The sequence below is a fragment of the Myroides sp. C15-4 genome, assembly GCF_050522745.1.
GTDB lineage: Bacteria > Bacteroidota > Bacteroidia > Flavobacteriales > Flavobacteriaceae > Flavobacterium.
On sequence record NZ_JBMVQX010000008.1, the window covers coordinates 57,672 to 110,256 of the forward strand.

Here is a 52,585-nt window from a genome sequence, read left to right on the forward strand (position 1 = left end):
TTCATAATATATCGTTATTGTTTTATAAGTATATGTGGGTTTATTTTATTTAATTTCTTTGGTTACAACTATTTCACGTGGTGGCGTATTAAAAGGGAACAATCCCGATTTTAATACCACACGTTGTCCTTTATAACCAGCAATATAAGAAGCAAATCCTGTACCTAAACCATTCTTTCCTTGCATATCCCAAACGTACAATTTTCGAATTAATGGATAAGTTCCCTCAGCAATATTATTCTGGCTCGGTTTGTAATACTTGTTATCTGTTGGATTCTTGACTGCCAATACCTTTACTTGGTCAATATTCTTTTGAATGGCTGCATTGGGTTGTGTCAACCAATTCAATCCAATAACGCCGATCGCTTTTGGATTTTTAGTGACATAATCAATAACTTCTTCTGTTGTATTTAAAAAATAAGCATAATCCTTCGGAAAAGAATCAAATCCTGTTGCCTGACGAAAAGCAGAAGAAACGCTAGAATTATAGTTATCGAAGACCAAGAAAGATTCTGTCTCTTTTAAATTACCGCGTTCTACCTGTTTTAAAAGCGCTTGATAGTCGACAATCGAATCTGTTGCGCTTTTACTCGTTACAAACACCATTGCATCACTGGCGAAGTGGGTCTGCTTAGGAGCAACTACTCCTTCATAATGTTTTAACTCATCTGCATTCATCATACGAGGTAATACAGCAACGCGTATAGAATCAGATAACAATAAGTGTATCACTTCTCGTTCTGATTTAGCGAGTAAATTCAATTTCGCTCGTTTGTATTCATTTTCATATAGGACAGCGACATCTTCAACAATGGGAAACACAGACTCGTCTACTCCAAGTGTGAGCGTACCACTGAGCAAGGTTTCTTCTTGAGTGACTGGTTCATTACCAGCTTCATTCGTTGGGGTATGCTTATCCTTGCATTGAAAGAACAAACTACTTGTTGCTAAAACACTAGCTAAAATACCAATTCTAGCAGCGCTTTTTCTTTGAATCATATAAAACAAATTTAAAGCAAAACCTAGTTTGCTCATTTTCTTTCGTCTAAGATAGATATTCTTTGCAACAAGCAAAAAATAAAATCATTTTTTAACATAAATAACCAACAATAAAAAAAGCTTCGAATGATTCGAAGCTTTTTATTAATCTTTTCCCATATTAGTATTCCACAAACGGTAGAATCTAAAAAAACCATAGACTATTAGTACGACACCAAATAAGATTCGGTGGGTATCTTCCATTTGAAAGGGCAAGGACTTACTCACAATAAGTGCGATACCACAAAACAAATAGAGTAGAAAAAACAATAGTCCAAAAAAGAACAAAAATCGCTGTAAAAGCGATTTTTGTTTGAATTTATTGTTAAACATTACTATTGAACTTGAATTGTAATTGGTAATGTAAACTGAGATCGAACTGTTTTACCATTTTGTACAGCTGGTTTCCACTTCGGCATATTACCTAATACACGTACTGCTTCTTTTCCAGCTCCGTAACCTGGGTCACGTACTACTTTGATATCGGTTAATGAACCGTCTTTTTCAACGATAAACATAACGATAACACGGATTGACTTCACACCTGAATCAATTTCTGGTGTTCTAAAACGTTGAACAAATTGCTTGTTAAACGCTTGGATACCTCCAGGGAATTCAGCTGGTACTTGTACAGCAATGAAAACTTCGTTTCCATCTCCGTCTCCACCTGAACCTGTTCCTTTGTCAGCTTCTCCTGTTTTCTCAGTAATCTTGATTTCCCCTTTATCCTTATCCCCTTTCATGTCCTTTTTACCAACCTCAGCATCTTTGAAATCCTCTTGTTTGGCGATTTCTTCTTTCACTTCCTCTTTCTTAGCAATTTCAGGTTCAGTAAACTTTTTGGTATCGTTTATTGATTTAACCTCATCTGCTGGTGGAGGTGGTGGAGGTGGTGGTACATCCTCTGGGGGTGGTGGTGGGGGTGGTGGTGTGTTATCTGGTAAATTTATATTTTCCATTTCGATAACTTTATCCAATTTATCCACCTTATTGTTTCCAAAAGTTCCTTTTGCCATATCGATTAACATTGGGGAAACCAATGCCAAACCGAACAAAGCAATACCTGAGAACAATGCTACAGTTGTTACTTTTGGGTTTTCAGATCGCAATTGATATGCTCCGTAAGACTTGTTTCGTCCCTCGAAGATAATATCAACCCAATCCTTTTTAAAGATATTTAATTTTGACATAATTTCTTAATTTCTCAGAACGTTAACTACTTCTCACCTAATATTTCCAAATCTTCAGGTGTGATATCTACTAATGCATATGATTTAATACCTGAGATAGCCATCTCATCTAAAATATCAACTAAGTTGCGATATGTAGCTTTTTCACTTGCTCTGATGATCACGATCAACCCTTGGTCTGCTTTTTGTGAATAAGCTAAAGCGGCCTTGTCTTTCTCTAACAATACTTGACGAATTCCCGTCTTACCATAAGTTTGATCTGTAGGTCCTTCCAATGGGCTGTTTACCATACCCATATACCATTTCAGTTTATTATCCCCGCCAATTAGTATAGTCATTGTACGGTTCTCATCTACTTTAGTTTTTTCTTCCTCAATTTCAGTATCTGCATCCTTATCCGGCATCGCAAGATTCATAGATTGAGGCTTATTCATAGATGTCGTCAACATGAAGAACGTAATCAATAAGAAGGCCAAATCCACCATCGCAGTTAAATCTACTCCGGCATTTTGTTTTTTACTTCTTACTTTTTTGTCCTTATTGCCTCCGCCGCCTGTATTTAATTCAGCCATTTACAGTTTAATTTTTTAATGATTAAAAATCTTCGTTTCTAAGTCCTGTAACTAAGAAGAATCTATTTACACGTTGCTCTTGCAAGATATCAATAACGTTTTTCACTGCTGGGTAGTTTGCTTCTGCATCTCCCTTAATCGCAACGTCTAACACTTTGTTATTTCTTTCTTTTGCAACAATACGCGCCATCTCTACCCAATCTTTTAATTGATTGTTTACCGAGTCTGTTGGAATACCAGGTTGATCTGCACCAACTTTGTTTCTAACGTCTGCAGGTAGATTTAAAAACTTCTTCAATTCGTTAATAGGAGTTCCGATACCTTCAGTATAAGCAAATACCTCTTTTTCTTTATCACTAAACTCTATCTGATAACGACCGCCCATTTTTTCAAGCGTAGCAATACGATCTTCTTTACCTAAAACTCCGAAGAAAACCTTTTCTTCACCTGGTTCTCCCCCGATAGTAACAGTTGCTAAGTTACTTTCAGGTAATTTCGTTTGAACGGTTGAATTGGGTGTATCTACTGGTAATGGCTCCGGAAGCTTTGCTGTCGATGTTAATACGAAGAATGTTAAGAGTAAGAATGACACGTCACACATTGCGGTCATATCTACGCTCATACTCTTCTTTTTCATTTTACCTTTAGCCATTGATAAATTTTTTAAGTTCTTATATCTTTCAATATAAGATATTAATACTTATTCTAAAATTATTTTACTAATCCTTTGAATCTTCTGTATGCTTGAGTAATAGCAAATCCAGCCTCATCAATTGAATAAGTTAATCTATCAATTTTTGTAGTAAATGAGTTATACATTACAATCGCTAATGTTGAAGTACCAATACCTGTTGCAGTACATACTAACGCCTCAGAAATACCTGTTGCTAATGCTGCAGAGTCAGGAGTACCAGATGTTGCTAAAGCAGAGAACGCTTTAATCATCCCTGTTACTGTACCTAATAATCCACATAATGTACCGATAGATACTAACGTAGCCAATACGATCATATTTTTCTCTAACATTGGCATTTCAAGCGTTGTAGCTTCTTCGATTTCTTTTTGGATAGCTTCTGTAGCTTCTTCGCTATTGTATCCTTCTTTTTTCATTTGTTGATACTTTACTAAACCAGCTCTAACAACGTTAGCTACTGATCCTTTTTGAGTATCACATGCTTCCATAGCTTCTTCGATTCTACCTTCGTTAATCGTAACTTGGATTTCTTTTACGAATTTTCCAACATCTCCTTTTCCAGAAGCTTTAGAGATAACTAAAAATCTCTCAATTGAGAAAACAATTGTCATAGTTAATAAACCAATTAACACAGCAACAACAGGTCCTCCTTTATATACCATCCCCATGAAGTTACCTGGTAGTGGATGTCCAGCAGGATCACCATTTTCAAAGTTCGCTGGATTACCCATTACGAATTGCCAAATAAGGTAACCAAAAACAATACATAATACTACAGCTAATGATGCAAATACTCTACTTGCTCCTGAGCTTGACCCTACTTTTTCAACTGATTCGTTTGATACGTTTGTCATCTTTTTAAAATTTAATTCTTTTTTTTCAATTATTACTTATTACTTTTTTCACTTTTTAAAGTCATCAGTGTCGCAAATTTATGTTTTTAGATGAAATAAAAAAATTAAAATCCATTTTTTTAAAATAAGCTAACCTTGACTTAACACAAGAAATTTTTATACTTACCTTAACATTAGAAAAAAAGTAAGCAGTGGTAAAGATAATAAGTCTAAATGAATTTTACTATCTTTATTTCGTCGCACAGACCACATTTAACATTTAATAATCTTAATATTTATACATATTTACTTGACTATTTAATTTATATTCCTCTTTAATTATATAAAATAAGCAAAATGAGACTAGAAAATTTCAAAACTGACATCATTAATGGTTATAGTCTTAAAAGTGATTTTATTACCATTGGCTGTGCTAATTTGGATCAAAAAATTGTAGCAGATACCTTTGTCAACATACCACTCAAAACCTTAAACCGCCATGGTTTAATTGCTGGTGCCACAGGAACAGGAAAGACAAAAACCATTCAAGTTCTCTCTGAACAGCTATCAAACAAAGGGATCCCCGTGTTAATGATGGATATAAAAGGAGATTTTAGCGGTATAGCGAAAGCAGGCGTTTCCAATGACTTTATCAACAATCGCCATGCCCAAATGAATTTGCCCTTTGAACCTAGTGCTTTTCCTGTCGAATTATTGACGATTTCTCATCAAAATGGCGTTCGTTTACGTGCAACTATTGCTGAATTTGGTCCAATACTACTCAGTAGAATCCTCGAATTGAACGATACCCAAGGGGGAATTGTCGCTTTATTGTTCAAATTTGCTGCGGATCATCAATTGGAACTCGTCGATTTAAAAGACTTTAAAAAGCTGTTACAGTACTTAACCAACGAGGGAAAATCGGAAATTGAAAATGAATACGGTCGAATTTCACCCGCTTCAACCAATGCAATATTGAGAAAAGTCATTGAACTAGAACAGCAAGGTGCTGAATTATTCTTTGGCGAACCGTCTTTTAACGTACGCGATTTAATGCGTTATGATGAAAACGGTAAAGGTTTTGTCAATATTGTTCGCCTAACAGATATTCAGGATAAGCCCAAACTGTTTTCTACTTTTATGTTGAATCTCTTAACACAGGTGTACAATCAACTTCCAGAACAAGGAGATAGTGGTCAACCCGAATTGGTTATTTTCATTGATGAAGCTCACCTCATTTTCAATGAAGCCAGCAAAGCGTTATTAAATCAAATTGAAACTATCGTAAAGTTAATTCGTTCTAAAGGGGTTGGAATTTATTTTATAACGCAAAACCCAACAGATATTCCCAATGGGGTTTTGGCTCAATTGGGGTTAAAAGTTCAACACGCCCTGCGTGCCTTTACTGAAAAAGACAGAAAAGCCATAAAAGCCGCTTCTGAGAATTTTCCATCCACGACCTATTACACTACCAATGAAATCATCACCCAATTGGGAACGGGTGAGGCGTTGGTTACGGCATTAAACGAGAAGGGAATTCCCACTCCTTTAGTGGTTTGTACCTTACGTGCCCCCATGAGTCGCATGGATGTGTTGTCCGAAGAGGAAATTAAAGACATCCTCTCTCAATCGAAATTAGTCAAAAAATACAATGAGACGATCGATCGAGAAAGTGCATTTGAAAAGTTAGAAAAACGCGCGGTTCCTACAAATGAGCAAAAAGACTCACCTACAACTGCGACGACAACCAAAACAAAAAAAGAAGACAATACCCTTGCCAAAAGCATCTTGAAAGTTGTAACCAGTGCAACCTTTATCAAAGGGGCTTTCAGCTTACTGAGTAAAGTAATGAATGGATCGAATAGTTCATCCCGATCGACAAAAACGACAAAGACATCATCGGCAAAAAAACGAAAATAGAGGATTAAAATCCTCTATTTTCCTTTATTAATTGTTTTATTCTCTCTTCTATTTCCAGGCTATCCCATTGGTTTTCAATCTCTGCTGTAGCCATAATCACATCCATAATTTCGGCTTGTTGATCTCCAATAGCTAAAGCTTCTTGATAGCTTCCTTCACTAAAGGTTACGCGATCGTATAAGGGCAACCAAAGATCAGGGTATTTCTTAGCAAATGAACTTTCTATCTTTTTTCGCAACAAAAACATGGGATTCGCCGTCTGCTCACTCATTTCTCTAAAATTGCGATAGGAGAGCTCTGCAATGGCATCTGCATTGACTTTACGCGCATGTTGATAGGTATCTAAAGCTTGCTCCCAATCTCCTGGATCATCGGCCAAGCAATCCAACAACACATAGACGTCTTCTAAGCCAGCATTTAATCCTTGCCCATAAAAGGGAACAACTGCATGAGCTGCATCGCCAATTAAAGCAACTTTATCTTTGTGTACCCAAGGAAAACAAGTAGTTGTCACCAGGGAATTCACAGGATTGGTTGTGTATAGCGCAACTAAATCAGGCATTAATTGCAAGGCATCGGGAAAATGGGTTTGAAAAAATGCAATAACTGCTTCTTCAGACTGAATGGAGTCAAAAGACACTTCGCCAATATAAGGCATAAATAGTGTACATGTAAACGATCCATCCATATTGGGTAAGGCAATGAGCATAAAGTCTTTTCGAGGCCAAATGTGAAATGAGTTTTCGTTTAATGCAAAACCACCTTCTTTTTTGGCAGGAATAACGAGTTCTTTATATGCTATAGGTAAATAGGATTGTTGATATTCAAATCTACTGCGTCGTTGCAGGCTACTTCTAACCTTAGAATAAGCACCATCTGCACCAAAAATCACATCATGTGCAAGCGCTTTCCATTCCTGATACTCTTGTTCACTGGTATACAACACGCCTTTCTTCGTATCTACACTCCAAATTGGCGTATTAAAAACAAACTGTACGCCTAATTCTTCTGCCCACTCGACCAATTTTTTATTTAGTCCACCACGAGATACTGCCCAAATTGCTTCTCCATGAATCCCATAGGGTTGTTTCTCCTCTTTCGCTATATGGTGAATGGCACGTTGATACATTGGAATTCCAAATTGACGAATCTTTTCTTCTAGTCCTACGCGATTCAACATTTTCCAACCGCGTTCTGAAAGCGCTAAATTAATAGAACGCCCAGAAAAATCAATCGTGCGAATATCATCTCCTTTTTCATATACAAAAACATTATGCCCCTGTTGTTTTAATGCAATGGCCAACACCGTCCCCACTAAACCACTTCCTACAATTGCAATACTTTTCCCCATACTCCTCTTAAATATTTGAATATTTAATATAATTACCTTATTAATATTTGAATAGTGTTTTTAGCTCTCTTGATAAACAGCTAACTTTAAACCACACGCTTAACAATAATGAAAAACTTAATTTGGATCATCGTTATTTTACTGACAGGTTGCTGGTATATCTGTCAGTTTATCTTTTATTTTGATGGATTGCTTGTGTATAGTTTACTAACACTGGCAATTCTTTTAACCTTACTTAATATTGTTTTGAAAGAAGGTCAAAAAAAATAATCCCTTGAAAAAGGGATTATTTTTTTATTTTTCAAACGTTAATTCCTTTCCAACGGTCAATCCTTGCGATTTAGCAAATGCTCCACACATGTGGAACAAAAGTCGTGCACCGACATTTCCGTCCCAATCATCTTCTCCTGGTGCAACCTCAACTAAATCCATTCCGATAATTTCTTTACTGGTTTCAGCAAGTCGCCCAATTAAATACGTTGCTTGTTCAAAGGTCAAACCACCTGGAACGGGTGTTCCTGTATTGGGGCAGTACCAAGGCAACAAAGCATCAATATCAAAGCTAATCACTACTTTTTGAGGCAACGAAGCGATAATTTGGTCACATTTATCTTTCCAACACATGCCTTCAAATTCGTCTTTTTTCAGCTCTGCATCAGTGTGCACTAAAACGCGACCTGATGCTTTAACTACATCTACTTCTTGTTCACAGAAATCGCGAATTCCTACTTGAACAATTTTTTCCACTTGAGCCAATTTCAAGGTATTGAACATAATAGATGCATGTGAATAGGTGAATCCTTCGTAAGCATCTCTTAAATCCATATGAGCATCAAAGTGTAAAATTCCAAATGATTCATGGTGTTTCGCTACTGCTTTATAGTACCCTAGTGGTGTACTGTGGTCTCCACCTAATAAAACAACGCGTTTACCTTGACTCATCCAGTTGGCAACTTTTGCTTCTACTTCTTTATGTAAGGTATCACAAACTTGATTGATCGTATCTAAACTTGCTTGCAAAGCAGGGTGATCTTCCAGATTTTCTCCATTTTCCAAGGCTTCGATAATCGGTTGTGCCAAAGTTTTATATTGTGCACTTTGCTCTTGCCAATGGGCTGGAGCTTCATCAAAATAGATTCCTAATTTCCACAATTCAGGATAGTTTTGATGTAATAAATCCACTTGATAAGAAGCTTCTAAAATTGCTGCTGGTCCTTCTGATGCCCCCGCTCCGTAACTTACCGTTACTTCCCAAGGCACAGGAACTACAATAATTTCACTTTCCTCTGCTGTAAAAGGCAAACCGTAGATTGTTGCATCTGCTAATCCTGGTTGAGACGGATCAAAAGTCTCTATTTTTTGTTGCTTTGTTGACATATGTATTAAGCTGTTATTTTTCGCTGCAAATTTATAAATTAAATCACAGTCCTACTATCTAAATTATTTCTGGCTTAGGATCCCTTTTTTCAATAGTTGTCCGAAGTGATACATATCTTCAAAACTCGTATACAACGGCACAGGTGCTAAGCGGATCACATTGGGTTCTCTCCAATCGACAATCACGCCTTCTTCCATTAGATAAGTAAACATAGCTCTCCCCTCTCCATGTAACAAGATCGACAACTGACTTGCGCGTTCACTTTGTTCTACTGGTGTAATAATTTCAAAATTACCTCCTACTTCCGCACCAATTGTATTGATAATAAACTCCAAATAGGCCGTAATCAAATTGCGTTTTTCAATTAATTTCGGCATTCCAATTTCAGCAAACATTTCTACTGATGCTAAATAGGGAGCCAAAGACAAGATAGGAAGATTACTAATTTGCCATCCATGTGCATTTTCAATCGGATCGTAAACAGGTTCCATTAAAAAGCGTCTTTCTTTGTTGTGTCCCCACCATCCACCAAGGCGGACTAAGTCTTTGTTGGTATGGTGTTTCTCGTGAATAAAACAACCCGATGCATTTCCTGGTCCTGAATTCATGTATTTATAACTACACCAAGCGGCAAAATCGGCATCCCAATCGTGTAGTTCTAAATTGATATTACCCGCAGCATGTGCCAAATCCCACCCTACATAAGCGCCTTGTTGATGTGCTTTTGCAGTAATAGTCTTCATATCCAGCACTTGTCCAGTATAATAATTCAATCCTCCCATTAAAACTAATGCAAGCGCATCGCCTACCTCGTCTATTTTTGCGAGGATATCTTCTAATCTAAAATTGTGTTCTCCTGGTCTTCGCTTCACTTCTACAATGACATCTTTAGGATCAAGTCCATGCCATTTTACCTGGGATTGAATCAAGTACTGATCACTTGGAAATGCTTTTTCTTCACATAAAATCTTTACGCGTTTTCCCGAAGGTTTGTAAAACGTAGCCATCAGTAAGTGCAGGTTTACAGTTAATGTATTCATTACCGTTACTTCAGATGCTTTCGCCCCAACGATTTTACTCAAAGGCTCACTAAATCTTTCGTGGTAGTCCCACCAAGGCTTATTTGCATAAAAATGTCCTTCCACCGCTAACTCAGCCCAATCTGTCATTACTTCATTCACATACTCTACCGCTCTTTTAGGTTGAAGCCCTAGTGAATTACCCGTAAAATAAATCACTTGTTTTCCGTTTACTTTTGGAAAATTAAATTCACTTCTATAGTTTGCCAAGGTATCTTTAGCATCGAGACTTTGAGCAAAAGCTAACGTATTCTCAAATTTCATGGTTTATAATTTTGGTTTTTGTAAAAGTAGAATTTTTATCAACATTTACACTATTTTCTAGTTATAAAAAATCCCTTACTGGAACAGCAAGGGATTTTTTTAATGATATCTTATTTTTTGTTCATTTTTATAAAATCAACATCGCATCACCATAGGAATAGAATTTGTAACCTTCTTCTACTGCTTCTTTGTATGCTTTCATCATTAAGTCATGTCCACAGAAAGCAGAGATCATCATTAATAAGGTAGATTTTGGCATATGGAAGTTTGTAATCATACAATCTGCAATACTAAAATCATAAGGAGGGAAGATAAATTTATTCGTCCATCCTACAAATGGATTTAAAGTTTGGCTGGAAGAAACCGAGCTTTCTAATGCACGCATACACGTGGTACCCACTGCACATACTCTGTGTTTTTCTTCTTTGGCATGATTGACAATATCACAAGCCTCTTGTGATACTACAAACTCTTCTGAATCCATCTTGTGTTTAGACAAGTCTTCTACTTCAACTGGATTAAACGTACCTAATCCGATATGTAGTGTAATTTCTGCAAATTTGATTCCATTGATTTCTAAACGCTTCATCAAGTGTTTAGAGAAATGCAGTCCCGCAGTTGGAGCCGCAACAGCTCCTTCTTCTTTTGCATAAATGGTTTGATAGCGTTCTGCATCTTCTGGAACAACTTCTCTGTTGATGTATTTTGGAATTGGCGTTTCTCCAAGCTCTTGCAATTTTGCTCTGAACTCTTCGTATGAACCATCGTATAAGAAGCGTAAGGTTCTACCTCTAGAGGTTGTATTATCAATTACTTCGGCAACTAATGAATCGTCTTCTCCAAAGTACAATTTATTTCCAATTCGAATCTTACGTGCTGGATCTACTAAAACATCCCATAAACGTTGTTCTTCATTCAATTCGCGCAATAAGAAAACTTCAATTCTAGCTCCTGTTTTTTCTTTATTTCCATAAAGACGCGCAGGAAATACTTTTGTATTGTTCAAAACCATTACATCACCTTCTCCAAAATAATCCACCACATCTTTGAATAACTTATGTTCGATCGTTCCCGTTTTTCGGTCGATAACCATTAAACGAGCCTCATCTCTATTCTCAGCTGGAAATTCTGCCAATAATTCTTCTGGCAAATCAAAATTAAAGTTTGATAACTTCATTGAAAAACAATTTTAATTAGTTCAATAAAAAGAGGTTAGCTCTTTTCAAGTTTTACAAATATACAACCTTGAGATAGGCGTTGTCAAGTATTTAGCACTATTTTTTTATTTATCAAGGCGTTTCGAGCACTGAAAACCCTAGTTTTTGCAGGTCTTTCCAAAAGCTAGGATAAGACTTTGTCACCACCTCTGCCTCTTGGATAATCAAATCCATTTGTAACATCAAAGGAGCAAAAGCCATGGCCATTCGATGATCTTGATAAGTCGCTATTTGTACCACATCTTCTTCACGCTTTTCTTTCGTCGCGTCTAAGGTTAGGGAATGATCCGTAATAGACAGCTTCCCTCCTAGTTTTTTCAACTCTTGTTGAAGGGCAACCAATCGGTCCGTTTCTTTAATCTTCAACGTATGCAATCCTTTAATATCACAGGCAATTCCCAAACCAAAGCAAGTAACCACAACAGTTTGTGCCAAATCAGGTGTAGCCGTAAAATCACCTTGAAAGGCAGCTGTTGGCGTTGCTACTTTGGTCAATCGAATAAAATCATCTGCTTCAAAAGCGGTTGCTACGCCCAATTGAGTGTAAATAGTTGGCAATTGTGCATCTCCTTGTAGACTAATGGGTTTAAATTTCCCCAACCGCAGGGATGTTCCCACAGCCGACAAGGCTACAATAGAATAGTAATAGGAGGCGGAAGACCAATCGGCCTCGACTGTGAATTGCGTTTTTTTAAGTTTTTTTGGAGGACATACAGTTATTTGCTGTCCGTGAAACGTCGTTTCCGCTCCTAACTCCTCAATCAAAGACAAGGTCATCTCGATATAAGGTCGAGAAGTAATCGCTCCGATTAATTCAAGCTGGATTCCCTTTTTCAAGGCGGTTCCCACCAGAAGCAAAGCCGAAATATACTGACTGCTTATAGCTGCTGGAATACGAATACTTCCGCCATCTGCCTGTATTCCGTCAATAGCCAAAGGGGGATAGCCCTCTTTTTCGAGGTAGGTAATTTTCGCTCCCAATTCGCGTAGGGCATCGACCAAAATACCAATAGGACGATTGTGCATGCGCTCACTGCCTTCAAGTTGGATCGACTCCTTTTGACACAAAGCAAAATAGGCCGTTAAAAAACGCATCGTCGTCCCTGCATGATGTACATTTACTCGCCCTTTTGTAACAACTAACCCTTCTTGCATTGCCACCACATCATCTGAATCCGAGACATTATCAACAGCTAATTGCGGAAATAGCTGTTGCAAGAGCAACAGCCGATTGCTTTCGGACTTACTTCCCGAAATAACAACCGTTGGTACGGAGTTTAATTCTGTCTGTAACGAGGATTGTTGAAGGTACACCTGCATCTAGTAGTTCCGCTTATTTTAATTTTTCGTTGTTGTGATGGCGATCGTGATCGCGTTTGGTTTTCAGGTCCATTTTTTTGTCAAATGCCTCCTGTAAATTTACCCCAGTTTGATTGGCTAAACACAAAACCACAAAAACTACATCGGCTAACTCTTCTCCTAAATCTTTGTTTTTATCGCTCTCTTTTTCCGATTGTTCTCCATAACGACGAGCAATAATACGCGCTACTTCTCCAACTTCTTCTGTTAATTGAGCCATATTAGTCAACTCATTAAAATAGCGAACACCGTGTTCTTTGATCCACGTATCTACTGCTAACTGTGCGTCTTGTATCTTCATTTTTTTACTTTTTTTATTTTTTGTGTGGTTTGTCTTCGGTCTCTAGAGCCAGCAAACAAACCGAACACATCTTCTTTTACTTTCCTTTTTTAAACAATCTATTTTTCACCCACTTCTCATACACAATCATCAAAACGATGAAAATCACATAGCGGATGGCTACATTTTGCATACATAAAGGATCACCTTGTAAGGCACAAATAAAATCATTGGCAATGATCCACGAAAACAAAATGTAGATAACCGTGAACAGGCTAAATTTGATTAGTATATTTTTCATTATTCTTTATTTTGAGAATCAATACAGATCGTTACAGGTCCATCATTGAGTAAAGCTACTTTCATGTCTGCACCGAATCGTCCTGTTTGTACTTTTTTACTTAAATCTTCTTCTACTTGGGCGATGAACTGCTCATACATTGGAATAGCAAAATCGGGTTTGGCTGCGCGAATGTATGAAGGTCTATTTCCTTTCTTTGTTGATGCATGTAAGGTAAACTGACTAACAACTAACACCGCTCCATTTATATCGAGAACAGATTTATTCATCACACCTTGTTCATCCTCAAAAATACGCAAATTCACCAATTTTCCCGACAACCACTCAATATCTTGTTTTGTATCGATGTCTTCTATTCCCACTAAAACGAGTAAGCCCTTACCGATGCTTCCCGTAATTTCACCCTCTACTGTAACAGAGGCTTCTGTTACGCGTTGTATTACTATTCTCACTGTATCTTTTTTCTACTTGTTTATTTTTTCTAACACGACTGAACTCTCTTTTATTCGCTGTTGAAGCGTAAGATACAACAGGCGGAGTTCCTTGTAATCTGCTTTAGCGATATCGGTTTTTTGTATGCGTAAACTCAATCCGACTTGCAATTGATTGCCCTCTAAGACTTTCACTTCGTACATCATACTCGCTCCCGTTTTCGGACTAGTAAACACCTCATCACTGGGATAGCTTTTCAATCGATATCCCTCAGGTAGTTGAACTACTAACTTATACATATCGACAAAGGGATAGTTAAAATGAATGTCCGTTTCACGCATCGGATGCTCAAATGGATTGACTTTATCGCGATAAAAATCCATTGGGTTAAAGGTCAACGTCTTATTTTGAGGATCTACTGTTGCAAAGTTAAATTTTCTCACCTGAAACTGTAGGTCAATATCCTTTGTTGGCGTTGATGTAATCTCACCTTCACTCAAAAAGAATTGGGAACTACGCGCTTCAATATCACCGCGACTTCTATTTACTGCACTCTCCCCATAGTTGGACTTAAACGCTAAGGCTTCATAACGCGTTAGACGACTTTTCATCGTTCCTGTTGCATTTCCCAAACCGTCTAAAGTCAGTTGAAAGTCTTCTTGTTTAAACGAAAGTTGTTTGGGAGTTAGGTCTACTTTTGTCACCTCATATTGATCAGTAATCATCCAACCATATCCATTCAAATCTTCAAATGGCAATACATTTAAAACAGCATGATCACTTGTTCCGTCCACAACATAAAACTGGCCTTCTATTTGAAATCCCACGATGACATGATTGACAAATCGCGCAAATAAAATTGGAGCTTCTCCATTAGATTGTGTGCTTAATACAATCGGTTCTGCTAAAAAGCCTGCTGCTCGCAATGCGCCAACTAGGGCTAGATTAATATCTGCACTATTTCCCTCTCCTTGACTCATTGCCTTTTTTACTCCTTTATCAGTCCAATAGGCATACTGTTGATCCCATTTGATATGCTGTTGAACATAGGCAATCACTTTTTCGGCTTTTTCTAGTGCATGTAAACCGTTTAAATCAATATTTTCAAGCGTTTTACTCCAGAATTTCTCCTGTTTGAGTTCGCCGCCAAAATTTCGATCCTTGTACATTTCTTTTGCCACAGCTACTGGTTCATGTGGAATCACCACAGAGGGGTTCATTGGATATTGAAATTGGATTAAATCAAATCGAATTGTACTACTATTTCGCTGTGCATTGGCTGAAAAAGGTTCAGGTCGAAAGGCAGGAATATCCTTGGCATTAAAACGTAAAACGGCTTCCTTAAAACGATAGGATGTTCCCCAATTGGATCGGGTTAAATCACGGGCTGTTTCAGTAACTTCTTTAGTTTCGTTTACATTCAATGTTCCAGTCTTCGTAATCAAATAGGTTAAGTTATCTGGAATTCTAACGGTATAGTTACTTTGAAGCTTAGGTAAATCATCCTGGAAATACCAAGTGGGGATTACATCGATATTGTCTAATTTTTTACTATAGCTATATTCAATGCGATCGCCTACGCGAACGTCATTCGCGATAATTTCCTTGACATAAAAACCGTCTTCAACCATTCGATTTGTCGCGAATTTCACCTCAATTACCTCTTCTTTTCCTTGATTGGTGCGGTAAATCTTATAGGACTCTATTTCGACCACTTCTTTAGTATATCGATTAGAGTAAAAAGGCACAAACACATGGGCGTGTTTCACTCCTTCATTGGTATTAATCTGGATGAGTCGCTTGACTTTTTGGAGGATAGCAAAACCACTGTCTTCTGAAAACTCGTATTCCACTAGGCCCTCTTCATTCAATACCACAGCGTCCGCCTTGTTTTGCATCGCCTCATTATCTACCTCAATGATTGGTGCATTTTCTACTTGGTCAGCAGCTGTAGTTGCTAAATGTTGAGCAAAACTACTGCAACTAAAAAATCCCAGCGTAATTAATACAAGCTTTTTCATTTACTATTTGACATTTTTATTATCCTTCTCAAAAATACAAAACTATAGCAGTTTGACCTCTAATTTTAGCGATGATTTAGGATCATCTAGTAAAACTAAGCCATAAAGAAAGGAGGTGAATTGGAAATAGCGTTTTTCATCTGCTATTTACAACTAGTTTTACCTCTTTATCGCGGTTTAAAAAACAAAAAAAATCACCTTACCTAGCTTTGATTTAACTTTTCTATAACAAAAAGATCTGATTTTTCACCTTAACTTCATAGTACACTTTTATCAAAAAAGTAACCAACACTACAGAAAAACATGGTAAAAACTTCAAAAAAAACACAAAAAACACAACTATCACCTTATTATTCAAAAAACAAAGTGAATTCAAGTCATCACGAAATTGAATTCACCTTTTAGAATTTGTGATGTATGCACTATTTACGTAATGCATTTTTGATGAAGTTGCCGGCACTTATCCACCTATTCGCCCCCATTACCTGCATAGTATAGCTATGCCAATAACCTAATCTGTACCCAAAAGAAGAACAATACGTTGTCTTGATAGCGATCAAACACTTGATTTTCTTGCAGGTTAGGATCGAAAAAACATTTTTATTAATCCGCAAGATCACATCGATCTTGCACAACTCTTTATGATTATGAAAAAGAAATATAGCATGCTTTTCTGCATGGTTATCTTCGCTACTGCTTGTAGCACAGATCAATCTTCTCCGTCGGTAGAGAAGCAACAGATTCCCCCAACGGATATCTATGCCACAATCTCCCAAACCTATCAACAAAAGCAAGAGTTTCGTGCCACCCCAACGACTCTTGGTTTTTGGGGTTGGTTAAAAGATGTTGCGACAGCCGATGCAAAAGCTGCGGCAGCTTATGCAGTAAAACACGGCAAGAAAAGTGACTGGACAGAAGCCTTACTTATTGGTGCTGCAGCTTCTGTTGGGGCAGCATTACCAGGTAATTCCTCCAAAACGACCACAAATGCAACCCTTTCATCTCCTAATCGTGTATCCATTTTATCCGATGTAACGCAAATTAAATCAGCCGTCAATACCTCTAATTTTATGGATGACTTAGGGTATACACATTATGTTTTAGTCAACGCAGTACTGAATGACCCAACTAGCTCACAACTAGTACTCAAGGAAAATCAGGGAGATTTTTATGACAAAATATACGACAAAGTATACAGTCAAGCCCAAAAATTAGGCATCCAAGCGATTTATGATAAGCAAGAGGCTGTTGCGCTATTAGAGAAAATAAAAAATACAGCTGCAGGTGAAAGCGACACCTATTATCAACAACTCTTTTCTTTTAAAAACCCAAAAGATCAGACCGATTTTAGAGCAATTGATGATTTATATACCCGTACGTTTAATACCCTTAAAAGTGCAGTTGTTTTTACAGCCTACTCTAAGGAAATGGAAGCGGCTGTACTCCAAGATGCAACACTATCTCAAACCGTGAAAGAGATTCTGTTACTCGAAATGGCAACTTACCGTTTTGGGTTTACCTATTATGCTTCAGGATTATAAATTTCAATAAAAAAAGCTGCCCCTTGTGTACACAGGGGGCAGCTCTTATATGTTGAGCGAATAAATTCGCTTTTATCTTTTTATCAATTAGTGGGTCTTGGCGTCTAGTTAGACCATGCAAAACAAAAAAAACAAGATTATTCCTCTTGGTTTCTGCCATCTTTATAAATATCTGTTCGATAATGTTCTTCTTCTCCATCGAGAATCTGAATATAAGTTTTATAGCGAGACCAAGCGAGTTCATCCCTGTCAAGAGCATCCTTAACTGCACAATGTGGTTCTTCTCGGTGTAAGCAGTTATTGAATTTACATTGATCTTTTAATGCGAAGAACTCTGGGAAATAATCGCCTACCTCTTGAGGTTCCATGTCGACCACACCAAATCCTCGGATTCCTGGCGTATCGATAATAGCGGCATCGAAAGTCAAGTCAAACATTTCGGCAAACGTTGTGGTGTGTTGTCCTTGTTTGTGTTGCTCTGAAATTTGCGCTGTTTTTAAATGCAATCCTGGTTCTATTGCGTTGATCAATGTTGATTTTCCTACTCCTGAATGACCTGAAAACATGGATACCTTTCCAATCATTCGCTCTTTAATTGCCTCTAACCCCTTTGATTCTATAGCAGAAACACGCAAACACTCGTATCCGATTTGGCTGTAGATGTATTGTAAATACAACTGTTCATCTAAAGCTTCTTCTGAATACGTATCAATTTTGTTGAAAACTAACACCGTTTTAATTCCATAGGCTTCTGCCGTCACCAAAAAACGATCAATAAAACTCGTTGTTGTTACAGGGTTGTCAATTGTCACAATCAAAAACATTGTATCGATATTGGATGCGATAATATGTACTTGTTTGGATAAGTTGACCGATTTACGCACAATATAATTCATACGAGGAGCGATTTCATTAATCACACCTGTTGTTGTGTCATTGGTTGTTTCTAGTTCAAAAACGACATGATCCCCTACTGCCAGCGGATTTGTGCTTTTAATTCCCTTAATGCGAAACTTCCCCTTGATGCGGCAATTGTAAAACTGCCCATCTTCACCTTTGACAACATACCAGCTTCCCGTTGATTTATACACTGTTCCTTTCATAGGGCAAATATATTTTAAATATTCCTGCAAAAAAAAGAGACCAAGTAGAAAATCACTTCGTCTCTTTTGTGTTTTTTGTTTCTTTTTGTTTCTACTCTTCTTTTCTATTGATGACTTGATCCTGTCGATAAATACTTTCTTGGTGGATAGCGGTATAAATTGTACGGATAAATTCATCTGTAAAACCAAGATGTTCTCCTTCTTTCATCATTTTCTCTACGATACTATTCCATCTTTCCTGTTGAAAAACAGCAACATTTTTTTCGCGTTTAAGTGAGCCAATCTCATCGGAAATCATCATTCTCTTTTTTAGCAAATCCAGTATTTTACTGTCCATATCGTCAATTTGGATGCGATAGGTTTGTAACTTCTGCATATAATCTTCCGTATCGTCAGTTATATTGCGCAACTTCAGCGTGTGAATAATGGTTTTCAATTGTTCAGGTGTCACTTGTTGAGCTGCATCGCTCCATGCTTTTTCTGGATTAGCATGTGTTTCGATCATCAATCCATCAAAATTGAGATCTAAGGCCAATTGAGAGACGGACAAAATTCGATCTCTGCGTCCTGTAATGTGGGACGGATCACAAAAAATAGGAATATGTGGTAATTCTGATTTGATATCTAACGGTATTTGCCATTCGGGTATGTTGCGGTATTTTGTCTTTTCGTACGTACTAAATCCGCGGTGAATTAACCCTAACTTGCTGATATTGGCTTTTTCGAGTCGTTCTAATCCGCCCATCCACAGGGATAGATCCGGATTAATTGGATTTTTAAGCATCACGATTTTATCCGTCCCCCTCAAAGCATCTGCAATTTCTTGAACTGAAAATGGATTTACTGCCGTACGAGCACCAATCCACAAGATGTCCACATCATGGGCTAGACATAAATCAACATGTTCTGCTGTAGCTACTTCTGTTGCCAGTAGCAATCCAGTTTCATCCTTTACCTGTTTCATCCAATCCAAACCAATCGCACCAACTCCTTCAAATCCACCTGGTTTTGTTCTAGGTTTCCAAATACCTGCTCGAAATACTTTTACCTCTTCTGGTAAAGAGTGAGCAATTTGCAACAATTGTTCTGGTGTTTCAGCACTACATGGACCTGCAATTATTGCAGGTGCTTGACCTTGAAAAACAGCTAACCAATCTTTACTCATTTCTTACAATTTCATTTCTTACAAATTTACGAGTTATATTTCATAAAAAAGGAATTAATCCCACTTGTTACAACCTCAAAAAACAGATAAGTCACTTTTTGTTCTTTGTTTTTTATAATAATTAATACATTTACTTTTCATCAAAAAATCAACCTACATGTCATTACTAACTTTTATCTTAATTATGTTTCTAGGTGCCTTTGCAGCTGGTTTTATCGGCTCATTATCAGGACTTGGAGGCGGAATTATTATAATCCCTTTACTCTCTGTATTCTTAGGTGTTGACATGCACTATGCCATTGGAACAGCTTTAGTTGCTGTAATTGCGACCTCTTCTGGGTCTGCATCCGCCTATGTACGAGAGGGAATTACCAACATGCGATTGGGTATGTTTCTTGAAATTGCTACTACCATTGGGGCAGTAGTGGGTGCACTTCTCTCAACCAATGCACCTACTTCCTTATTGGCTATCATCTTCGGGGCAACCCTTATTTTCTCTTCTTTGAATTCTATTCGAAAAAAAGAAGACCACCTCGTTACACCTGATCAAGGAAGTTTTTTAGCCAAAAAACTAAAACTTGCGGGTAACTATCCGACGGCTAGTGGTGAAAAAGTGCATTACAGCATGACCAATATTCTCGGTGGGTTTAGCATGATGGGCGTAGCGGGAATGATGTCGGGATTATTGGGAATTGGATCTGGTGCTTTTAAAGTAATTGCCATGGATACCATCATGAAAGTTCCCTTTAAAGTATCTACGACAACGAGTAACTTCATGATGGGCGTTACTGCCATCGCCAGTTCGGTCATCTACATTCAAAAAGGCTATATTGAACCCTCTATCTGCATGCCTGTTATTATTGGCGTGCTCATTGGTTCTATGGTAGGTGCAAAAGTTTTAATGAAAGCCAACACTAAAAAACTCAAATTGTTTTTTGCTGTCTTGATTTTCATTATTGCACTTAACATGATTTACAACGGAATTACAGGAAAAATCTAAAAAAAAACACCATGAGTACCTCAAAATTTACAGATAACCAATTGCAAAATACTATCGGAAATGTGTTGCGTTATGGCGTTTTAAGTGCTTTAACTGTAACGCTTATTGGCGGCATTATCCTCCTAGTGAAAGATTCCCAACAAACGGTTTCCTTCTCCACTTTTGTAGAGAACGATCAAAACCTATTTGTGGTCTTTCAAAACATCTTGGATGGCGTAAAGAATTGGAATGGAGAATCCATTATTTTTCTTGGTATTTTACTTTTATTTCTAACGCCTGCCCTTCGCCTTGTCTTGTCTTTATTTTCTTTTATGTTAGAAAAAGACAGCCTTTATGTAGTGATTACCTTAATCGTTATTGCGGTGATCATTCTTAGTGTCTCTTTCGGTTTTTCTCATTAATTTACCTACATTTGTTTTTACTAACCACCCATTGCATATGTCTATTAAAGTAGAAAACATTAGTAAATATTATGGCGAACAACAGGCGTTGAATGCTATTAACTTCTCCATACCCAAAGGACAGATTGTCGGTTTTCTGGGTCCAAACGGCGCCGGAAAATCAACCCTAATGAAAATACTAACCACGTTCATTCACAGCGATGAAGGATCAGCCTATGTCAATGAATACCATGTGGCCACGCAAACAAAAAAAGTACAGCAATCGATCGGGTATTTAGCCGAACACAATCCGCTGTATTTGGATATGTATGTAAGGGAGTATTTACAATTTAATGCCTCGATTTACAAGGTAAAAAAAGAGCGCATTGAAGAAGTCATTACCCTAACAGGATTAACACCAGAAGCTCACAAAAAAATTGGTCAACTATCGAAGGGCTATCGACAACGTGTGGGAATAGCAACTGCTTTACTTCACGACCCTGAGGTATTGATCTTAGATGAGCCCACAACAGGACTTGACCCCAATCAATTGGTCGAAATTAGAGCGTTGATTAAAGCCGTAGGAAAGGATAAAACCGTTTTTCTTTCGACGCATATTATGCAAGAGGTTGAAGCCATTTGCGAACGCGTCATAATCATCAAAAAAGGACAGATTGTTGCGGATCAATTGTTGCACGATTTACTAGAAAATCAAAATGAACAGATTATTTCTGTTGAATTTGACTTTAAAATTGAAATTGAATTCATCAATCGCATTCCCCATTTACTACAAGCCAATCACATTCACGATACCCAATGGGATCTTGTTTTCCCGATAGGGCAAGATTACCGTGCAACGGTGTATGACTTTGCACAACAACAAGGACTGAAAACGCTTTCACTACAACCTAAAAACAAAAATTTAGAAAAGCTTTTTCACGAATTTACAGCTACGGAACCCCAAGAATAACGATAAAAAAAAAGAGCCGTACGGCTCTTTTTTTGTTTTATCTAAAATAATCCATTGATTTCTGCATTGATTTTATCGATAATCAGTCCTAAATCCTCTGGTTTATCTACAAAATCCATGTCGTCCACATCAATGACTAAAAGCTTTCCTTTGTCATAGCCTTTGATCCAATTTTCGTAGCGTTCATTTAACCCGCTGAGATACTCAATCGAAATTGAGTTTTCATACTCTCGCCCTCTTTTGTGAATTTGTCCAACTAAATTAGGTACTGTACTTCTCAAATAAATTAATAAATCTGGTGCTGCTACCAAATCCTGCATTAAATCAAAAAGTGTCGCATAGTTCTTAAAATCGCGATTGGACATTAACCCCATCGCATGCAAGTTTGGAGCGAAAATATGAGCATCCTCATATATCGTTCGATCTTGAATGATTGTTTTTCCACTCTGTCTGATTTGAAGTACTTGGCGAAAACGACTGTTCAAAAAATAAACTTGTAAATTAAATGACCAACGATCCATTTGATGGTAAAAGTCATCTAAATATGGATTATCTACCACATCTTCATAATGTGCTTCCCATCCATAATGTTTTGCTAATAAGTTTGTTAGTGTTGTTTTTCCCGCTCCAATATTTCCAGCAATCGCTATGTGCATTACGGTAATTTTATTTGATAATTATTTACTTTCTGTTCGGTAAAAATACTCAATTTTTGAGTGTTATAAAAGAAGCCTGAAATGCTTTTTACATCCATGTTTATTTCGACAATCTTATTCTTCTCCATATCAACGTAATACAGCTTATTTAGATACGAATAAAATACCTGTTTATTATTTAGGATTTGGATCTGATCATAATCAGTAGGTAAAGCATAGGTCAAAACTTCATTTCCATAAATATCAATTCCTTTGATTGTATGATCTGCTGTAACGCGGTAGAGGTAGTTCAACGTAGATTGATAGTCCTTGATCTGATCCTCTTTAATGGTAAAGATATTACGCACTTCTAAAGTACTTAAATTGTAGCGCAATACACTTTGATTAGCTTGATTGACAATCCACAAGTTCTTTTGTGTACTGGTACCCACATAAGCAGGATCCATAGCGGAAAATCGCCCTGTTAATTCAACGGTATTCAACAAAGCCAATTCTTTACTCAGCAAAACAATGGAATTAAAATCAGAATAGAATAACACTGGGAAAAGCGAATTGGTCAGATCAATCATTTTTAATGTACCTAGTTTGGGTAAACTAAAATGCTCTGAGGAGTATTTACTTCGTTTTCGCAAGGTATTGTCCTCTCGCGTAAACGTATTGTCAAAGATGTCTTTACTGATAAAAACTTCTTTTTCTTTTAGCGATTCACTGTTTAAAAACTGGGCATTAATTGTTTCTTGGGCCAAGGTTGACCAGCTACCACAAAGCAGGAGAAAAGCAATAAACTTTTTCATATTTACTTCCTAATATAGGTTTGAAAAGTAAAAGCATAGGCGTGTTTTTCATCGATGGGATGATAATTCTCTTTGACCAATTGCCAATCGGAAGTTGAGAATTCAGGAAAAAACGCATCTCCATCAAAAGAGGCGTGAACTTGAGTTATTTCTAATTGATCTGCAATAGGCAAAGCCAGCGTGTAAATTTCTCCCCCTCCGATCACATACACCTGTTCTTCGTCTTTGGTCCGCTCTAGTGCTTCTTCTAAGCTGTGAACAACAATACAATTTTCGGGAACGACATAGTCCTCTTGTCTCGTGATAATGACATGTGTTCTATTGGGTAAAGGTTTGGGAAATGACTCAAACGTCTTGCGTCCCATAATGATATAATGATGGGAGGTTAACGTTTTAAAATGTTTGAAATCATCGGGTAAATGCCAAATGATTGCATTGTCTTTGCCCAATACGTTTTGCTCTGCAACAGCAGCGATTAGGATAATCATCGAATTAGTGTTTTGAATCGTCTTGGTTTAAGTCTCGTTTAACATCTACTAGGGGAAAGTCCTTTTCCACTTTCGCTCGTAGTTGTCTAATTTTTTCTTGTTGGATGCCAATGAGTCGTTCAATTTCGCGCTCTTGCCAAGCAGGTCCCATAAAGCGATTGATGACCCATACATTAATCACGTGAAAGAGCAAGAGTAAAGCCCAGGCTCCCACAGCATAGGTCCACCAGACCCCAACGAGTTGTGGATCTTTCACCCACATATTAATTGCGTATAAAACAAGTGCCCCTAATAGAAAAACAACAAAGTGAAATAATAACATCTTGCGTTGTTTGATTCGATTCTTGGCATACTCGTACTGTTTAATTGCTTCCGTTTTTTCCATAGCATTTTTGGATTAGAAATTATACAGATACTTTACCTTTTATCGCGGGATGTGATACGTAATCTTCTAACGTAAAATCCTCATAGGTAAAGCTAAAAATATCTTTTACATTCGGATTGATTTTCATTGTTGGCAAAGCATAAGGCGTACGACTCAATTGCAGGTTTACTTGTTCAATGTGATTGTTGTAAATGTGCACATCGCCAAACGTATGGATAAAATCCCCTACTTCTAAATCGCAAACTTGAGCAACCATTAGGGTTAGTAAAGCATAGGAAGCAATATTAAAGGGCACTCCTAAAAACACATCAGCACTACGTTGGTACAACTGACAAGACAATTTCCCTTCCGCTACATAGAACTGAAAAAACGAGTGACACGGAGGTAAAGCGGCTTTGTTATTAGCTACATTTTCTGCAAAAGAAACGCTGGTATCTGGTAATACACTTGGATTCCATGCAGAAACCATAATACGTCTACTATCGGGATTTGTTTTTAAGGTATCAATCACTTCTTTAATTTGATCAATGCCTTCACCATTCCAGTTGCGCCATTGGTATCCATAGACTGGACCTAAGTCTCCATTTTCATCAGCCCATTCATCCCAAATACGAACACCGTTTTCTTTGAGGTAAGCAATATTGGTTTCTCCTTTTAAAAACCACAACAATTCGTGTATAATAGACTTCAAGTGTACTTTTTTGGTCGTAACAAGAGGAAAACCTTCGGCTAAATCAAAACGCATTTGATGGCCAAAAATACTCTTTGTTCCCGTTCCTGTACGGTCTCCTTTTTGCACCCCTTTATCTAAAACTTCTTGTACTAAATTCAAATATTGTTTCATTCCTTCACTCCTTTTTATCTATGATCGCTTACTAATTTCGTCTCTAATTCGCGCTGCTGTTTCGTAGTCTTCATTGCCAATAGCTTCGTTGAGTAGGCGTTGTAAATCAGCTAATGCGTATTTATTATACCCTTTTCCTTCGATGTCCAACTCTAAAAACTGTTCTACTTGACTGGCGATATCATCGTCGGCTGTTTCCTCTTCAACTTCTGGGCTTCCACTTAAAATGATTCCCGCTTTATTCATAATATCAGGATACGTATAAATGGGTGCAAAAAAGCGAATCGCCAAGGCAATTGCATCAGAAGTACGGGCATCCATCACTTCTTCTATGCCGTTTTTCTCCCAGACCAAGCTTGAAAAAAACACGCCATCCACCAATTTATGAACAATCACGTGTTTCAATTGAATATCAAATGTATCGGCAAAACTCTTAAATAAATCGTGTGTTAAAGGTCTTGGAGGGCGAATCTCCTCCTCAATTGCGATTGCAATGGCTTGCGCTTCAAAAGCTCCAATAACAATAGGCAATTTTCGATCTCCATGCTCTTCATCTAAAATCAAGGCATATGCTCCATTTTGAGAATGGCTATATGAAATTCCTTTAACTGTCAGCTTAATCAAACTCATAATCTTCTTTATAAAAACAAAAAACAGTAACTAAATCAAAGATAAACAATCTTTAGATTTTAGTTACTGTCTTGGTAAATTATCTAAATCAAAAAATGCTATTACGCGTTTTTCGCTTTAAAGTCTTTTAATTTCTCAACTAATTGAGGAAGTACCTGGAACGCATCTCCAACAATTCCGTAGTCTGCAACTTTGAAGAAAGGAGCTTCTGGATCTGTGTTGATTACTACTTTCACTTTGGATGAGTTTACCCCTGCAATATGTTGGATTGCTCCAGAAATACCTACTGCAATATAAAGGTTAGCAGCTACAGGTTTACCTGTTTGTCCTACGTGCTCTTCGTGTGATCTCCATCCCACATCAGATACAGGTTTAGAACAAGCTAAAGCAGCACCTAATACTTCTGCTAAATCTTCTAACATGCCCCAGTTTTCTGGTCCTTTCATACCACGTCCACCAGAAACAACGATATCCGCATCAGCAATCGTTACTTTTCCAGATACTTTCTCTACTCCTTCTACTTTTAGGCTGAAGTCTGCATCATTTAAGCTTGGTGCAAAATCTTCCGTTGCAGCAGCTCCTGAAGCTTCTACTAATCCGAAAGAATTTTTCCCTAAAGCCATTACTTTTACATCCGAAGAAATTTCTGTAAAGTTGAATGCTTTATTTGAAAAACCAGTTCTTTTTACTACAAATGGAGCTGTACTTTCTGGTAGTGCTACTACGTTTGAAGCAAAACCTGCATTCAATCCAACCGCTACAGCTGGCGCTGCATACAAACTATCGGTTGAAGAAGATAAGATCACCAATTTAGCCCCTTCTTTTTGAGCGGCTTGTTTGATTACATCGGCATATGCTTTGGCGTTGAATGTATTTAATTTATCGCTAGATACTTTCAATACCTTGTCTACCCCGTATTTTCCTAATTCGCTAACATCAGAAGCATTAACCGTTACAGCTGTAACTGTTGTTCCCAATGATTCTGCTACTTTTTTCGCATAAGAAGCTAACTCTAATGCTACTTTTTTAAATTTTCCTTCTGCTGATTCAGCATATATTAAAACTGACATACTTTTTCTTTTTAAGGTTAAAAATTACTAGAATTAGATCACTTTTGCTTCGTTGTGCAATAAGTTGATTAACTCATCTAAGTTATCTGGAGCAATCATTTTACAAGCTGATTTTGCAGCTGGTTTTTCAAATTTCACTGCTTTTGTTACAGCTTCTGCTCCTACTGGTTCAAGAACAGTCAAGGCTTTTGTTCTAGCAGCCATAATTCCACGCATATTTGGAATACGCAAGTCTTTCTCGTCTACTAATCCTTTTTGTCCACCAATAACTACTGGTAATTTTCCAGATATTGTCTCTTTACCTCCATCAATTTGACGAATTGCTTTTACTGCTGTACCATCCACATCGATTCCTTCACATGAATTGATGAAATCGTAACCTAACATAGCAGCTAACATTCCGGGAACCATTCCACCATTATAGTCTAATGATTCTTTTCCTGCTAATACTAAATCGTATCCACCATTTTTCACTACTTCAGCTACTTGTTTTGCAACAAATGCACCATCTGTAGGCACTGCATTTACGCGAATTGCTTCATCAGCTCCAATTGCCAATGCTTTTCTTAAGGTAGGCTCTGTATCAGCTCCTCCAACATTTACTACTGTTACCGTAGCTCCTTGTTTTTCTTTAAACCAAATGGCACGTGTTAATGCATATTCATCGTTAGCATTGATCACAAATTGCACTCCATTGGTATCAAACTCAGCATCACCATTTGTGAAATTGATTTTTGATGTAGTATCAGGCACGTGGCTGATGCAAACTAATATCTTCATTATTATTATAGTTTTTTGTTTTACAATATTACTTGTGAACGAAAATAAGAATTAATTTTCAATATTTTACTATGCAAGCATACTAATTAAGTTTGAATTAACCAAATATAATTCACTAAATCACCCAATAAGTCAATATCTTTTAGAGGAAATCTTGCTTCAAATAACCATTTCTTGAAACAAAAGTCAAAAAATTAAAAAGTTTGCAATTTGCATTCGTCTTCGATTTCTCCTTACTATAAAAAAACTCACTGTTAGAATTAAACTAATCCTTTTACAACCTCCATCGACAGGGAGATAAGTTTTCTTTGGAGTGCGTCCATTGTGAGTCCATAATGACTCCATAGTGCGTCTATTAAAAACAACGCATTTAATAGACTGACTATAGACGCAACATGCACCTATACTAGTAACATATTAAAGAAAATAAGGTAAAGACTTACGCTGCGTTCTAAACTGGTGAATGGTGAATGGTAAATGGTGAATGGTAAATGGTAAATGGTGAATGGTGAATGGTAAATAGTGAATGGTAAATAGTGAATAGTAAATAGTGAATAGTAAATAGTGAATAGTAAATAGTAAATAGTGAACTGTTCACCGTAAACCGGTAAACTGTTAACCAAAAAAAGGATGCCCTTTTGGGGCACCCTCTTCCTTTTTATTGTAAAAAAATTTACTTCTGTTTTAAAAAATAATCTTTTTCTTATTTGGTAACACTAGCTACTAAAATATCTCCTTCTGATTTTGAGGTTTCGATTACTTTTCCGTCTTTAATAATTTCCAACATTAAAAGTCCTTTTTTATCCTCGCCATCAATGGTACTTCCCGTAACAGAAACTGCTACTACTTTCTTTCCTGAAAACGATTTAGACCATTCTTTTTTCCCCAAATCCGCAATTGATTCTGTTGATCCACCTTCTACAACAACGATATTGTGAATTACCGCATTATCAGAAGTTTTAGCAACAATTTCATATCCACTATCACTTGAAGAGCTATCATCACTACTGCATGAAGACGCGCCCATAGCTACTACTGCACATATAAGTGCAACTTTAATTTTTTTCAACATAATTAGCATTTTTGAGTTTTACGACACAAATAAAATACGTATCTGAGATATTTACAACTAATTTAATTCAATCGGAAAAACTACATCAATTTGTGTATTTTTTCCACAAAAAGAAGCAGTTAATCTCAAAAACCGTACAATTACTAGCTTCTTTCCTCATTCGAAGTCATAAAAATCCAACCCCTCAAAAAACAACATTTTATAAATAATTCATTGTCAAAAAGTTAAAAATACAAACAACAAATTTATTTCATTTAGTATTCCACAGTCAGATTTCCACTAAAAAAGATAAAGTGTATCGCTCTTGTTTTTCAAATCCACCTGATAAAAGCAAAAAGCGGTATTGTTTTTCTCTTTTTTTGGGCTTAAGAGTAGAAAAAAAGGAGATTCTTGTTTCGAAAATTTGCTTGCCGTTAAAAAAAACAAAACAGAATAGAACATAAGTGTTAGAATGATATTTTTTCATACTTTTGTGACTATTGAATAATTTTACGGAAAATAAGAACTTATGAGAACGATTCAATTTAGAGAGGCCGTATGTGAAGCTATGAGCGAAGAAATGCGTCGCGATGAAACCATATATTTAATTGGAGAAGAAGTAGCTGAATATAATGGTGCATATAAAGCTTCAAAAGGTATGTTGGACGAATTCGGTCCTAAACGCGTAATTGACGCTCCTATTGCAGAACTTGGTTTTGCGGGAATTGCTGTTGGTTCTGCCATGAATGGAAACCGTCCGATTGTTGAATTTATGACATTCAACTTCTCTTTAGTAGGAATCGACCAAATTATAAACAACGCAGCTAAAATGCGTCAGATGTCAGGTGGTCAATTCAACATTCCAATTGTATTTCGCGGACCAACTGCTTCAGCTGGACAATTAGGTGCTACGCACTCACAAGCCTTTGAAAATTGGTTTGCTAACGTACCAGGTTTAAAAGTGGTAGTTCCATCTACTCCCTATGACGCAAAAGGATTATTGAAATCGGCGATTCGCGACAATGACCCTGTTATTTTCATGGAGTCAGAGCAAATGTATGGTGATAAAGGAGAAGTACCAGAGGGAGAATACACGCTACCTATTGGAGTAGCTGATATTAAAAGAGAAGGAAAAGACGTAACGATTGTTTCGTTTGGTAAAATTATCAAAGAAGCATTAAAAGCGGCTGAAGAATTAGAAAAAGAGGGAATCTCTTGTGAGGTAATTGACTTGCGTACGGTTCGTCCAATGGATCAAGAAGCGATCTTAACTTCAGTAAAGAAAACCAACCGTTTGGTTATTTTAGAAGAGGCTTGGCCATTTGGAAGTGTATCTTCAGAGATTACGTACTTAGTTCAAGAACAAGCATTCGATCACTTAGATGCTCCGATTCAAAGAATTACTACAGCAGATACACCTGCACCTTATTCACCCGTATTACTAGAGCAATGGTTACCCAATGCAAATGATGTAATCAAGGCAGTGAAAAAAGTACTATACAGATAAACTTTTTTAAGTAAAAAAAAATTGTATATTTGAATTACTCCATCTTATTTTTTAGGATGGAGTTTTTTGTATTTATGCCTAATATTGACTATGAAAAAAAAGATATTATTTTACCTAATCCCCTTTTTATTTGCTCATTTTCAGAGCTTTGCGCAAACAAAAGTAAGTGGTAAAATTAACGACTCTAACAATGTAGAGGTATCCTATGCAAGCGTTTATTTCAAGAATTCTACGCAAGGAGTCATTGCAAATGAGCTTGGAAAGTTCTATTTGGAAACTGATAAAAACTACGATACGTTGGTCGTGTCTTTCGTTGGCTATAAGACAGCTCACATTCCGCTAAAAAATCGCAGCAACCTTGACTTAACCATCACATTACAAGAGGATAATATGTTGGAAGAAGTCCGCATTTACACAGGAAAAACCTCCAAGAAAAACAACCCTGCCCTCGATATTTTAAGAAAAATATGGGAGCGCAAGCGCAAAAACGGCTTGTATATGTTCGACCAATACGAATTTGATAAATACGAAAAAATCGAATTCGACTTGAACTCCATCGACAGTGCTTATCGCAAAAGCAAAATTTTCAGGGGCATGGAATTTATCTTTGATCAAGTAGATACCAACCGCATCACAGGTAAAACCTATCTTCCTATCTTTATCAATGAAAATATTGGACAGGTATATGGCGATAATCTCGACAACAAAAAAATAGAAAAAACCCTGGGTAACAAAAACTCAGGATTTGATACCAACCAACACATCATTGAGTTTGTAAAAGATTTATATGCTGAATATAATATTTACAACAACTACATCAAGATCTTCGACAAAGACTTCGTCAGTCCTTTGTCGAGAACGGGAATAAACGTATACAACTACGTATTAGCAGATAGTGCCTTTATTGACAATAAATGGTGCTACAATATTGTGTACTACCCTAGACGAAAAGGAGAACTTACCTTTAAAGGAGACTTTTGGGTGAATGACTCGACCTTTGCCATCAAGAAAATCAACATGGAAGCCAGTCGAGATGCCAACATCAACTGGATCAAAGAAATCTATATTGAACAAGAATTCGACGTCTTAAATGACTCCGTTTTCTTGCTGACACGCGATCATTTCATGTCTGACTTTGCTCTTTCTAAAAAGGAAAAGTCAAAAGGTATTTATGGAAAGCGAACCACCATTTACCAAAACCACCAATTCAACATCAAACACCCTGAGGATTTTTATCGTGCAGATGTAAACCAATATGACGAATCGATTTACAATCGCTCGGATGAATTCTGGCAAAACTACCGCTTTGAATCCCTGAGTAAAGATGAATATGGTATTTATAAAATGTTAGATACCTTAAAAACCGTACCCAAATTCAGGTTTTTATTTAATTTCACCTCTACAATTGCGAGTAATTACTACAATATTCCGAAGTATAAATTAGACTATGGTCCAATTTTCTCAACCTTTGGCTATAACGATATTGAAGGCTTGCGCATGCGTGCAGGAGGTAGAACCTATTTTGGTCCGAATGACAAATGGAGACTTGAAGGTTATGGAGCTTATGGCTTCAAAGACAATAAATTCAAATACGGAATGAGTGGAAGACTCATCCTACACAGTCCTTCTCGTTTTATTCTCTTTGGAGGAAATCGCCGAGATGTCGAACAAATTGGGGTAAGCTTAACGGAGACCAATGACGTATTAGGACGAAGTTTTGCATCGAGTTCTCTTTTTGCTAGTGGCGATAACTCTAAACTAACCGATATTAATTTATCAACTGTTGGATTAGAAATTGAACCCGTTAAAAACTTGCGCTTTTTAACGACCTTCAGTTACCGTACCTTAAAACCAGCATCGGAACTCTTTAATCTCGATTACTATATCGACAAAGAACGCACGATGATTTCTAATGAAACCAAGCAATCGGAAATTGAAATGGCCATTGACTATACCCCTGGAAAAAGAACCATTGGTTATGGGGTAGATCGAAATGAAATTGACAAGAAATACTTAAAATTATACCTGCGTTATAGTCACGGATTCAAAGGGGCTTTCGACAGTAATTTCCAGTATGATAAAGTCCAACTCTATGCGAGAAAACCAATTTTACTCGGTGGTTTTGGAACATTCACTACCACCTTTGAAGCGGGAAAAACGTTTGGTGAGGTACCGTTAGGTCTATTGAGCGTTGTTCCAGGTAACCAATCGTGGTTTAACATTGAGAATACATTTGCTAACTTGAATTACTATGAGTTTGTCACCAATGAATACGCGTCTATTCACTTAGAGCACAATTTTGGTGGGCGATTGCTCTCGAGAATTCCTTGGTTTAGAGACCTAAACCTCCGAGAAATCGTTGGTTTTAGAGGAATTTATGGAAAGATCTCTCAAGAAAATATCGACTTGAATGCTTCTCAATTGGTATATAAAGCACCTGAAGATTTTTATTACGAATACTACGTTGGAGTTGGAAACATATTTAAGGTATTTCGACTTGACTTAAGCTGGAGAGGAAATTACTTGGATATGCCAGATGCTAGAAAATTTGCGATACGAGGCTCATTTGCAATTTATTTCTAATAATAAAGATAAAACTTGCTAAAACGCACGAATTGAAGTATTTTTGCACCCATTATTAAGTTATTTGATTATAAAAATAAATGAATATGAGTACATTCGAAACTTTTGACGCCTTTGTTGAAATTCCAGCAGGTAGTAGAAATAAATATGAATATGATTTCGATTTAAAACGATTGAGATTCGACCGTTTACTTTACTCAAACATGAGATACCCTGCAGACTATGGTTTCATTCCTGAAACATTAGCTTTAGATGGTGATCCACTTGACGTATTAGTATTGTTTACTGAACCATCTCTTCCAGGAATGGTTGTAGAAGTAAAACCTGTAGGTATTTTCTACATGGCGGATGATAAAGGACAAGATGAAAAAATTCTTTGTGTTCCTGTTTCTGATCCATTGATGAACAAATTAAACGACATCAACGATGTGAACGAACACTTCAAAAAAGAAGTAGAGCATTTCTTCCAAGTTTACAAAGACTTAGAAAACAAACAAGTGACTACAAACGGTTTTGGAGATAAAGCTGCTGCAATCCAAATGATCAAAGAATGTAAAGAACGCTTTGATAACTTAGAAAATAAAGCAGAAGGTTTATTCAGCATTCGCTACTAAGCAGCTAATAAACCATCTAGTATACGATAAAAAAGCCACTTCACCACGAGGTGGCTTTTTCTTTTACTCCACTCCCATCCTCTTGAGAACCGATTCTACTGAGCTCAATTCCCTCCACTTTCTTAGTTCAGCCAATCGTCCTGACGTTTTCATTTTCCCCAACAAAAAGCATTTAAAAAATATAGTTTACAAACAAAAAACCCTTTTTACGTATATTATTGCTAAAAAACAATTGACTTTAATTTAAAATTATTATTTTCAATTCAAATTAAATCACATGGAACAAGCAATTAAAGCAATCAACAACGTAATCTGGTCGGATATTTTCATTTTCTTATGCTTAGGAGCTGGGTTATTTTTTACCATCAAGACGCGTTTTATACAGGTGCGTTATCTCAAACAAATGGTCAGGCTCCTCTTTACAGAAGGTTCATCAGAAAAAGGGGTAAGTCCTTTCCAGGCCTTCAGCATCGCTATTGCAGGCCGTGTGGGTGTAGGAAATATTGTAGGCGTTGCTACTGCGATTGCCTACGGCGGACCTGGTGCTATTTTTTGGATGTGGATCATAGCATTCTTAGGGAGCGCTTCTGCTTTTGTTGAATCTACCTTAGCTCAAATATACAAGGAAGAAAAAAACGGTCAGTACTGTGGAGGTCCCGCCTTTTACATTGAAAAAGGGCTGAATAACAAAAAACTAGCCATCGCATTTGCTGTGCTAACCATCATAAGCTGTACGTTATTTCTACCGAGTATTCAAGGAAACAGCATCTCAATTAGTATCAAAGATGCTTTTGATGTTCCGCAATGGATAACGGGACTCGGCGTTTGTATCGTATTAAGCTTAACTGTGTTCGGGGGAGCTAAAAAAATTGGAAACATCGCTCAAGTAATTGTGCCATTTATGGCATTGATCTACATTATTATGGCTGTTGTTATTATTGCTATAAACGCCAAAGAAATACCAGGTATTTTCGCTTTAATCTTCCGTTCAGCCTTTAATTTAGAAGCTACTTTCAGTGGTATTTTCGGTGCTGCTATTGCTTGGGGAGTCAAACGAGGCATCTACTCCAATGAAGCAGGACAAGGAACAGCTCCACATGCTGCTGCTGCATCTGAGACTTCACACCCTGTTAAACAAGGATTGGTACAAGCTTTTTCGGTTTATATCGACACACTTTTTGTCTGTACAGCAACCGCTTTAATGATCTTATTCACCCATCAATACAATGTATTTGATCAAGCAGGAAACTATATTGTTCAACATATTCCAGGTGTTGAAGCAGGTTCTGCCTATACTGTACAAGCCATTGCCGTTCACTTTCCGCTAATTGCCAGTCAGTTTATAGCCCTCGCCTTGACCTTTTTCGCCTTTACAACCATTATGGCGTACGTCTTTATCGCCGAATCCAATTTTAATTACTTAACCAATCAACCCAAAATAATCTTGCGTTGGATCATGCGCCTAATACTATTGGCAACCGTTTTTTATGCCTCAATCAATAAATCATCTATTGCTTGGGGAATTGGGGATATTGGTGTTGGCCTGATGGCATGGATTAATTTTATCGTCATTCTCTTGCTACACAAACCAACCATTACCGCCCTACACGACTATATTGCTCAATATAAACAAGGACTAAACCCAATCTTTGATCCAGAAAAACTAAAAATAAAAAATGCAAGTCCTATTTGGCAAAGACTCTTAAAAGAAAGAAAAAGTTAGTTGAACACCTGCGAACTCTTTCCTACCTTTGTTTAAAATTTAAAAACAGCATCATGCATTTTACCATTAGACCTGCACAGCAAGAAGATTTCGACGTTGTTCCTGAATTAATGTTACAAGCGATGGAAGACATCGTGTTCAGTTTCATTCAACAAGAAGATATTGAAGAAGCCATTCATTTTCTGACTACCTTATTCAAACAACCCGATAACTTATATAGCTATCAAAATACCTTTGTCGCTGTAGATGAAGAGGAAAATGTAGTTGGTTCCATTACAGGATACAACGGAGATGACTTTATCAAATTAAGACAACCTGTACTTGATTTAATGAAGAAAAAGTACAGCAATGAAATGATTCCCGAACCCGAAACTGAAGGTGGGGAATACTACTTAGATACAGTAGCTGTATCTCCTTTAGCACAAGGGAAAGGCGTTGGCAGTCATTTGTTAAAAGCTGCAGCGGATTTTGCTAAAGCACAACAATACAAACAAATCGGACTGATTGTCGATTTAGAAAACCCCAATGCAATGAAACTCTATTCAAGATTGGGATTTGTTCAAGGCAAACAACTTGATTTTGTTGGCGGAGAATACTACCACATGTACATTCAATTCTAAAATAAACAGGGGAATATCATTTTGATATTCCCTTTTTTAGTTCCTTTGCTTTATTCCTGATCAGAAATCTTCTTTTTGATAGAGATTATTTATATTTGCCTAAAAATAATCACAATGAGTAAAAATATCACGCCCTATAAAGATTCTCAGCTTGGAAAAAAACAACAAGTAGAGCAAATGTTCGATACAATTTCTGGTAATTATGACAATTTGAATCGAATGATCTCATTAGGGACGGATCAAGGCTGGAGAAGAAAAGTTTTAAAACTGGTTGCGGAAACAAATCCGACGACTATTTTAGATATTGCCACTGGAACAGGTGATATGGCTATTCTATTGTCTAAGACTAACGCTCAAAAAATCACGGGACTCGACCTATCTGCTGGAATGCTAGAGGTGGGAAGAAAAAAAATTCAAGCCTTAAATCTCGAGAAAAGAATCGAAATGATTCAGGGAGATTCGGAGAATTTACCCTTTGAAGACAACTCCTTTGATGCTATTACCGTTGGCTTTGGTATACGAAATTTTGAAAATTTAGAAAAAGGTTTAACAGAAATTTTAAGAGTATTAAAACCTAATGGAATTTTTATTATCTTAGAAACCTCAGTTCCGACTAAATTTCCATTTAAGCAAGGATACTTCTTTTACACCAAAAACATCATGCCTTTCATGGGAAAAATGTTTTCAAAAGATCAAGATGCTTATAAATATTTATCCGATTCAGCCAAAAATTTCCCTTTTGGACAAGAGTTGAACAATATTCTAGTGAAAGTTGGGTTTAAAACTGTAAAACACCGTCCGCAAACGATGGGTATAGCAACCATATATTCTGCTTCAAAGTAGTTATGAGAAAACTGTTTATTTTATTTGTTATTTTATTCACCTCTGCAAATGTATCTGCACAGTGGATTTTTGGAAAAAACCCTATTCGCAATAAACCCGACTGGGACAAACAACGTGTTCATTATGGATACTATATTGGTTCGAATTTCCTGAATTTCAATTATTCTTACGATAAACAGTACTACGATAAAATACGAGAACTGAGTCAAGAATATGGTACAGACCATGCGGAGATTCAAGTTACGGGTGCAATGGGTTTTAACGTTGGACTTGTTGGAAACCTGCGCATCAACGAATACTTAGACTTGCGTTTTGAACCAGGATTAGTGTATTCTAAACGAGACTTAAAGTTTCCTAGCGCACTCATTATGGATTATTATGCCAATAAACCAATTGAAACGCTACCTACCGTACAGGAGTTACTAAACTCTAGCTCGAAATCGATCAGTACCACACTGATTCACTTCCCTTTACTCTTGAAGTTTTCTGCTTTGCGTACAGGAAATATTCGTCCTTATGTGGTTGGAGGTTTTTCGGCTGACTTAAATTTAAGCAGCAATCACAAATCAGAAGACGATAATTACGAAGGGGTTTGGAGAATGAAACAATGGACCACCAATTACGAACTTGGGGTGGGTGTTGATATCTATTTTGAATACTTTAAATTCAGCCCTTCTATTCGTGGTGTATTTGGGTTAAACGACGAATTAATTCGGGATCGCAATCCAGATAGTCCATGGACTGGGCATATTACTTCTATGAAAACTAGAGGTATTTTCTTGAATTTTACGGTGCACTAAAAACCGTTCTTCGGAATTCACTTAAAACAATAGAAGTTGCCATCGCAACATTTAAACTTTCCGTTTGTTGTAAATCACCGAAACGCGGTATGGTTATTCTACGCGTAACCATTTGTTCTAAGACTGCTGAAATCCCATTGGCTTCATTACCCATTACAATTACTCCTGGCTGTACCGCATTCATTTCGTATATATTTTCTCCTCCCAAAAAGGTCCCATAGACAGGTACAGCTGTAGTAGACAATAAAGCAGCTAAATCTGTGTATACAATATTTACACGAGAAACAGACCCCATAGTAGCCTGAATTACCTTTGGATTATATACATCTACCGTTTCTGAAGAACACACCAAATGACGAATTCCGAACCAATCACACAAGCGAATAATCGTTCCTAAATTACCTGGATCGCGAATATCATCTAAGGCCACTACCCAATCCGAAAAATCAACGGTCTTACTTGCTAAACAATGAAAAACAGCCAAGCAATTAGGCGTGGTTGTCAAAGCACTCATTTTCTTCAAATCCTCCTGTGACACCTCTGTTATCTGATTTTCAGGCACTTCAAATCCCATATCTTGGGTCACATACAAATGTTCCAAAACAAAAGAAGATTGCAAGAGTTCTTCGATCACTTTAACCCCTTCTGCAATAAACAATTGGTATTCTTTTCTGTATTTTTTTTGATGAAGGCTTTTTATTCGTTTAATTTGGTTTTTGGTAACCATAAAAAAATGTATTTTTGATCTATATATATCGATGTAATAAAGTTGGGCAAATTTTTATCAAAAATAGTATTTATTCTTATACTCTCTGCATATTTTTTTTCGTGTTCACTAACGAAGAATGTGCCAGAGGATTATGATTTATTGATGGAGAACACCATTGATATCAACGATAAGAAAACTTCAAAAGAAGAAATTCACAATCAGCTCTACCAGCAACCAAATAGTAAATTTCCCGTAATAGGCACTCGCCTGCGCTTGAATCTATACAACCTAGCGCGACAAGATGCAGATTCGAACTACCACGCTTGGCTAGACAAACACCCCAAAACAGATAAAGCCTTAGAAGGATTGCTTTCGCGAAAGCAAGTAAACCGCTTAGGGGAGTCATTTGTTATTTCGGGTTTCAACAATTTTTTAATGAAAACAGGTGAACCTCCCGTTTTATACGATAGCCTTAAAACGGAGAAATCACGAACGCGATTAAAGAACTACTATTTCAACAAAGGCTACTTCGATACCAAAGTAACCAATGAAACCAAGCAGATAGCCAATCAAAAAATAACCAATTCGTATCATGTGACAACGGGTGATCCGTACTATATTGACAGCATTGCGTACCATATTTCCACCCCTGCGCTAAAAACCTTATACGAAACAAATAAACCAAAAAGTACCCTCAAAGAAAATACAGTATTTGATGTAAACAACTTTGAAGAAGAACGCAAACGCTTGACTTCTATTTTTAGAAATAACGGGGCTTATCACTTCCAAGAAATCAATATCCGCTATGAGGTAGATACTATTTTGGATCGCAAAAACAAAGCGAATGTTTTACTTATTGTCGACCAACAAACGGTAAAATCAGGCGATACGCTAACACAGGTTCCCTTTAAGATTTATCAAATCAGCAAAGTGAATATATTCACGGATAACGTTTCTAAAAACAAAGCCTATGTATTAGATAGCTTGCAATACAACGGTTTTAATATCTACAGTTCAACAAAACTACAATATAAACCCAAAGCATTAACTGATGCCATTTTTATTACACCTGAAAGTACATTTAGTGACTCGAGACGTATTTTAACTTCGCGTTCTATTAGTAACTTGCGTATCTTCAACTATCCTGTAATTGAATATTTGGAAGATCCTACAGATCCAGAAGGCAATACATTGATCAGTAATATTTACTTGACTTCGAGAAAAAAGATGACCTTTAACCCTTCTTTGGATGTCACCCACTCCAATATTCAAGATTTTGGTATTGGTGGAAGCATGGGATTACTATTCCGAAATGTCTTTAGGGGAGCCGAAATCTTAGAGTTTGGTTTGAGAGGAACTATTGGATCCTCTCGTCAAATGAGTAACCCTAATGATGTATTTTTCAATGTTACGGAATATGGAGCGGATATCAAATTGACGTTTCCGCGTTTCTTATTCCCTTTTGCCTCCAACAAAATCATTCCTAAAACGATGTTGCCAACGACGGCCATGAGTTTTGGTTTTGCAAGACAGCGAAATATTGGATTAGACAAAGATAATTTTACAGGTATAATCAACTATAGCTGGTATCCTTCACGCAAAAATTCATTTAGTGTCGATGTAGCGAATATTCAGTATGTTCGAAATACCAACCCCAATAATTATTTTAGCGTTTACAAATCATCCTATACCACCTTAAATAGCATTTCCCAAAACTATGACGTACCAGATGAATATGTAGATGCCAATGGCAATTTAACAATACAAGGCGAAGGGGCCAATCAATTCATTAAAGATGCGTTAGCCCCTAACAATCCCATGGGGATCGAGCCCAATGATTACAGTGAGATCCGAAGTATCGAGGAGCGAAAAGTTAGGCTTTCTGAAAATAACCTAATCTTAGCCTCAAACATCTCGTTTAACTCTTCTACGCGTACGGGAATCAACGATCAAAGTTTTTATACTGTACGAGCAAAAGTAGAAGCAGCAGGGGGAATGCTCAATCTTTTTATGAATGGCGTAAGCAATAAAGAAGGCAATACCGGAAAAAAAACCCTCTTTGACGTAGAATACTCACAGTATGTCAAAACAGAACTAGACTATGTTAAATACTGGGATTTAGGCCGTCAACAGGTAGTAGCCCTACGCCTATTTGGAGGTCTTGCTGTTCCCTATGGCAATGCGAACTCAATTCCATTCTCACGCAGCTACTTTTCTGGGGGATCCAATGACAATCGCGGTTGGCAATCTTACCGTCTGGGTCCAGGAAAAAGCGGTGGAATCAACGACTTTAACGAAGCGAATATGAAACTCTTCTTTAGTACAGAATACCGCTTTAACATCAGTGGAAAATGGAACGGTGCGTTCTTTGTAGATGCTGGAAACATTTGGAATGTCTTTGATAATGTGGAGGATAAAAATTATACCTTCAACGGAATAAGCTCACTCAAAGACATGGCAGTGAGTTCTGGTTTGGGAATACGCTATGACTTTAGTTTCTTTGTATTTCGATTAGATGCAGGATTCAAAACCTACGATCCTTCGATATACACCAAACGCAAATGGTTTGGAGAATTTAGCCTAAGAGAGGCTGTCTGGAATGTTGGTATTAATTATCCATTCTAATCAAATAATAATTAGTATTTTTGTCGAATAAATTAAACAACACGACTATGGCACACAATATTAAACCTGGAGTAGCATTTGGAGATCAAGTGCAAGAAATATTCAATTATGCAAAAGAGAAAGGTTTTGCTTTACCAGCTGTTAACGTGACTAGTTCTAGTACGATCAACGGAGTATTGGAAACAGCAGCAAAACTCAATGCACCTGTTATTATTCAATTTTCGAATGGTGGTGCTTCTTTCATGGCAGGGAAAGGTTTATCGAATGAAAATCAAAAATCGGCTATTGCAGGAGCTATTGCAGGAGCAAAACACGTACACACATTAGCTGAAGCCTATGGCGTGTCTGTTATTTTACATACAGATCACTGTGCTAAAAAACTACTACCTTGGATTGATGGTTTACTAGATGCAAGTGAAGAACATATGGCTAAATACGGAAAACCGTTATTCAGCTCTCATATGATTGATTTATCAGAAGAACCTATCAAAGAAAATATAGAAATTTCTAAAAAATACCTTGAACGCATGGATAAGATGGGTATGACTTTAGAAATTGAATTGGGAATTACAGGTGGAGAAGAAGATGGTGTAGACAATACAGGTGTTGACTCTTCAAAACTATATACACAACCAGACGAAGTAGCTTATGCTTATGAGGAATTAAGCAAAATTAGCCCTCGTTTTACTATTGCAGCAGCTTTTGGAAACGTTCACGGTGTTTACAAACCTGGAAACGTAAAGCTTACGCCAATCATCTTAAAGAACTCGCAAGACTATGTGGCTAAAAAATTCAACTTAGGACACAATCCAGTTGACTTTGTTTTCCACGGTGGTTCAGGTTCATCATTAGAAGAAATTAGAGAAGCCATTTCATATGGTGTAATTAAAATGAATATCGATACAGATCTTCAGTTTGCTTACACAGAAGGAATTAGAGATTATATGACTTCTAAAATTGATTATTTAAAAACTCAAATAGGTAACCCAGAAGGAGCCGATGTACCAAATAAAAAGTACTACGATCCTCGTGGATGGGTAAGACAAGGAGAAGTAACTTTCAATACTCGCTTAGAAGAGGCATTTAAAGACTTAAACAATGTAAATACGTTGTAGTTTCTTGAGAAACCTATTAACATAGTATAAACAAAACAGACATTTATGGCTTGGTTTAAAAGAAAAGAAAAAGGAATTCAAACACCAACTGAGGACAAAAAGGATATACCAAAAGGATTATGGTACAAATCACCAACGGGTAAAATAATTGATTCTGAAGAGTTAGAAAAAAATCTTTGGGTTAGCCCTGAAGATGGTTACCACGTTCGAATTGGCAGTAAAGAGTATTTTGAAATTCTTTTTGATAATGGCGATTACAAAGAAATAGCAAAAAGCTTATCTTCAAAAGATATGTTGAAATTTGAGGATACAAAAAAATACGTAGATCGCTTAAAGGAAGCTACTTCAAAAACGCAACTCAATGATGCTGTGCGTGTAGCTGTCGGTAATTCAAAAGGAGAAAAACTAGTTGTTGCAGCCATGGATTTCGCTTTTATTGGTGGATCAATGGGATCTGTAGTAGGTGAAAAAATCGCTAGGGGAATTGACTATTCTTTAAAGCACAAAATTCCTTTTCTAATGATTTCTAAATCAGGAGGAGCACGTATGATGGAAGCTGGTTTTTCATTGATGCAAATGGCAAAAACTTCTGCTAAGTTAACTCAACTTAGTGATGCTAAGATTCCTTACATTTCACTTTGTACGGATCCAACAACAGGTGGTATTTCAGCATCTTTCGCTATGTTAGGTGATATCAATATCGCAGAACCTGGAGCTTTAATTGGCTTCGCTGGACCTCGAATCGTAAAAGATACAACAGGAAAAGATTTACCTGAAGGATTCCAAACTTCTGAATTTTTATTAGAACACGGATTCTTAGACTTCATTACACACCGTAAAGAATTAAAGAAAAACCTAAATCTATACTTGGATTTGATTTTAAATCGTCCAATCAGACACTAATCATAAAAAAGTCTTCCTCTCGGAAGACTTTTTTTATGGAAATGAGTGATGGTATACTTAAGTTCTTTGCTCTTTGTTCTTTGCTCTTTGCACGATGTGTTCGATGAATCTTCGATTTTCGATTTGTTGTTTGGCTTTTGTTGTTTGTGATTTATTAAATTACTCTTATTTAGACTTATCACTCACCACTTATCACACCACTTCACTCACTCACCACTCACCACTCACCACTCACCACTCACCACTTACCACTCACCACTCACCACTCACCACTCACCACTTACCACTCACCACTTACCACTCACCACTTACCACTCACCACTTACCACTCACCACTCACCACTCACCACTCACCAATCACATCCCCGATCGAATAGCCTCTACGGGGTCTAATTTCGCAGCAGAACGAGCAGGAAGATAGCCAGATATCAATCCAATGATCATGGATAATACCAATCCGATGACAATATTAAAGAAGCTCAAAACAAATTGAAAATCCAATAGAGAGCTTACCCCTAGAGCAATAAGCCACACAACAAGAATTCCAACCAATCCACCAATAAGAGCTAATATAATAGATTCAAACAAAAACTGCAGTAATATAATGCGACGCTTTGCACCTATTGCCTTTTGAATGCCAATCAAATGGGTGCGTTCTTTCACGGATACAAACATAATATTGGCAATTCCAAATCCACCAACAAGTAAAGAGAACATACTGATAATCCAACCGACAACATTCATCTGACCGATTATATTATCCATAAACTCCATTAATCCGCCAAATTCATTGACGAAGAAATTTGAATCATCACCAGGTCTTAATCCTCTAAAAGCGCGTAATCGCGTAGTAATCTCATCGCTAAAATGTTTAATATCTACAGCTTTATTAGGTTTAACAATAATAACTGGTGTGTAGGCTTTAATATTATCGCCAAACATTTGTCGAAACAGATTGACAGGTAAATAAGCAGTTTCATCCTGCCCTCCTCCTATTGCTAGCGCTCCTTGCTTCTCCAATACCCCAATAACCACAAATTTTCGTCCATACAGCCGTACATTTTTCCCCAAGGCATCCTGACCTGGAAAAAGCGTATTGGCGATTTCATGTCCAATAACGATTACTGCATTGCCATTCACCGATTCAGATTCGTTGAAAAAACGACCGCTTGCCATTTTTACGTTATCGAGAAATTGCATATCCGAACTACAAGGGCGAACAATAATGCCATTGGCATAGTTACTCTCTGCCTTCATATTTTCATTTCCCACGAAGAAATTGAAAGACGCATATCCTAACCCACTTAAATTTCTTTTTAAATAATCATATTCCTCATAGGTTACATTGGGAAATTGATCCACTTTCCACCTTGGAATTTCAGACGGTCCAAAGGAATGGTTAAACACGTAAATCATGTTGCGATCAAAACCACTTAATTCAGTTTTAATCGTGCGATCCATAGAATCCACAGCAGCTAAAACAGCTATAATAGAAAAAATGCCCACAGTTACACCTAACAGCGACAGTAGTGTTCTTAATTTATTTGTCTTCAATGCATTAAATGCAAACTGAAAACTACTATATAAAAGCCTTAAATATACGATCATAGCAACAAATTCAACGACATACCTATTAGTAGTCGAAGATTCAAAAAGTTACACCTTGGAGCTTATTTTTATGTTGAAAAAACAAGACAATTTACTCATCTTAAAATTAAAATAAAAACTTCTGTATTAACTTTATAAATACCTAGACATTAGTTATTTTTGCCCTTTAATTAATAACACACAATGAACACAACTAAAAAGATTCAATCGGCCTTACTATCTGTTTTCAGCAAAGATGGATTAGAGCCAATTGTACGTGAACTACACAAAAACGAAGTAACAATTTACTCTACAGGGGGTACAGAAACATTCATCAAGAATCTAGGTATACCTGTGGTACCGGTAGAAGACATTACTTCATACCCTTCAATCTTAGGTGGAAGAGTAAAAACATTACACCCAAAAATATTTGGAGGGATCTTAAATAGACAAGATCACGAAGGAGATGTTCAGCAAATGCAAGAATTTGATATTCCTCAAATTGATTTAGTGATTGTAGACCTATACCCTTTTGAAGATACAGTAGCTTCAGGAGCAAATGAAGCTGATATCATTGAAAAAATTGATATCGGAGGAATTTCATTGATTCGCGCAGCAGCAAAAAACTTCCAAGATACAGTTATTGTACCTTCTGTAAACGAATATGATTTATTCTTACAGATGTTAGTAGAGAACAATGGTTCAACAACTTTAGCGCAAAGACGTTTATTAGCGACAAAAGCCTTCCACGTTTCTTCTCACTATGATGGAGCGATTTTCAACTACTTCAACGAAGCAGAAGATACGTTAAAAATCAGCCATGCCAATGGAATTGAATTGCGTTATGGAGAAAACCCCCACCAAAAAGGACATTTCTTTGGCAATTTTGATCAATTATTTGAGAAATTAAACGGAAAAGAGTTATCGTACAACAACTTATTAGATGTTGATGCAGCGGTAAACTTAATGAATGAATTCAAAGGAGAGCAACCTACATTTGCGATCTTAAAACACAACAATGCTTGTGGTGTTGCCCAAAGAAGCACAATGAAAGCGGCCTATGTAGATGCCTTAGCTGGTGATCCAACTTCTGCTTTTGGTGGTGTTTTAATTGCAAACGGCTTAATTGACGTGGAAACAGCAAAAGAAATCAACCAATTATTCTGTGAAGTGGTCATTGCTCCAGCGTATGATGCGGCTGCAGTTGATATTTTAAAAGAAAAGAAAAATAGAATTATCTTAATCTTAAATGAGATTGAATTACCTGCAAAACACGTACGTACTTGTTTAAATGGTATCTTAGTACAAGATAAAGATGGAGTGACTGACAATAAAGATCACTTAACAACCGTTACAAAGCTAACACCTTCAACGAAAGAAGTAGATGATTTACTATTTGCTTCAAAAATCTGTAAACACACCAAATCAAATACCATTGTTTTAGTAAAAGACGGACAATTATGTGCCTCTGGAACTGGACAAACATCAAGAGTAGATGCCTTACGTCAAGCGATTGAAAAAGCTAATTCATTTGAATTCAACCTTCAAGGAGCAGTGATGGCAAGTGATGCATTCTTCCCTTTCCCTGATTGTGTAGAAATTGCAGATAAAGCAGGAATCACAGCAGTTATTCAACCGGGTGGTTCAATAAAAGACGAGTTAAGTATTGCCTATTGTGATGAAAATAAAATCGCAATGGTTTTCACAGGGATTCGTCATTTTAAACATTAATTTACTAATTTTGTAGAACAACATAAATATTAACTCTAAAAGCCTTTTATATCTATGGGATTTTTTGATTTCATGACGGAAGATATCGCAATTGACTTAGGAACTGCGAATACCCTTATCATTCACGATGGAAAAGTTGTCGTTGACAATCCATCAATCGTTGCTAGAGATAGGACAACGGGAAAAATTATAGCCGTTGGTAAAGAAGCGAGTTTGATGCAGGGGAAAACTCATGGTAACATCAAAACGATACGCCCTTTAAAAGACGGAGTTATTGCAGATTTTGACGCATCAGAAAAAATGATAAGCCTCTTTATCAAAAGCATTCCTGCACTGAGAAAGAAAATGTTTACCCCTGCTTTGCGCATGGTTGTATGTATTCCTTCAGGTATAACTGAAGTAGAAATGCGTGCGGTAAAAGAATCTTGTGAGCGAGTGAATGGTAAAGAGGTTTATTTAATACATGAACCTATGTCTGCGGCTATAGGTATTGGTGTAGACATCATGCAACCAAAAGGAAACATGATTGTTGATATCGGAGGAGGAACAACAGAAATCGCTGTTATTGCTTTGGGTGGTATTGTTTGCGATAAATCAGTAAAAATTGCAGGTGATGTTTTCACCAACGATATTATTTACTACATGCGTACACAACACAACTTATTTGTTGGAGAAAGTACAGCAGAAAAAATCAAGATTCAAACGGGTGCTGCTACAGAAGATTTGGAAACAGCTCCAGAAGATATGCTTGTACAAGGACGTGACTTGTTAACGGGAAAACCAAAACAGGTAACAGTTTCTTACCGCGAAATCGCCAAAGCCTTAGACAAATCCATACAACGTATTGAAGATGCCGTAATGGAAACGCTATCACAAACGCCTCCAGAGTTAGCCGCTGATATTTACAATACGGGAATCTACCTAGCAGGTGGAGGATCCATGTTAAGAGGATTAGACAAACGCATCTCTCAAAAAACAGACTTACCGGTTTATATTGCTGAAGATCCACTTCGTGCTGTTGTACGCGGAACAGGTCTAGCGATCAAAAATATTGACAAATACAAAAGTGTATTGATAAAATAAACTAACCTATGCAGCAAATAATTAATTTCTTTATAAAAAACAGTACGAAACTACTGTTTTTGCTGCTTTTAGTTATATCATTTGCCCTAGTACTGAGAACGCATACTTTTCACAAGAGTTCTTTTATTAGTTCGGCAAATGGTGTGACAGGTTACGTCTATGAAAATGTAAATAATTTGAAGGAATACATGCGTCTTAAAACAGAAAATGACGCTTTGGTCCTGGAAAATGCCCTACTAAAAAAACAAGCCTTTAATAGTTCTACTGTTGTGGATTCTGTAGCTATCGAATTACCTGTTCTTGACAATCAAGAACAGATTTACAATGTAATCGTAGCTAAAGTCATTAAAAATGAATTCAACACCAAAGAAAACTATTTAACAATCAAAGGAGGAGAACGAGAAGGTATTACAAAAGATTTAGGAGTAATCAATAGCAACGGAATTGTGGGAATTATTCAAAAATCATCCAAGAAATACTCCACCGTACAAAGTATCTTGAATGCCAAATCGAAAATCAATGCCAAAATAAAAGGATCCAATCACTTTGGAACCTTGCAATGGGATGGAAAGAGCACTGGGTATGTTCAGTTAAATGACATTCCCCGCTTAGCCGAACTTTTCCAAGGCGATACTATTGTTACTGGAGGTATTTCAGATATTTTCCCAGAAAACATCCCTATTGGTACCATTGAAAAAGCTTATACTACAGAAAGCTCTAATTACTTTACCATTGAAGTCAAACTTTTTAATGACATGACAAACTTAGGGTATGTGTATGTGATTAAAAATAACGACCTTGAAGAAATTAACGAACTAGAAGAAGCAACACGCAATGAATAGTGCTATTTCAAATATAACTCGCTTTGTTATCTTATTAATAGCGCAAGTATTAATATTTAACAATCTTGATTTATTTTCTTTTATAAATCCATTTCCCTATATTCTCTTTATCATCTTGTATCCTACAGATGGCAATAAAGCCTTGTTCTATGTTTCGAGTTTCTTATTGGGACTTACCATAGACATGTTTGAGAACTCCGGGGGCGTGCATGCAGCAGCTTCATTAGTACTTGCTTTCAGTAGACCCTTGGTCCTGAAATTTTCTTTTGGTATTAGTTACCAATACCACAACCTCAATGTCTTAAAGAAAGTAACCCATGATTTATTTTCTTCCATGGAGGTATTTGGATACCTGATTTTTACCGTTGTTATTCATCATGTTGTTTTATTTGCCTTGGAGTTTCTTCGATTTAATTTTATCTTGGAAATCTTATTGCGAACCTTACTAACAACGATAACGACCTTACTGAGCTGCATTCTTATCTTGTATTTGATTAAACCATCTAAACGATGAGAAAGTTATTACTTCCTATTATCATCGTTATAGTAACGATAACCATTCTGATTCGACTGTTTTACTTACAGGTCGTCGATGATACCTATATCAAAAAATCAGAAAACAATGCGTTAAAGATTGTATACGAATATCCAGAAAGGGGTTATATTTTCGATCGAAATAAAAAATTGCTCGTTGCGAATCAACCCTCGTATGACATCATGGTTATTCCACGTGAGGTAAAGGATATTGATACCCTTGCCTTGTGTAAACTACTGGATGTATCCCTAGAAGAATTCAAAATAAAACTGCAAAAAGCGACGGTTTATAGCCCACGCTTACCATCTGTATTCTTAGCCCAGCTAAGCAAATCGGAATATGCAGCCTTTCAAGAAAAAATTCGTCACTTCAATGGATTTTACGTTCAAAAGCGTTCCTTGCGAGACTACCAAGTGAATTCGGGTGCCAACGTTTTTGGTTACATCCGACAAGTAAACGAAGACAACATCAAGAGAAACCCCTACTATAGATCAGGAGATTTAATTGGTATTCAAGGGGTTGAACAACAATATGAAGAGATTTTAAGAGGAACAAAAGGAGTAAAATACATCCAACGCGATCGCTTTAATCGCGAAATTGGCTCTTTTAAAGATGGAATTTACGATACTATTTCAATTAAAGGAAGCGATATCACCCTAACCATTGATCAGGAATTACAGGCCTATGGTGAACTCTTAATGAAAAACAAACGCGGGGGTATTGTAGCAATAGAGCCCAAAACAGGAGAAATCTTGGCGCTTATCAATGCACCATCCTATGATCCTGGCTTGTTAGTAGGTAGAGAACGCTCGAAAAATTACACCAAGCTATACAATGATTCCTTAGCTAAACCGTTATACAATCGCGTATTGTCGGGAGAGTATTCCCCAGGTTCGCCATTCAAAATCTTAACAGGATTGATTGGTTTACAAGAAGGGGTAATTACAGAACAGACGGCCTTTAGCTGTAACCGTGGATTTTATTATGGACGTGGCGCCTGGATGGGATGTCACGACTCTGGAACGTGGAGTTTACGTCACGCATTGGCCTTGTCTTGCAATACCTATTTTGCACAAACCTATAAAAAGATCATTGAAAAATACAAAACACCAGCCGAAGGGATTGATCGTTGGAGCAAGCATTTAGAGAGCTTTGGACTGGGGCAATTCTTAGGGTATGATTTACCCGAAGGACGAAAAGGACATATTCCCAATTCAGCCTATTACGACCGTTGGTACCCCAATAAAGGATGGAAAAGTACAACGACCATTTCTAACTCAATTGGTCAGGGAGAGGTTATTACCACTCCTATACAGCTAGCTAATATGATAGCTGCCGTAGCAAACCGAGGCTATTACTATACCCCTCACATCATCAAAGATATCGAAGATCACAAGATTGATAAAAAATTTGTAACCAAACAAGTAACCACTATTGACCCCAAACACTTTGAACCGATTGTTCAAGGCATGAATCAAGTATTCCACATTGGAACAGGGAGAAGCGTAGCCGTTCCTCAATTGGAAATGGCTGGAAAAACAGGTACAGTAGAAAACTTTACCCGCATCAATGGAAAGCGTTATCAATTAGCAGATCACTCCGTATTTGTTGCCTTTGCGCCTATTGATGATCCACAAATTGTCGTAGCTGTTTTTATTGAAAATGGAGTTTGGGGTGCACGATGGGCAGCGCCGATTACGAGTTTAATGCTTCAAAAATACTTACTTCCTGAGGTTGTTCGCACTGATTTAGAGAAGCGAATGTTAGAAGGAAGTTTAGAAAGCGAATACAACAAAGTTTTACAATTATACAATTTAGCGGATAAGCAGAAAAAACAATGAGAAGCGGAAGCGTACAAAAGCATATAGACTGGATAACTATTTTGTTATACCTTTTACTTGTTGTTGCAGGATGGGTAAATATTTATTCTACTTCACTACCAAGTGAGGAAGCTAGTATTTTTGATTTTAGCCAAATATACGGTAGACAACTGGTCTTTATTTTGACGTGTATCCCCCTTATCATCCTTATACTCGCTTTAGACACTAAGTTTTACGAAAAATACGCCTTGATCTTTTATATCATAGGGATTCTATCCATCCTCGGTCTATTCGTCTTTGGTAAGTCAGTAAAAGGACAAACCAATTGGTACCAAATTGGAGGATTGGGAATACAACCCTCTGAGTTTGTAAAGACAACCACTGCTCTACTCTTAGCCAAGTATTTTTCGGATCACCAAGGAACGTTAAAGACATTTAAAGAGCAAATAACCGCCTTTACCATCATTGGAATTCCCACCTTACTTATTTTAAAACACGACACAGGAAGTGCGATGTTATTTGCATCCTTAATCTTTGTGTTGTATCGAGAAGGTCTTCCCTCTTGGTATTTGTGGTCGGGATTTATCACAATTGCTTTATTTATTGCGTCTTTAGTTGTAAAACCTTCGTTAATAATTACAACCATTGCATTATTAACACTTCTACACTACTACTTTAACAAAAACATCAATAGAAACCCCTTTATTTATCTTATTTTAGCCACCGTAATGTGCGGCTTTGTACTATCCGTTGATTATGTGTATGACAATGTACTTGAACCCCATCAAAAGGATAGAATAAACGTTTTACTCGGCGAAAATGTAGACCTCCAAGCCGAAGGATATAATCTGAATCAATCGAAAATTGCTATTGGTTCAGGTGGATGGCAGGGTACTGGTTTCCTTCAAGGAACACAGACCAAAGGTGGCTTTGTGCCCGAACAACACACCGATTATATCTTTACAACAGTTGGAGAGGAATGGGGATTCGTTGGTTCTAGTACCATCATCATCTTGTTTCTTTGCTTGTTTTTCCGCTTAATTTATTTGGCAGAAAAACAAAAAAAACGATTCAATAAAGTCTATGGTTATTGCGTAGTGAGTTTTTTATTTATTCACTTTGCCTTTAACATCACCATGCTTGTGGGATTATTCCCTACCATTGGTGTACCCCTTCCTTTCTTCTCCTATGGAGGTTCGAGTTTAATCGCCTTTACCTTATTGCTATTCATCTTTTTAAAATTAGATGCCAATAGAATTAATGAATGGTAATACTCACTACAAACAACAATAAAAACAAAATAGAGAAGAAGAAAATGAAAAAAACATTTTTAATCACCGGACTATTGCTACTTGGTTCAACAGCTATTCACGCACAAGAAGCAGAAAAAACAACTGAAACAGCACCTGTTTTACCAGAAACTCCAGCTTATCAAATTGTCGAAAGTACTGTAGAGGAACTAACGACAGCAGAAGCTCCTATGACAGCAGAAGAGCTCAAAGCATTCAACCAGCAACAGAAGCAAATTGAACGCGAGAGAAAGGCCGAAATTAAGAAGCAAAAGGAAATTGCCAAGACACAGAAAAACATTCAAAAAGCAACTGCTAAATTGAATAAAACGAAGATCAAATACAACAAAGAAAACGATGAGTACAATCGCGATATGGCATTAGGTAAGATCGCTCCTGTTCAGGAATTAAAAATCAAAACGAAATTGCATAAGTACCAAACGCAAATTGCCAATCTAGAATTTGATATTAAAGCAGAAGAATACAAATACGAAACTTTAACGAAATAAGAAAGAAAGCGAAACCTAGGTTTCGCTTTTTAGTTTACCGTAAACAAAAAAACCGATAACAAAGTTATCGGTTTTTCACTTGTGTGGTGCCTCCAGGAATCGAACCAGGGACACAAGGATTTTCAGTCCTTTGCTCTACCAACTGAGCTAAGGCACCCAGTGCTTGTTTAGTTTAAAATTTGTGGTGCCTCCAGGAATCGAACCAGGGACACAAGGATTTTCAGTCCTTTGCTCTACCAACTGAGCTAAGGCACCAGTTTTAAACTAAGATACTAAAAGCTAATTTTGTGGTGCCTCCAGGAATCGAACCAGGGACACAAGGATTTTCAGTCCTTTGCTCTACCAACTGAGCTAAGGCACC

Annotated in this window: 51 protein-coding genes and 3 tRNA genes (1 of these 54 running past the window's edge); 23 read left to right on the forward strand and 31 right to left on the reverse strand. The window is 37.0% G+C overall.

What is annotated here, in order from left to right:
- The 6 genes from ACPDHL_RS05795 to ACPDHL_RS05820 form a co-directional block, all read right to left on the reverse strand.
- On the reverse strand, positions 1 to 5 hold the beginning of the coding sequence (locus tag ACPDHL_RS05795; RefSeq protein WP_430531849.1) for a tetratricopeptide repeat protein. Its footprint begins 1,675 nt before the window's first position; 5 of the gene's 1,680 nt are visible here — the first part of the coding sequence; its start codon is at positions 3 to 5; the stop codon falls past the left edge of the window.
- A gap of 40 nt (positions 6 to 45) precedes the next feature.
- Positions 46 to 999, reverse strand: a complete 954-nt coding sequence (locus tag ACPDHL_RS05800; protein ID WP_430531850.1) for a PstS family phosphate ABC transporter substrate-binding protein — start codon at positions 997 to 999, stop codon at positions 46 to 48.
- A gap of 374 nt (positions 1,000 to 1,373) precedes the next feature.
- Positions 1,374 to 2,228, reverse strand: a complete 855-nt coding sequence (locus ACPDHL_RS05805) for an energy transducer TonB (RefSeq protein ID WP_430531851.1) — start codon at positions 2,226 to 2,228, stop codon at positions 1,374 to 1,376.
- 26 nt (positions 2,229 to 2,254) lie between these two features.
- Positions 2,255 to 2,800 carry an ExbD/TolR family protein gene (locus tag ACPDHL_RS05810; protein ID WP_430531852.1) on the reverse strand — a complete coding sequence of 182 codons (546 nt, stop codon included), beginning with the start codon at positions 2,798 to 2,800 and terminating at the stop codon, positions 2,255 to 2,257.
- A gap of 22 nt (positions 2,801 to 2,822) precedes the next feature.
- A complete protein-coding gene (locus ACPDHL_RS05815; protein ID WP_430531853.1) occupies positions 2,823 to 3,452 on the reverse strand; it encodes a biopolymer transporter ExbD in 630 nt (209 codons plus the stop codon).
- Positions 3,453 to 3,511: 59 nt separating this feature from the next.
- Complete coding sequence (locus tag ACPDHL_RS05820) at positions 3,512 to 4,348, reverse strand: MotA/TolQ/ExbB proton channel family protein (protein ID WP_430531854.1); 837 nt, start codon at positions 4,346 to 4,348, stop codon at positions 3,512 to 3,514.
- 336 nt (positions 4,349 to 4,684) lie between these two features.
- Between ACPDHL_RS05820 and ACPDHL_RS05825 the strand changes: the two genes are divergently transcribed.
- Positions 4,685 to 6,247 (forward strand): helicase HerA-like domain-containing protein, encoded by a 1,563-nt coding sequence (locus tag ACPDHL_RS05825; protein WP_430531855.1) that lies wholly within the window; start codon positions 4,685 to 4,687, stop codon positions 6,245 to 6,247.
- Between the two features lie 4 nt (positions 6,248 to 6,251).
- Here ACPDHL_RS05825 and ACPDHL_RS05830 read toward each other — a convergent pair whose 3' ends face one another.
- Positions 6,252 to 7,598, reverse strand: a complete 1,347-nt coding sequence (locus tag ACPDHL_RS05830; RefSeq protein WP_430531856.1) for an FAD-dependent oxidoreductase — start codon at positions 7,596 to 7,598, stop codon at positions 6,252 to 6,254.
- Positions 7,599 to 7,706: 108 nt separating this feature from the next.
- Here ACPDHL_RS05830 and ACPDHL_RS05835 point away from each other — a divergent pair, with 108 nt between their 5' ends.
- Complete coding sequence (locus tag ACPDHL_RS05835) at positions 7,707 to 7,868, forward strand: hypothetical protein (protein WP_430531857.1); 162 nt, start codon at positions 7,707 to 7,709, stop codon at positions 7,866 to 7,868.
- A gap of 24 nt (positions 7,869 to 7,892) precedes the next feature.
- Here the strand turns inward: ACPDHL_RS05835 and ACPDHL_RS05840 are convergent, their stop codons facing one another.
- The 8 genes from ACPDHL_RS05840 to ACPDHL_RS05875 form a co-directional block, all read right to left on the reverse strand.
- Positions 7,893 to 8,975: an agmatinase family protein gene (locus tag ACPDHL_RS05840; RefSeq protein ID WP_430531858.1), complete on the reverse strand. Its 1,083-nt coding sequence runs from the start codon at positions 8,973 to 8,975 to the stop codon at positions 7,893 to 7,895.
- A gap of 63 nt (positions 8,976 to 9,038) precedes the next feature.
- A complete protein-coding gene (gene kynU, locus ACPDHL_RS05845; protein WP_430531859.1) occupies positions 9,039 to 10,319 on the reverse strand; it encodes a kynureninase in 1,281 nt (426 codons plus the stop codon).
- A 127-nt stretch (positions 10,320 to 10,446) separates the two neighbouring features.
- Complete coding sequence (queA, locus tag ACPDHL_RS05850; RefSeq protein ID WP_430531860.1) at positions 10,447 to 11,496, reverse strand: tRNA preQ1(34) S-adenosylmethionine ribosyltransferase-isomerase QueA; 1,050 nt, start codon at positions 11,494 to 11,496, stop codon at positions 10,447 to 10,449.
- Between the two features lie 112 nt (positions 11,497 to 11,608).
- Positions 11,609 to 12,856 carry a 3-phosphoshikimate 1-carboxyvinyltransferase gene (locus tag ACPDHL_RS05855; protein WP_430531861.1) on the reverse strand — a complete coding sequence of 416 codons (1,248 nt, stop codon included), beginning with the start codon at positions 12,854 to 12,856 and terminating at the stop codon, positions 11,609 to 11,611.
- 13 nt (positions 12,857 to 12,869) lie between these two features.
- Positions 12,870 to 13,196 carry a nucleotide pyrophosphohydrolase gene (locus tag ACPDHL_RS05860; protein WP_430531862.1) on the reverse strand — a complete coding sequence of 109 codons (327 nt, stop codon included), beginning with the start codon at positions 13,194 to 13,196 and terminating at the stop codon, positions 12,870 to 12,872.
- 76 nt (positions 13,197 to 13,272) lie between these two features.
- Positions 13,273 to 13,476 (reverse strand): hypothetical protein, encoded by a 204-nt coding sequence (locus tag ACPDHL_RS05865; protein ID WP_430531863.1) that lies wholly within the window; start codon positions 13,474 to 13,476, stop codon positions 13,273 to 13,275.
- Positions 13,476 to 13,928, reverse strand: coding sequence for a D-aminoacyl-tRNA deacylase (dtd, locus tag ACPDHL_RS05870; RefSeq protein WP_430531864.1), 453 nt, complete (start codon positions 13,926 to 13,928; stop codon positions 13,476 to 13,478). Before dtd ends, ACPDHL_RS05865 begins: the two co-directional genes overlap by 1 nt.
- 12 nt (positions 13,929 to 13,940) lie before the next feature.
- The gene (locus ACPDHL_RS05875; protein ID WP_430531865.1) at positions 13,941 to 15,929 is read right to left on the reverse strand and encodes a DUF3857 domain-containing protein; all 1,989 of its coding nucleotides are present in this window, start codon (positions 15,927 to 15,929) and stop codon (positions 13,941 to 13,943) included.
- A 647-nt stretch (positions 15,930 to 16,576) separates the two neighbouring features.
- On the opposite strand from ACPDHL_RS05875, the gene ACPDHL_RS05880 reads away from it, so the two are divergent.
- Positions 16,577 to 17,470 (forward strand): hypothetical protein, encoded by an 894-nt coding sequence (locus ACPDHL_RS05880; RefSeq protein WP_430531866.1) that lies wholly within the window; start codon positions 16,577 to 16,579, stop codon positions 17,468 to 17,470.
- A 137-nt stretch (positions 17,471 to 17,607) separates the two neighbouring features.
- Here the strand turns inward: ACPDHL_RS05880 and rsgA are convergent, their stop codons facing one another.
- On the reverse strand, positions 17,608 to 18,573 hold the full coding sequence (rsgA, locus tag ACPDHL_RS05885) for a ribosome small subunit-dependent GTPase A (protein WP_430531867.1): 966 nt from the start codon (positions 18,571 to 18,573) through the stop codon (positions 17,608 to 17,610).
- A gap of 91 nt (positions 18,574 to 18,664) precedes the next feature.
- Positions 18,665 to 19,738 carry a chorismate mutase gene (locus ACPDHL_RS05890; protein WP_430531868.1) on the reverse strand — a complete coding sequence of 358 codons (1,074 nt, stop codon included), beginning with the start codon at positions 19,736 to 19,738 and terminating at the stop codon, positions 18,665 to 18,667.
- A gap of 157 nt (positions 19,739 to 19,895) precedes the next feature.
- On the opposite strand from ACPDHL_RS05890, the gene ACPDHL_RS05895 reads away from it, so the two are divergent.
- From ACPDHL_RS05895 to gldA, 3 genes are read left to right on the forward strand one after another with little or no spacing between them, the layout of a single operon-like run.
- Complete coding sequence (locus ACPDHL_RS05895) at positions 19,896 to 20,738, forward strand: sulfite exporter TauE/SafE family protein (protein ID WP_430531869.1); 843 nt, start codon at positions 19,896 to 19,898, stop codon at positions 20,736 to 20,738.
- 11 nt (positions 20,739 to 20,749) lie between these two features.
- Entirely contained in the window at positions 20,750 to 21,139 is a 390-nt protein-coding gene (locus ACPDHL_RS05900; protein ID WP_430531870.1) for a DUF1634 domain-containing protein, read from the forward strand.
- A 37-nt stretch (positions 21,140 to 21,176) separates the two neighbouring features.
- Positions 21,177 to 22,088, forward strand: coding sequence for a gliding motility-associated ABC transporter ATP-binding subunit GldA (gene gldA / locus ACPDHL_RS05905; protein WP_430531871.1), 912 nt, complete (start codon positions 21,177 to 21,179; stop codon positions 22,086 to 22,088).
- Positions 22,089 to 22,129: 41 nt separating this feature from the next.
- On the opposite strand, the gene ACPDHL_RS05910 is transcribed toward gldA, so the two are convergent.
- From ACPDHL_RS05910 to ACPDHL_RS05950, 9 genes are all read right to left on the reverse strand, one after another.
- Complete coding sequence (locus ACPDHL_RS05910) at positions 22,130 to 22,744, reverse strand: deoxynucleoside kinase (RefSeq protein ID WP_430531872.1); 615 nt, start codon at positions 22,742 to 22,744, stop codon at positions 22,130 to 22,132.
- Entirely contained in the window at positions 22,744 to 23,538 is a 795-nt protein-coding gene (locus ACPDHL_RS05915; protein WP_430531873.1) for a hypothetical protein, read from the reverse strand. Before ACPDHL_RS05915 ends, ACPDHL_RS05910 begins: the two co-directional genes overlap by 1 nt.
- 2 nt (positions 23,539 to 23,540) lie before the next feature.
- Positions 23,541 to 24,026 (reverse strand): dihydrofolate reductase, encoded by a 486-nt coding sequence (locus tag ACPDHL_RS05920; RefSeq protein ID WP_430531874.1) that lies wholly within the window; start codon positions 24,024 to 24,026, stop codon positions 23,541 to 23,543.
- Between the two features lie 4 nt (positions 24,027 to 24,030).
- Complete coding sequence (locus ACPDHL_RS05925; protein WP_430531875.1) at positions 24,031 to 24,411, reverse strand: 2TM domain-containing protein; 381 nt, start codon at positions 24,409 to 24,411, stop codon at positions 24,031 to 24,033.
- Positions 24,412 to 24,430: 19 nt separating this feature from the next.
- Positions 24,431 to 25,255: a thymidylate synthase gene (locus ACPDHL_RS05930; protein WP_430531876.1), complete on the reverse strand. Its 825-nt coding sequence runs from the start codon at positions 25,253 to 25,255 to the stop codon at positions 24,431 to 24,433.
- A gap of 18 nt (positions 25,256 to 25,273) precedes the next feature.
- Complete coding sequence (locus tag ACPDHL_RS05935) at positions 25,274 to 25,885, reverse strand: bifunctional nuclease domain-containing protein (protein WP_430531877.1); 612 nt, start codon at positions 25,883 to 25,885, stop codon at positions 25,274 to 25,276.
- Positions 25,886 to 25,986: 101 nt separating this feature from the next.
- On the reverse strand, positions 25,987 to 26,955 hold the full coding sequence (locus tag ACPDHL_RS05940) for an electron transfer flavoprotein subunit alpha/FixB family protein (RefSeq protein WP_430531878.1): 969 nt from the start codon (positions 26,953 to 26,955) through the stop codon (positions 25,987 to 25,989).
- Between the two features lie 33 nt (positions 26,956 to 26,988).
- A complete protein-coding gene (locus ACPDHL_RS05945; protein ID WP_430531879.1) occupies positions 26,989 to 27,735 on the reverse strand; it encodes an electron transfer flavoprotein subunit beta/FixA family protein in 747 nt (248 codons plus the stop codon).
- 703 nt (positions 27,736 to 28,438) lie between these two features.
- The gene (locus ACPDHL_RS05950) at positions 28,439 to 28,807 is read right to left on the reverse strand and encodes a hypothetical protein (RefSeq protein WP_430531880.1); all 369 of its coding nucleotides are present in this window, start codon (positions 28,805 to 28,807) and stop codon (positions 28,439 to 28,441) included.
- 508 nt (positions 28,808 to 29,315) lie between these two features.
- Between ACPDHL_RS05950 and ACPDHL_RS05955 the strand changes: the two genes are divergently transcribed.
- The 7 genes from ACPDHL_RS05955 to ACPDHL_RS05985 all read left to right on the forward strand — a co-directional run bounded on the left by ACPDHL_RS05955 (position 29,316) and on the right by ACPDHL_RS05985 (position 37,476).
- A complete protein-coding gene (locus tag ACPDHL_RS05955) occupies positions 29,316 to 30,293 on the forward strand; it encodes a pyruvate dehydrogenase complex E1 component subunit beta (protein WP_430531881.1) in 978 nt (325 codons plus the stop codon).
- Between the two features lie 90 nt (positions 30,294 to 30,383).
- A complete protein-coding gene (locus tag ACPDHL_RS05960) occupies positions 30,384 to 32,876 on the forward strand; it encodes a DUF5686 family protein (protein ID WP_430531882.1) in 2,493 nt (830 codons plus the stop codon).
- Between the two features lie 86 nt (positions 32,877 to 32,962).
- Positions 32,963 to 33,490 carry an inorganic diphosphatase gene (locus tag ACPDHL_RS05965; protein ID WP_430531883.1) on the forward strand — a complete coding sequence of 176 codons (528 nt, stop codon included), beginning with the start codon at positions 32,963 to 32,965 and terminating at the stop codon, positions 33,488 to 33,490.
- Positions 33,491 to 33,767: 277 nt separating this feature from the next.
- Positions 33,768 to 35,213 (forward strand): alanine/glycine:cation symporter family protein, encoded by a 1,446-nt coding sequence (locus tag ACPDHL_RS05970; RefSeq protein WP_430531884.1) that lies wholly within the window; start codon positions 33,768 to 33,770, stop codon positions 35,211 to 35,213.
- 53 nt (positions 35,214 to 35,266) lie between these two features.
- Positions 35,267 to 35,833, forward strand: a complete 567-nt coding sequence (locus ACPDHL_RS05975; RefSeq protein ID WP_430531885.1) for a GNAT family N-acetyltransferase — start codon at positions 35,267 to 35,269, stop codon at positions 35,831 to 35,833.
- Between the two features lie 114 nt (positions 35,834 to 35,947).
- Positions 35,948 to 36,676: a bifunctional demethylmenaquinone methyltransferase/2-methoxy-6-polyprenyl-1,4-benzoquinol methylase UbiE gene (ubiE, locus tag ACPDHL_RS05980; RefSeq protein ID WP_430531886.1), complete on the forward strand. Its 729-nt coding sequence runs from the start codon at positions 35,948 to 35,950 to the stop codon at positions 36,674 to 36,676.
- 2 nt (positions 36,677 to 36,678) lie between these two features.
- A complete protein-coding gene (locus tag ACPDHL_RS05985) occupies positions 36,679 to 37,476 on the forward strand; it encodes a porin family protein (RefSeq protein ID WP_430531887.1) in 798 nt (265 codons plus the stop codon).
- Here the strand turns inward: ACPDHL_RS05985 and ACPDHL_RS05990 are convergent.
- A complete protein-coding gene (locus ACPDHL_RS05990) occupies positions 37,463 to 38,203 on the reverse strand; it encodes a TrmH family RNA methyltransferase (RefSeq protein ID WP_430531888.1) in 741 nt (246 codons plus the stop codon). The genes ACPDHL_RS05985 and ACPDHL_RS05990 overlap by 14 nt on opposite strands.
- A gap of 120 nt (positions 38,204 to 38,323) precedes the next feature.
- Here ACPDHL_RS05990 and ACPDHL_RS05995 point away from each other — a divergent pair, with 120 nt between their 5' ends.
- From ACPDHL_RS05995 to accD, 3 genes are read left to right on the forward strand one after another with little or no spacing between them, the layout of a single operon-like run.
- On the forward strand, positions 38,324 to 40,810 hold the full coding sequence (locus ACPDHL_RS05995) for a BamA/TamA family outer membrane protein (protein WP_430531889.1): 2,487 nt from the start codon (positions 38,324 to 38,326) through the stop codon (positions 40,808 to 40,810).
- Between the two features lie 47 nt (positions 40,811 to 40,857).
- Complete coding sequence (gene fbaA / locus ACPDHL_RS06000; RefSeq protein WP_182625625.1) at positions 40,858 to 41,925, forward strand: class II fructose-bisphosphate aldolase; 1,068 nt, start codon at positions 40,858 to 40,860, stop codon at positions 41,923 to 41,925.
- 45 nt (positions 41,926 to 41,970) lie between these two features.
- Positions 41,971 to 42,828 (forward strand): acetyl-CoA carboxylase, carboxyltransferase subunit beta, encoded by an 858-nt coding sequence (gene accD, locus ACPDHL_RS06005; RefSeq protein ID WP_430531890.1) that lies wholly within the window; start codon positions 41,971 to 41,973, stop codon positions 42,826 to 42,828.
- Between the two features lie 357 nt (positions 42,829 to 43,185).
- Here the strand turns inward: accD and ACPDHL_RS06010 are convergent, their stop codons facing one another.
- Complete coding sequence (locus tag ACPDHL_RS06010) at positions 43,186 to 44,436, reverse strand: ABC transporter permease (RefSeq protein ID WP_430531891.1); 1,251 nt, start codon at positions 44,434 to 44,436, stop codon at positions 43,186 to 43,188.
- Between the two features lie 183 nt (positions 44,437 to 44,619).
- On the opposite strand from ACPDHL_RS06010, the gene purH reads away from it, so the two are divergent.
- The 7 genes from purH to ACPDHL_RS06045 are packed head-to-tail and all read left to right on the forward strand — an operon-like array spanning position 44,620 to position 52,224.
- Positions 44,620 to 46,146: a bifunctional phosphoribosylaminoimidazolecarboxamide formyltransferase/IMP cyclohydrolase gene (gene purH / locus ACPDHL_RS06015; protein ID WP_430531892.1), complete on the forward strand. Its 1,527-nt coding sequence runs from the start codon at positions 44,620 to 44,622 to the stop codon at positions 46,144 to 46,146.
- Positions 46,147 to 46,200: 54 nt separating this feature from the next.
- Complete coding sequence (locus ACPDHL_RS06020; protein WP_060872609.1) at positions 46,201 to 47,229, forward strand: rod shape-determining protein; 1,029 nt, start codon at positions 46,201 to 46,203, stop codon at positions 47,227 to 47,229.
- A gap of 8 nt (positions 47,230 to 47,237) precedes the next feature.
- Positions 47,238 to 48,071 carry a rod shape-determining protein MreC gene (mreC, locus tag ACPDHL_RS06025; protein WP_430531893.1) on the forward strand — a complete coding sequence of 278 codons (834 nt, stop codon included), beginning with the start codon at positions 47,238 to 47,240 and terminating at the stop codon, positions 48,069 to 48,071.
- Positions 48,064 to 48,585: a rod shape-determining protein MreD gene (locus ACPDHL_RS06030; protein WP_430531894.1), complete on the forward strand. Its 522-nt coding sequence runs from the start codon at positions 48,064 to 48,066 to the stop codon at positions 48,583 to 48,585. The genes mreC and ACPDHL_RS06030 overlap by 8 nt, the downstream gene beginning before the upstream one ends.
- Positions 48,582 to 50,447 (forward strand): penicillin-binding protein 2, encoded by a 1,866-nt coding sequence (mrdA, locus tag ACPDHL_RS06035; RefSeq protein WP_430531895.1) that lies wholly within the window; start codon positions 48,582 to 48,584, stop codon positions 50,445 to 50,447. The genes ACPDHL_RS06030 and mrdA overlap by 4 nt, the downstream gene beginning before the upstream one ends.
- Complete coding sequence (gene rodA, locus ACPDHL_RS06040) at positions 50,444 to 51,697, forward strand: rod shape-determining protein RodA (RefSeq protein ID WP_430531896.1); 1,254 nt, start codon at positions 50,444 to 50,446, stop codon at positions 51,695 to 51,697. The genes mrdA and rodA overlap by 4 nt, the downstream gene beginning before the upstream one ends.
- A gap of 44 nt (positions 51,698 to 51,741) precedes the next feature.
- A complete protein-coding gene (locus tag ACPDHL_RS06045) occupies positions 51,742 to 52,224 on the forward strand; it encodes a hypothetical protein (protein ID WP_430531897.1) in 483 nt (160 codons plus the stop codon).
- 84 nt (positions 52,225 to 52,308) lie between these two features.
- Here the strand turns inward: ACPDHL_RS06045 and ACPDHL_RS06050 are convergent.
- The 3 genes from ACPDHL_RS06050 to ACPDHL_RS06060 all read right to left on the reverse strand — a co-directional run bounded on the left by ACPDHL_RS06050 (position 52,309) and on the right by ACPDHL_RS06060 (position 52,585).
- Positions 52,309 to 52,381: transfer RNA gene (locus ACPDHL_RS06050), tRNA-Phe, on the reverse strand.
- 25 nt (positions 52,382 to 52,406) lie between these two features.
- Positions 52,407 to 52,479: transfer RNA gene (locus ACPDHL_RS06055), tRNA-Phe, on the reverse strand.
- A 33-nt stretch (positions 52,480 to 52,512) separates the two neighbouring features.
- Positions 52,513 to 52,585 (reverse strand) — tRNA-Phe (locus ACPDHL_RS06060).

What these genes read in the sequence shown, in the direction of transcription:
- ACPDHL_RS05910 (WP_430531872.1), bottom strand. Translation starts at nt 22,744, where the DNA reads ATGCACATAGCGATTGCTGGAAATATTGGAGCGGGAAAAACAACACTA.
- ACPDHL_RS05860 (WP_430531862.1), bottom strand. Translation starts at nt 13,196, where the DNA reads ATGAAGATACAAGACGCACAGTTAGCAGTAGATACGTGGATCAAAGAA.
- ACPDHL_RS06045 (WP_430531897.1), top strand. Translation starts at nt 51,742, where the DNA reads ATGAAAAAAACATTTTTAATCACCGGACTATTGCTACTTGGTTCAACA.
- ACPDHL_RS05855 (WP_430531861.1), bottom strand. Translation starts at nt 12,856, where the DNA reads ATGCAGGTGTACCTTCAACAATCCTCGTTACAGACAGAATTAAACTCC.
- ACPDHL_RS05930 (WP_430531876.1), bottom strand. Translation starts at nt 25,255, where the DNA reads ATGAAACAATATTTGAATTTAGTACAAGAAGTTTTAGATAAAGGGGTG.
- ACPDHL_RS05805 (WP_430531851.1), bottom strand. Translation starts at nt 2,228, where the DNA reads ATGTCAAAATTAAATATCTTTAAAAAGGATTGGGTTGATATTATCTTC.
- ACPDHL_RS05950 (WP_430531880.1), bottom strand. Translation starts at nt 28,807, where the DNA reads ATGTTGAAAAAAATTAAAGTTGCACTTATATGTGCAGTAGTAGCTATG.
- ACPDHL_RS05990 (WP_430531888.1), bottom strand. Translation starts at nt 38,203, where the DNA reads ATGGTTACCAAAAACCAAATTAAACGAATAAAAAGCCTTCATCAAAAA.
- gldA (WP_430531871.1), top strand. Translation starts at nt 21,177, where the DNA reads ATGTCTATTAAAGTAGAAAACATTAGTAAATATTATGGCGAACAACAG.
- ACPDHL_RS05945 (WP_430531879.1), bottom strand. Translation starts at nt 27,735, where the DNA reads ATGAAGATATTAGTTTGCATCAGCCACGTGCCTGATACTACATCAAAA.
- ACPDHL_RS05830 (WP_430531856.1), bottom strand. Translation starts at nt 7,598, where the DNA reads ATGGGGAAAAGTATTGCAATTGTAGGAAGTGGTTTAGTGGGGACGGTG.
- ACPDHL_RS05985 (WP_430531887.1), top strand. Translation starts at nt 36,679, where the DNA reads ATGAGAAAACTGTTTATTTTATTTGTTATTTTATTCACCTCTGCAAAT.
- ACPDHL_RS05960 (WP_430531882.1), top strand. Translation starts at nt 30,384, where the DNA reads ATGAAAAAAAAGATATTATTTTACCTAATCCCCTTTTTATTTGCTCAT.
- ACPDHL_RS05880 (WP_430531866.1), top strand. Translation starts at nt 16,577, where the DNA reads ATGAAAAAGAAATATAGCATGCTTTTCTGCATGGTTATCTTCGCTACT.
- ACPDHL_RS05890 (WP_430531868.1), bottom strand. Translation starts at nt 19,738, where the DNA reads ATGAGTAAAGATTGGTTAGCTGTTTTTCAAGGTCAAGCACCTGCAATA.
- ACPDHL_RS05925 (WP_430531875.1), bottom strand. Translation starts at nt 24,411, where the DNA reads ATGGAAAAAACGGAAGCAATTAAACAGTACGAGTATGCCAAGAATCGA.
- mreC (WP_430531893.1), top strand. Translation starts at nt 47,238, where the DNA reads ATGCAGCAAATAATTAATTTCTTTATAAAAAACAGTACGAAACTACTG.
- mrdA (WP_430531895.1), top strand. Translation starts at nt 48,582, where the DNA reads ATGAGAAAGTTATTACTTCCTATTATCATCGTTATAGTAACGATAACC.
- rsgA (WP_430531867.1), bottom strand. Translation starts at nt 18,573, where the DNA reads ATGAAAGGAACAGTGTATAAATCAACGGGAAGCTGGTATGTTGTCAAA.
- purH (WP_430531892.1), top strand. Translation starts at nt 44,620, where the DNA reads ATGAACACAACTAAAAAGATTCAATCGGCCTTACTATCTGTTTTCAGC.
- ACPDHL_RS05800 (WP_430531850.1), bottom strand. Translation starts at nt 999, where the DNA reads ATGATTCAAAGAAAAAGCGCTGCTAGAATTGGTATTTTAGCTAGTGTT.
- ACPDHL_RS05915 (WP_430531873.1), bottom strand. Translation starts at nt 23,538, where the DNA reads ATGAAAAAGTTTATTGCTTTTCTCCTGCTTTGTGGTAGCTGGTCAACC.
- ACPDHL_RS05840 (WP_430531858.1), bottom strand. Translation starts at nt 8,975, where the DNA reads ATGTCAACAAAGCAACAAAAAATAGAGACTTTTGATCCGTCTCAACCA.
- ACPDHL_RS05965 (WP_430531883.1), top strand. Translation starts at nt 32,963, where the DNA reads ATGAGTACATTCGAAACTTTTGACGCCTTTGTTGAAATTCCAGCAGGT.
- ACPDHL_RS05810 (WP_430531852.1), bottom strand. Translation starts at nt 2,800, where the DNA reads ATGGCTGAATTAAATACAGGCGGCGGAGGCAATAAGGACAAAAAAGTA.
- ACPDHL_RS05895 (WP_430531869.1), top strand. Translation starts at nt 19,896, where the DNA reads ATGTCATTACTAACTTTTATCTTAATTATGTTTCTAGGTGCCTTTGCA.
- ACPDHL_RS05835 (WP_430531857.1), top strand. Translation starts at nt 7,707, where the DNA reads ATGAAAAACTTAATTTGGATCATCGTTATTTTACTGACAGGTTGCTGG.
- ACPDHL_RS05935 (WP_430531877.1), bottom strand. Translation starts at nt 25,885, where the DNA reads ATGAGTTTGATTAAGCTGACAGTTAAAGGAATTTCATATAGCCATTCT.
- ACPDHL_RS05940 (WP_430531878.1), bottom strand. Translation starts at nt 26,955, where the DNA reads ATGTCAGTTTTAATATATGCTGAATCAGCAGAAGGAAAATTTAAAAAA.
- accD (WP_430531890.1), top strand. Translation starts at nt 41,971, where the DNA reads ATGGCTTGGTTTAAAAGAAAAGAAAAAGGAATTCAAACACCAACTGAG.
- ACPDHL_RS05970 (WP_430531884.1), top strand. Translation starts at nt 33,768, where the DNA reads ATGGAACAAGCAATTAAAGCAATCAACAACGTAATCTGGTCGGATATT.
- queA (WP_430531860.1), bottom strand. Translation starts at nt 11,496, where the DNA reads ATGAAGTTATCAAACTTTAATTTTGATTTGCCAGAAGAATTATTGGCA.
- ACPDHL_RS05955 (WP_430531881.1), top strand. Translation starts at nt 29,316, where the DNA reads ATGAGAACGATTCAATTTAGAGAGGCCGTATGTGAAGCTATGAGCGAA.
- kynU (WP_430531859.1), bottom strand. Translation starts at nt 10,319, where the DNA reads ATGAAATTTGAGAATACGTTAGCTTTTGCTCAAAGTCTCGATGCTAAA.
- ACPDHL_RS05825 (WP_430531855.1), top strand. Translation starts at nt 4,685, where the DNA reads ATGAGACTAGAAAATTTCAAAACTGACATCATTAATGGTTATAGTCTT.
- ACPDHL_RS05820 (WP_430531854.1), bottom strand. Translation starts at nt 4,348, where the DNA reads ATGACAAACGTATCAAACGAATCAGTTGAAAAAGTAGGGTCAAGCTCA.
- rodA (WP_430531896.1), top strand. Translation starts at nt 50,444, where the DNA reads ATGAGAAGCGGAAGCGTACAAAAGCATATAGACTGGATAACTATTTTG.
- ACPDHL_RS06030 (WP_430531894.1), top strand. Translation starts at nt 48,064, where the DNA reads ATGAATAGTGCTATTTCAAATATAACTCGCTTTGTTATCTTATTAATA.
- ACPDHL_RS05900 (WP_430531870.1), top strand. Translation starts at nt 20,750, where the DNA reads ATGAGTACCTCAAAATTTACAGATAACCAATTGCAAAATACTATCGGA.
- ACPDHL_RS05975 (WP_430531885.1), top strand. Translation starts at nt 35,267, where the DNA reads ATGCATTTTACCATTAGACCTGCACAGCAAGAAGATTTCGACGTTGTT.
- ACPDHL_RS06010 (WP_430531891.1), bottom strand. Translation starts at nt 44,436, where the DNA reads ATGATCGTATATTTAAGGCTTTTATATAGTAGTTTTCAGTTTGCATTT.
- ubiE (WP_430531886.1), top strand. Translation starts at nt 35,948, where the DNA reads ATGAGTAAAAATATCACGCCCTATAAAGATTCTCAGCTTGGAAAAAAA.
- fbaA (WP_182625625.1), top strand. Translation starts at nt 40,858, where the DNA reads ATGGCACACAATATTAAACCTGGAGTAGCATTTGGAGATCAAGTGCAA.
- ACPDHL_RS05865 (WP_430531863.1), bottom strand. Translation starts at nt 13,476, where the DNA reads ATGAAAAATATACTAATCAAATTTAGCCTGTTCACGGTTATCTACATT.
- ACPDHL_RS05815 (WP_430531853.1), bottom strand. Translation starts at nt 3,452, where the DNA reads ATGGCTAAAGGTAAAATGAAAAAGAAGAGTATGAGCGTAGATATGACC.
- ACPDHL_RS06020 (WP_060872609.1), top strand. Translation starts at nt 46,201, where the DNA reads ATGGGATTTTTTGATTTCATGACGGAAGATATCGCAATTGACTTAGGA.
- ACPDHL_RS05920 (WP_430531874.1), bottom strand. Translation starts at nt 24,026, where the DNA reads ATGATTATCCTAATCGCTGCTGTTGCAGAGCAAAACGTATTGGGCAAA.
- ACPDHL_RS05875 (WP_430531865.1), bottom strand. Translation starts at nt 15,929, where the DNA reads ATGAAAAAGCTTGTATTAATTACGCTGGGATTTTTTAGTTGCAGTAGT.